The sequence below is a fragment of the Archangium sp. genome, assembly GCF_057119385.1.
In genome coordinates this window covers 57,672-101,855 of sequence record NZ_DBNGVP010000117.1, presented here as the reverse complement: position 1 = coordinate 101,855, position 44,184 = coordinate 57,672, and the positions used below count along the sequence as shown (strand labels likewise).

Here is a 44,184-nt window from a genome sequence, read left to right as displayed (position 1 = left end):
CGCTGTGTCATGCGGGCGTGCGTTTCTGAGGCGGCCTGAGTCTTGAGCAAACCCAAGCTAAATCAGGGCGTTACGCCCGCAACCGCCCTCCTTCTCCTCTGTCCCGGTGAATAATCCGGGCTAGCGGACAGGGAACGTCCCGGGCGTGGGCTCGGGACGTTCGGCCGTGCTCAGCACGCACAGAAACGCCAGCTCGCCTCTTGCAATTGTACGAGGCGCAGATGCACTGATTGCAGAAGGGATCCTTGGCTGACAAGAACCCCCAAGAACCCCCAAGAGCCCCCAAGAACCCCTCTCCCTTCGGGAGAGGGACGGGGTGAGGGTGCCACGGGCCCCGGGTTGAACCCGAGACCCGTGGCTACTTGCCCGGAGCCGCGGGCCGAGCGGGCCAGCGCATGGCCCACGTCTCGATCTGGAACAGCCCCTTCTCGTTGGGAACATGGGCGGCGAGCAGGGCCACGTCGCCGTTCACGGCGCAGGACAGCGACGTCTCCCCGCCGAACTCATTCCACACGAGCCGGGTGTGCACGGGCCCGTAGGAATAGGGCACCCAGGTGCTGAACACGAGCTGGTGGTACTCGTTGATCCAGAAGATGCCGCGCTCGGAGCCGTTCTGCAGGGGCTCGGTGATCAACGAGAGTCCCATGGGGCCGTCGAGCACTCTTCCGAACGCGGAGCAGCGCTGCTCGAGGGAGGCGATCCGCAGGTGGCACCGCTGGGCCTCGCCCTGGTAGATGTGGATCCACTCCACGTTCGAGCCGTCGCTCACGACGGCGACGGTCGAGCCGTATCCGAGGAGGACGCGCCGGAGGACGGCCTGCTCGGTCTCGGGGGACATGCCCGGGACCTTGGGCCACCGGTTGACGGTCCGGACGGTGGGAGGGACCTTGGAGGCGGGGATGACCTTCGCCTCGGCCGAGGGCTTTCCATCGAGGCCGTAGGGCCGGGAGAAGTGCCGGTCCTCGATTGACGATCGGTACGTCACGACGAAGCCCTGATCCGAGCGGGTGACGTTCGGGTAGACGTCACCGGGAGGCGTCTGGTACGCACGTGCGAGGGTGCCCGTCATCCACACGGCGAGCAGGACTCCGCGTCCGAGCATCCACACCTGGGGGTTCTGGCTCATGCCCCGAGCCTAACCGAGAGCCCGGCCCCCGTGGACCACCCCCGGGTCATTCGCGGGGCCGGGCCGCCTCCGCGTCGGGATCCGGGGCGCCCTGGAGGTAGCCGGCCTGCTGGAGGGCCTCGATGGCGGCCTGGCCGATGTGACCCTGCTGCGCCGAGTTGCTCCGCTGCTTCCACAGCTCGAGCTGCGCGCGCAGGGCGGTGGCGGCGGCTTCGGCCCGGGCGGAGTCTTCTCCGGCGATGTCGCGCTGTCCGGAGGGATCCTTCGCCAGGTCATACAGCTCGCGAGGCTTCACGGTGGTGCGCAGGCCGTAGGCGAGCACGGACTCCTTGCCCTCGGGGTTGATGATGACGAGCTCATCGCCCCGGTACTGCGCGAAGAAGTAGCCCTTGCAGTCGGAGTAGGCGGGGGCCTCGGGGAGCGGCTCGCCGTGGAGCGCGGGGGCCAGGTCCCTCCCGTCGAGCCCGGGCGGGTGCGGCACTCCGGCGAGCGAGAGCAGGGTGGGGAACAGGTCGATGAGCTGGACGCGGGACGGGACACGCTGCCCGGCGGCGAGGTTCCCCTCCCAGGCGATGATGAGCGGGATGCGCAGGACGGAGTCGTGGGGCGCGACGTGCTCGAGCACGGCGCCGTGCTCGCCGAGCCGCTCGCCGTGGTCGGCGGTGATGACGACGATGGTGCGCTCCAGCACGCCGTGCTGGTCCAGCGTGGCGAGCAGCGTCTGGATCTCCTGGTCCGCGTCCACGATGGCCGAGTCATAGAGCGCGTTGATGTGCTCCTGCTCGCGGGGCGTGACGTCGCCGGGAGACATGAACTGGTTGTGGTCCTCCTGGGTGAAGGCGTTCTGGAAGCGTCCCTCGTAGCCGGGGTCGAACCGGAGCGGCTGACGGGGGGTGAGCGGGTAGTGGACGTTCTCCAGGTGGAACCAGGCGAAGGTGGGGTGGTCGGCGAACTGCGCGGCGAGCCGCTCGAGCTGCTTCTGGGGCGAGGGCTTGATGAAGACGTTGATGCGCTCGGCGTCGTCGAAGTCGGACAGGTCGATGGGGGGGAAGAGGGCCTGGTCCGTGCCGGCGAAGGTGTCGTAGCCGTGCGCGGCGAGGAGCTGGGGAAGGGTGGCGAGGTCGGGCGGAGGCCGCTGCCCGCGCTCCTGGACGCCGGTGTTGAGGGGATGGCGGCCGGCCATCAGCGCGGTGAGGGAGGGCCACGTTAGACAGGACTGGGCCGTTGCCCGGTCGAACTGGACACCCGAGCGCGCGATGTGATCGATCATCGGCGAGGTGTTGCGCCCATAGCCATAGGTGCCCAGGTGATCGGCGCGCAGGGCGTCCACGGTGATGAGCAGGATGTTGGGAGCGGACGAGGCGCCCATGACGCGGGGATTGGCCCAGAGGCCGCGCGCCTCGCCGGTGCCACCGGCGGCCTGGGCCTCGAGGGTGATGCGCGAGCGTTGACCGGCCTCGCCCTCCAGGCGCAGCCGCTGGTCGTGCCACTTCAGGTCGGCGGGCACCACCTCGTCGAACAGCACGCGGTCATCCTGGCGGGCGATGAAACGCACCGGGGCACCGCGCGAGCCCTGCTCGTGGCCGAGGCCCACCCAGAGCTCGGCGCGCTCGGGGAGGGTGACCTCGAAGGTGTAGCGGCCACCGGGGCGGGCCACGAGCCCCGTGCGCCAGCTGGAGCCCGTCGGGGTGGCGTTGGCGGCGCGGCGGATGAGGCGGGTGAGGATGGGGTTGCCCGGGGTGCGCCAGTCCGGCATGTCCGCGTTCAGCACCTCGATGCGGCGCACGGCGTTGGCCGAGCCGGAGATGACGAGCAGGCCCGCGCCCGCGTTCGGGGGCAGGTGGTCGAAGCGCTGGCACATCCACTGCCCGTTGGGGGCGCGCGAGGATCGCAGACAGGGCCCCAGCTCCTTGCCGGGGAGGGGCCCGTCGATGGGACGGGGCTGGCCACCGAAGGCGGCGGCCTCGGCGGCGTTGAGGCTGCGCAGGGTGATGGCGGGGCGGGGGCCTTCGGTAGGGGCCATCAGGACGCGGAGCACGAAGCCACGCACGGGCTCCACGGGGATGGGCACGGCGAGCGCGGCGTGGCCCGTGGTGTCCGGGAAGCTGTCCAGCTCGAGCAGCGCCGGCTCCGAGGGCGGGGCCGGGACCTCGAGGGCATTGGCCAGGGCATCGATGAGCCGCGGGGACGTGGGGGGCGCGGCGTGGGGCCTCAGGGAGAAGGCCAGCCCTAGCGCGCCGGCCAGCAGCACCAGCAGCACGAGCATCCGCGCATGCCTCATTGTTCTTCCCGGTAGACGAGGTGCTCGCGCGCATCCAGCCAGCGCAGGGGATCCTGCTCCATCCAGCGCAGCAACTCGGCGCGCAGCGAGGCGGTGACGTCCGGGTGCTCGCTGGCCAGGTCGCGCTGCGCGTGGGGATCCGCCTTCAGGTCGAACAGCCGCCAGCGGGGCGACTCGTTCGTCGGCATGTAGACGAGCTCCCAGGGTCCTCGGCGTGCGGCGCGGAGCTTGGCGGTCACCGTCCGGTCCAGCCACGAGCGCTTGAGCACGAGCGCATGCGTGCCGGGCTCGACCTCCAGCAGCTCCAGCAGGGCCGGGTAGGTGAGGGCACCGGGCGGTTGCGACCGGGGGCCTCCGAGCCAGAGGGTGGTCTCGGCGAAGAGGGTGCGGTCCTCGGGAATCGGCTGGAGCAGGGAGCGGCCATCGAGCCCCTCGGGCACCTTCAGCTGGAGCGCGTCGAGAATCGTGGGCATCAGGTCCACGCCGCTGGCGAGCCCCTCGCGGGTGCCGGGAGCGATGCCGGGGCCCTGGAGCAGCAGGGCGGTGCGATTGGCGGCATCACCGCCCTCGAACCACTTGCCGTGCTCGGTGGTGGTGCCGGGCTCGAAGAGGTTCTCGCCGTGGTCTCCCGTCACGACGAGGAGCCGGTCCTTGACGCCATCGGCCTCGAGCCGCTCGACGAGACGGCCCACCTCGCGATCGAAGGCCCGGAGGCTGCCGTCGTAGAGGGCGCGGATCTGCTCGATGTCGGAATCGGGCGGACGCTCGGAGACGCGGGCAAGGTCATTGAGCTGCTGGATTTCGTACGAGTAGCGGCTGGAGCCGGCGTAGTCCGGGCGCGTATAGGCATTCGCGTCCGGCATGGGCGGGGCGAAGGGCGCGTGGGTGACGGAGTAGAAGGCCACCAGGAGGAAGGGCTTGTCGCTGGACTCGAGCCGCTCGAGCTGGGCGAGGACGCGCTCGGTGAGCACGGAGGGGTCGGCGTTCACCGGGAGGTAGCGGGCCACGGGGAACAGGCGCTGGCCGAGCGGGCCGCTGAAGAAGGCGAGCGCGAGGGGCAGGCGCTGGAAGGACTCGCGGTCCGCGAAGACCTCGACGCTGGTTTCGGGAGGAGCGTCGACGACGTCGAAGCCGTAGCGGACGCGGTTGAACATCTCACCGGCGTAGTCGCTCACCACGGCGGTGTTGTAGCCCTGGGCGGCGAGCACGCGGGGGAGCGTGGGCAGCAGCACGTTCGTCACTTCGGCGCGAGGGAAGAGGTCCCGGATGCCGTGGCGGTGCGGGTAGACGCCCGTGAGCAGCGAGGTCCACGACGCGGTGGTGCTGGCGATGGGCACGAAGTGGTTGGCCACCCACAGGCTCTTGCCGCGCAGGGCATCCAGGTGGGGCGTGGTGTCGCGCGGGTTGCCCTCGGAGGTGAAGCGGTCGGGCCGGAGCGAGTCGGCGGCGAGGATGATGATGGACCGGCCCTGGGCGCGCGAGGTGTGCTTCATCGGCAGGGCGGAGGCGAGGGCCACGAGGAGCACCGCCCCGCCGGTGAAGAGGGCCCTGCGCCCGAGCAGGAGCTGGCGGTGCCGCACGAGCGCGGCCACGGCCCAGGCGGCGCCGAGACAGAGCAGGAGCAGGTCCAGGCTCCGCTCGCCGAGACCTTCCACGAGTGCCACCTGGAAGCGCGCGCGCGGGCCACCGGCGCGCCAGAGCATGTCCTCGAAGAGGGCGGGGCGGTGGGCGATGGTTCGGGCCACCTGCACGGCGGCGAGCAGCACGCCGAGGCCGGCCACCCGGGGGCGGGAGGGACGCAGGCCGAGGCCGAGGAGGAGGACGCGGGCCGTGACGCCGCACAGGGCGCCCACGAGCACCACCCCGAGGATGAGCGCGGCCTGGAAGCCGAGGATGTGGACGGTGAGGGCGGACATCTCCTGCCGCACCTGACCGGTGAGTTGCCGCCACGCGGGGAGCAGGAAGGCCCCGAGCGAGAGCAGGTGCAGGGCCAGGAGGAGGCCGGCGCCCAGGCCAGCCGCCTCGAGCCAGGGCCGTGCCCTCGAGACCCGGGAAGCGGGCGGGTGAGAACTCATGCCGGGCAAGAAACCCGATCCGCCGATGGGCATGCAAGGAATTGCGGCTGGGAAGCCTCCTTGCCCGCTCCCGGTCCCGGCGGGGGGGCCCCAGGAAGGTCACCCCTCACCGGAAGACGGAGAGGGCGGTCTCGTAGGTGCCCACGTGGGCTTCCAGGGTGGCCGTGATGGGCCTGGCGTAGCCGCCCCCGAGGGTGAGCACGATGGGCAGGCCTCGATGCCATGCGGCCTGGAGCACGAAGAGGTCGCGCTCGCGCATGCCGGCATGGGTGAGGGACAGCCGGCCGAGCGAGTCCTCGGCGAGCGGGTCCACGCCGGCCTGGTAGAAGAGGATGTCGGCCCCGGCCGCCTCGAGCACCTCGTGCAGGTGGGTGGCGAGCACGTCGAGGTAGGCGCGGTCATCCACACCATCGGGCAGACCCACGTCGCGGCTGGAGCGCTGCTTGCGGAAGGGGAAGTTGTGCTCGCCGTGGATGGAGAAGGTGAAGACGGAGTCATCGCCCTCGAAGACGGCGGCGGTGCCGTTGCCCTGGTGGACGTCGAGGTCCACGACGACGGCGCGCTGGATGCGGCGCTCGGCCTGGAGGACGCGGATGGCCACGGCGATGTCGTTGAAGACGCAGTAGCCCTCGCCATGGTCGGGGAATGCGTGGTGGGTGCCTCCGGCGAGGTTGCCGGAGATGCCGTCCTCGAGGGCGGCGCGGGCGGCGCCCACGGTGCCACCCACGGAAGCGCAAGAGCGCACGAGCAGATCCTGGGACCAGGGGAAGCCCAGGCGGCGGAGCTCGGCGTCGGAGAGGGTGCCGGACCAGAGGGCGTCGAGGTAGCGCGGGGTGTGGACGCGCTCCAGGTCCGTGCGCGAGATGGGGACGGAGGGCTGGAGCTGGCTGGGGGAGAGCACGCCGCGCTCCAGGAGGAGCTCGCGCAGCAGGCGGTACTTCTCCATGGGGAAGCGGTGCCCTGGGGGGAGGGGGACGACGTACTGGTCGCAGTGGAAGACGCGCACGGGTGGACAGGCGTAGCGCCTGGGCGGAGCGGGTGCAACGGGAGGCGTTGGACCCGTTAGACCCGATGGGAGGCTCGTCCGTTACACCAGCGAGCGCGCGCTGGAATTTCGACCCGGATTACCTCTCCCCGGAGCCCTGCCATGACCCTGAAGTCCGTTTCGCGCCCCATGCTCGGGGCCGCGCTGGCCCTCTTGACGTTCGCGTCCCCCCTGGCCCTCGCCGAGGCGCCCCAGAAGCCCGCCCAGTCCCAGGGCGCCCCAGTCCCGCCGTCTCAGCAGCAGCAGATGCGTCCGAGGATCGACGTGGTGTTCGTGCTGGACACGACGGGCTCGATGGCGGGGCTGATCGAGGGGGCGAAGCAGAAGATCTTCTCGATCGCGTCGCGCATCGCGCAGGGCAAGCCCACGCCGCGGGTGAGGGTGGGGCTGGTGGCGTACCGGGACGTGGGGGACGACTACGTGACGAAGCGGTACGAGCTGACGGAGGACCTGGACGGCCTCTTCACGCACCTGAGGAAGCTGGAGGCGGGAGGAGGGGGAGACACGCCGGAGCACGTGGGGCGGGGGTTGGGCGAGGCGGTGTCGAAGCTGTCGTGGGACCCGAGCCGGGAGACGATGAAGCTCATCTTCCTGGTGGGGGACGCGCCGCCGGCGCAGCGCAACGACGACTGGAACTTCAACCACTGGGCGAAGCGGGCGGCGGAGAAGCACATCGTGGTGAACACGGTGCGGTGCGGAGGGGATCCGGAGACGGAGACGCACTGGAAGTTGGCGGCGAAGACGACGGATGGGCGGTACGAGTCGCTGGAGCAGTCGGGCGGGATGGTGGCGGTGGCGACGCCATATGACGCGGAGCTGGCGAAGGTGAACGCGGAGCTGGCGAGCAAGACGCTGTACGCGGGGAAGAAGGAAGCGCAGGTGGCGAACCGGGCGAGGGCGGAGCAGATGGCGACGCTGGCGCCGGAGGCGGCGGCGGAGCGCATCCAGTTCCTGAAGACGACGCGAGGAGCGGGGAGGGCGCCGGCGGCGGCGGCGGTGAGCAGCGCGCCGGAGGCGGTGGGAGGAGCGGTGGACCTGGCGGCGCAGCCGGAGGCGTTGGCGAGCGTGAAGGACGACGAGCTGCCGCAGGAGTTGAAGGGGCTGGACGCGGCGGCGAGGGACGCGAAGGTGAAGCAGCTGGCGGGGGAGCGGAAGGCGCTGGAAGAGAAGGCGGCGAAGCTGGCGTCGGAGCGGGACGCGTGGAGGGCGAAGAACGTGGCGGAGAAGGAGGACTCGTTCGACGCGAACGTGATGAAGGGCGTGAAGGAGAAGGCGGCGAAGTACGGCCTCACCTACTGAGCGGCCCCATCACGAAGCCCCCATCACAAAGCCCCCATCACCCACTGGCCCCAACAACCCCTCTCCCTTCGGGAGAGGGACGGGGTGAGGGTATCTGGAGCACTCGGGTTGCGAGCGACTTGGGGACCCCTGGTCCCTACGGCCAGCGCACGCTCCCACCGGCGGCCATGGCGGAACCGACGAACGGAGTCATGGTCTTGAAACCCTGCGGGGGAGTCATGGCGGTGGTGCTGGCCACGCCGAGCTGGGTGATGCCGTGGGGCATGAGCCGCTCGAGGTTGTAGCTCCTGCCCTGGAAGTGGAACGGGGTGCTGGAGCGCAGGACGGCGGAGAACAGGTTGGTGCCGAGCGGGCCCACGGAAGTCCCCACCACGGAGGACAGCCGCTGGAAGGTGGCGATGGGCTCGCCGCGGGAGAACGTCTCCGGGCGGGAGAAGTCACCACAGGGCTCGCGGTGGAGGTACAGCGTGAAGCTGCCGGTGGCGTCGAGCGACACCGACAGGTCGCCATTCTGGAACTTCCGGGCGGTGAAGGGCTCGGAGCGGAAGGTGAAGAATGCCGAGCCCTCGCCGGGCGTGCCGTTGAAGAGGGGCTCGATGCCCGCGAGGTGGGCGAAGTAGCCCAGGTCCTGCAGCGACCCATCGGGGGCCTCGTAGAAGCGCCCGATGGCGTACCAGACGACTCCAGCGATGGGGTGCAGGTCCATGGACGTACCTCCAAGACTCACGCGTGGGCGCGCAGGAACTCCACGAGGGGAGGATTGACGGCGTCGGGGTGGGTCATGTTGGCGGCGTGGGCGGCGCCGGGGACGAGCACGAGGCGCGTGCTGCCGGGGAGGCTCTTGTGGAGGAGCTCGCCCTCGGAGGGGGGGATGCCGGTGTCATCGGTGCCGTGGAACACGATGGCGGGGCAGTGGATGTCACCGAGGCGGGGCCGGATGTCGTCGCGGTCGATGAGGTTGTTCATCGCGGCGACGAAGTGGTCCTTGGGAGTCTGGCGCCAGCGGTCGAGCCAGGGGGAGTGGAAGCGGGAGTCGCCGATGATGCCGCCGGCGAGGAACTGGATGATGTTCTCGGTGGCGCCCGGGGTGCCCCAGAGGTCGCGCGTCTGGAGGTAGCCGGCGCGGACCTCGGGCTCGTCGATGGTGCCGCGGGTGCTCATGAGGACGAGGGCGCGGACGCGGTCGGGGTAGCGGAGGGCGACGCGGAGGGCGCAGTAGCCGCCCTGGGACATGCCGCCGACGACGGCCTGGCGGATGCCGAGGTGGTCGAGCAGGGCGATGCAGTCGGCGGCGGAGTCATAGAGGTCGAAGGGCTTGCCATCCCAGCGGGTGCGGCCGAAGCCGCGGGCGTCCCAGCGGATGACGCGGAAGGCGGGGGCGAGCGCCTGGACCTGCGCGTCGAACATGCGGCTGTCCATGAGGAAGCCGTGGGCGAGGATGATGGCGGGACCGGAGCCGCCGGAGTCCTCGAAATAGATGCCTTGGTGGTTGAGCTCGGCGATGGGCATGGGTGCTTTCTAGCACGCGCTCAATCCTCGTCGTGGCCCTCCATCAATTCGCGGAGGTAGCGCTCGCGATGGAGGAGGAAGTCGCGAGTCAGGCGGTAGTGGGCAAGTTGAACGGATCGCAGTTGAAGTCCGGTACCTGCTCACGCAGGAGCGTCACCGTACGGATGGAGGTCGGGTCCATGGTCCTCGCGGGTGCATCGCGGCCGAGGATGCACGAGCCGGATTGTCGGGCTCGGGTGCCCGATGTAGCGTCGGAAGACTTCTGGCCAGCTGAGTTCGACGGAAAGCCTTGTCTATGACACGGAAGGAGAAGGACTTCCATGCGCGGTGGATGGAAGGCGCCGAGGAACTGGCCAGGCTCTATGTGGCTCTACGGCATGCGACCTATGTCCGATACGAGCGGGAGTTCCTGGCCTTGCAGCGAAGGATGCTCGCCAAGGACAAGACGGATTGGGAAAGGCGCGAGACTCGCAGAAGGGTTGCCGAGGAGTTGCTGTTGGGAGCGTATGGCCGAAATGCACCTTGGCCAGCGTTTGGAAGGGCATTCCGGCGTATCCATCGACTGGGTTACTCGAACTTGGAGCGGCGGATGCATGTCGCCGTCCTCTTCGCTCGCTGGGCTCAGGCCCATCCCTCTCATCTCTCGGCCGCCCGTCGTTTGCTGGCTCTGACCGAGCGGCACTTCCGCGCTGCTTCTCCGAAAGAGCCTCAGTACGAGGTCGTTCGCGAGAATCTGGAGACAATCCAGCGGGAAATAGGAAGTGTATCGGCGCGGAGTTCATCCGGACCTCGGAGGCGAAGGTCCGGATAGATCACTCCCTCGTCACCGCGCGCAGCACGATCTCCCGCCGCTGTCCGAGCAGGCGCAGGGCCAGGGGGAGCAGCGAGCGGTACACGATGACGTTGAAGGCGGCGCACAGGGCGATCATCGCCAGCGTCTGCCCACTCGGCCCGCTCTTCCCGGCGAATCGCAGGGCCCAGGCGAAGGGGGCACAGCCCACGCTCGCCGCGACGATGCCGAGCATGGAGGCGGTGAGGGGCAGCTTGTCCCGGCGTTTGAGGCTCGCGTGGAACTTCACGGGGAAGTACAGGGACAGGAAGTTGCCGGCGGCGAGCAGCACGGGGACGACGGCCACCACGGCCGCCATGGCGCACAGGAAGTCCAGCGCCGAGCCCTTGCCGAAGTACACCCGGTAGAACACTCCCACCAGCAGGGCCATGGCCCCGGCCGCCGAGCCCTGCACCACGTTCTTCGCCCGCAGCACGTCCCCCAGCTCCACGGGGGCGGCGATGAGCATGGCCAGCCCGTGCCCGTCATAGGCGAACGTGTTCTGCGAGAACGTGGACGCCATCACCACCGCGCCGTAGATGCACAGGCCGCCCATCAACCAGGCATCCACGCTCGCGCCCAGCAGGTACTCGAAGAGGGCCCGTCCCGACGTCAGCTTCAGCAGGATGGCCAGCACGAAGGGCACGGCCGCGAGCAGCCGCGCACGCGGGTTGCGCCACAAATCCAGCGCCTCGCGCGCCAGCAGCGTGGTGTACGTGGTGCGCGTGCGGGCGAACGGATCATTGTCCCCGGACTCCTTCACGGCCGGGCCGGCGCGGCCCACGTTGCGGTGGAAGCGCAGCAGCAGCGCGTACGCGAGCCCCAGCCCCAGCAGGGCGAAGAAGACCATGCCCACGCCGTCCACCAGCGCATTGCGCCGGTACCCATAGCTCAGCTCCAGCAGCGCGTCCCCGAAGAAGCCCGAGGGCACCCGTCCCAACGCAATCGTCGCGTCGATGATGAGGGCCATGTCCAGCTTGTCCACGCCCCCCTCGCCCACGGCCGTCAGCCACGAGGTATCGATGGGCGGGATGAGGGACGCGGCCACGAGGAACACCACGAAGCCGCCACCAATGAGCTGGGCGCTGTGCTTCTCGCGCAGCACGTTGAGCACCGAGTGCAGGGCCACCCGGCTCCAGGCTGCGTTGAGCAGGGCGAACAGCACGTAGAGCAGCACCGCGAACCACTTCAATCGCAGCGGGTGCACCGAGGCGAAGCCCAGCGCCGCTCCCGTCAAGGGCGCGTAGAAGACGAGCGCGCGCGGCTCGAAGAGGCTCGCCACCGTGGACGCGATGAGCAGCCGGAAGGGCGAGATGGGGAAGGGGGCGTAGCGGCTCAGCTCCGAGTGGTCATCCACGCCCGCGCTCATCAGCGGCCACGTCACCCACACCGCCGACGTGACGAAGCACAGCAGGTTGAGGATGAAGAAGGGCCACACGCCGTTCTCGGCGATGGGCTTGAGCCGCATCAACCCGTAGAACGTCACGCCCAGGCCCCAGGCCGGCGCGCTCGAGAGCAGGAAGGCGGCCACCGCCATGAACGGGCTCCGGCCCGCTCCCTGGTTGAGTCCGATGTCCAGGCGCAGGCCCCACAACAGCCACAGGTGCCGGAAGAAGCCCGGCGCGGCCACCCGGTTCACGCGGACCCCCGGCGCAGCGGAACCACCTCGGCGGGCGGTGCTTCCCCGTAGAAGGACAGCTTCGCGTTGCGCGCGGCCGGCACGGAGATGAGCTTCTCGAACACGGCCTCCAGCGAGGGCGCGTCATAGCGCTCCATCAACTGCTGCACCGTGCCCTGGTCCAGCATCCTCCCGCCGCGGATGACGCCCGCGTGCGTGGCCAGCCGCTCCGCGATCTCCAGCACGTGCGTGGTGAGCAGCAGCGTCACGCCCCGCCGGCTCAGCTCGCGCAGCAGCTCGCGGATGACGCCCGCGGCCAGCACGTCGATGCCCTCGAAGGGCTCGTCCAGCAGCACCAGCTCCGGCGCGTGGATCAGCGCCGCGGCGATGGCCAGCCGCCGCCGCATGCCCTTGGAGTACTCGGCCACCAGCGCGCCCGCCTTGTACGTCAGCTCCGTGAGCTCGAGCAGCTCGGCCGCCCGCGCCGCCGCCTCGTCCCCGCTCAGCCCGTACATCCGCCCGCAGAAGGTGAGGTACTGCCGGCCGGTGAGCCGCTCGAAGAGGCTCAGCTCCTCGGGCACTACGCCGATGTGGCGTTTGACCTCCAGCGGCCGGGCCACCGCGTCCACCCCCAAGAGGGAGATGCGGCCGGCGTCCGGTGCGTACACCCCGGTGAGCAGCGCGATGGTGGTGGACTTGCCCGCCCCGTTGGGGCCGAGGAAGGCGTAGAAGGAGCCGCGGGGGATGGACAGCTCCATCCCGTTGAGCGCGGTGAATTCGCCGAAGCGCTTCACGAGCCCATGGGCGTCGACGGCCAGATTCGTTGGGGTGGGGGACATGCGCGGGCCGGATCAGAGCCGACTCCGCCACCCTCCCACAATCCCCCCGATGTCCGAGGCCCGCATGAAGGACCTGGCACCTGGGAGGTGGCGTGGGAGGCTCCTGCTCAGTGCACCATGGCCACTTCGGGCGGGCCGATGATGCGCTGCACCGTCATCCGCACCTTGTCCAGGTCCACGGGCTTGGAGATGTAGCCGGCGGCGCCCACCAGCTCCGCCTCCCACTCGAAGCCGTAGCCCGAGATGATGATGATCGGCAGTCCGCGCGCCCGCGGCATCTTCTTGAGGGCATCCAGCAGGCCCCAGCCGCTCATCACCGGCATGCGCAGGTCGAGCAGGACGGCCTGGGGAATCTCGCCCTCGAGGGTGTCGAGGGCCTCACGGCCGTTACCGGCCTGTTCCGTGCGATAGCCCATCTCCTCCAGGGCATCGCAGATGAGCGTGCGGTGGCTCGCGTCGTCGTCGACGACCAGGATGTAGGACATGGCGGGGCCTCGATGCTGATTCCGGCAGGGAAGGCGGATTCTATGCGGGGCAACATGGGAATGGCTTTCCCGTTCCGGAAGGGGTGTGCCCGGTTTTCAACATCCCTCGAAAAGCTGGAGGGCGTTCTGCCCCAGGATGCCTGCCTCCACCTCGTCCCCGAGCTCGAGGGACAGCAACTGCTTGAGCTCGCGGTCCCAGGCGTACGGCAGGTTGGGGAAGTCCGTGCCGTAGAGAATGCGCTCGGGACGGACTTCCAGCAAGCGGCGGGGCACCGGAATGGGGAAATAACCGGCCACGGCCATGGTGGTGTCCAGCCAGAGGGTGTCGTAGCGCTCCAGGAGCCGCTCGTACGCGTCGAACTCGTCCGCGCCCAGGTGGGGGATGCACAGCTTGAGGCCCGGGTGGTCCTCGAGGACCCGCTCCACGCGCTCGGCCGAGCAGAGGGCGTGCACGTCGCACTTGTACTGAGGGCTGGCGGGCTCGCGGCCAGCGTGCATCACCAGGGGCCGCCCGGCCCGGGCACAGGCCTCGTACACCTCGTGGAGCGCGGGCGCGTCCGGGGCGAAGCACTGCACGTGGCAGTGCAGCTTCACGCCCTTGAGGCCCGCCGCGAAGGCCTCGGCGAGGATGTCCGCCGCGCCCTCTTCGCCCGGCAGCACGGTGGCCAGCCCCAACACGCGCGGCTCGGCCCGGGCCACCTCGGCGACGTAGGCGTTGAGGAAGCGCGCCATGCCCGGCTTGTGCGCGTAGTGCAGCGCCACCACCCGGTGCACCCCGCGCGACAGCAGGAAGGACACCACCTGGGGCGTGTGCAGCTTGTAGCGGATGGGCCAGCCGTACTGCTCGAACCAGCGCCAGATGGCCTCGAAGACGCCGTCCGGGAAGAGGTGGACGTGGGCATCCACCACGGGCGGCAGCCCCTCGGGCAGCCGGGGCCCCTCCTCGTCGTTCAGGGCTGGCAGGGGCAGTGTCGAGCTTCCAGACGCCAGCCAGCCGGAGGCGGCGCCCAGGCAGGCCGGGGACTCGTCGGAGTGGCTCATGCGCGGGAGGAGCCCTACTCCTTCTTGCGCTTCGCCTCTCCCGGCTTCGGCGGGTTGTCCAGCCGCTGGAGATAGGCGTTGTTCGAGTAGCCGGCGCGCTCCAGCCGCTGCGTCTCGATGAGATCGGCGACCTTGGTGCACACCTGGCTGAGCAGACGGAGCGACTCGGCCAATATCTTCTCGGCCTGGTCCTGCGCGTCCGCGCGCTTGATGACGGTCCGATCGCGACGGAACAACTGGGTCAACTTCATCCCAACCAATCTAAGGGAAGGCGTGCCCTCTTGCCACCGGACTCACGGGCACCGCGCGCGTGCTCCCGCGCCGCCCGGGGCTCCCTCGGGGACGGGCCGGGCTGCTCCTCCCGCGCGCGGGTGTCGAGCCGTTGACGCATCCGGCCAACGCGGAGCGGTGGAAATCAACAACTTAACAGCCCAGCAAATTTACAACCTGGACTCCGCTCGGCTGGGGGGTGGAGCCGCCGCGAGGGAAAGCGTCGGGTAAACGACCAATATCAGGGGCCTTTCACGAATTTTCAGCAGGGGGGGTGACGCGCGGAAAATTTGTGCTTACAGTGGGTCCATTCACTTCCCGACTTCCTGTCGGACGGTCGAAAGGGGGACTGCGCATGGCTTACGATGGCGAGCTTGTGAAGATGGAGAATGGCCGCTGGGCGCGGTTCCAGCGTTGCCAGGTGTACCGCCCGGGCGTCGAGGACGCGGGCGAGACGATGATGTTGATTGCCGTGGAGCTGGACGAGCGCTACCAGCTGTTGCTGGACGAAGTGGCGGACTCGCTGGCGCAGTACCGGCATCGGGGCATCCCGGTGCAGGCCAGGCTGGACGAGGCGCAGCGGTTGACGCTGCACCCGGAAGAGTCCAGCGCGCTTCATTAACGAGGCCGGTAGAAGCGCGCGGCGTTGTCATGAGCCACGCGCTTCACCACTCGTTCCGACAGCTTCGCCTTGGCCAGCATGTGGGCCACGCGCGCGAGCCCGAGGATGTCGCCGGCGCCATCGCCGGCATCCGAGTTGAGCACCAGCCGTTCACTGCCAAGCCGGCGCACCAGCGCCACGGCACGTTCGGCCTTGAGTGCCTCGGGGTGCAACGTCAGCCCCGCCCAATGCCCACAGCCGAGGATGTTGCGCACGGTGCGGCCGTTGGCGTGGTCCACCAGCACGCGTGAAGGCCGGATGCCGGAGTCGCGCAGCAGGGTGAGGATGCGCCGGGTGTGGCGCTCCTTGTCGCGCACCGGGGTGTGCACCAGCACCTTCAGCTTGAGCTGACGCGCGAGCGCGAGCTGCTCGAGGAAGGCCTCCTCCTCCTCGATGCCGCCCGCGTGCAGGCCCGTCTCGCCGAGGGCCACCACGCGTCCGCCGCGGAAGTAGTCCGGGAGGCTCGCGAGCACCTCGGACAGGCCGCGGCGGGGGATGCAGCGCGGGTGCACGCCCAGGGCGGCCCAGGCGCGGATGCCCAGCCGCTCCAGGCGGGGCAATTGCCGGAGCATCAGGTCGTCGAAGTGCTTGCGCAGGGCCTTGGGCGTGGGCTCGGGCAGGTGGTGGGCCACCACCAACGCCCGCTCCACCCCGAAGAAGCGCATGGACTCGAGGTCCTGGTCGCTGAGGGCCTCCGGGTGGAGGTGCGCGTCGAAGAGCTGGAGGAGGGTGGTCGCCACGGTTCGTTCCGTCCTGTCCGTCAGTCCTGGCCGAGGGCGGCGCCCTCGTTGCGCGGATCGCTCCCCGCGTAGCGCAGGTTCGTCTTGGGATCGCTGTAGACGGCCTCGGCGTCGCCCCAGGCCTCCTGCTTGCGAATCTTGTGGCCCTTGGCCTCCAGCGCCGCCTGCGTGGCGGGCTCCAGGCCGTAGCGGTCCACCCACAGCTCATCCGGCAGGTACTGGTGGTGCAGCCGGCCCAGTCCCACCGCGCGCACCACGTCCATCTTCTGGTCCACGATGTTGGAGATGACCTGGATGACGGTGGTGGGGATGGTGGAGCCGCCCGGGCTGCCCACCGCCAGCATCACCTTCTTGGGGTCCTCCTTGGAGAAGACGAGCGTGGGGGACATGGAGGACAGGGGCACCTTGCCCGGGGCGATGGCGTTGGCCTCGCCCGTCACCAGCCCGTAGGCGTTGGGCACGCCGGGCCGCGCGGCGAAGTCATCCATCTCGTCGTTGAGGAGGATGCCGGTGCCCTTGGCGACGACACACGAGCCGAAGGCGTAGTTCACCGTGGTGGTGAGGGCCACCGCGTTGCCGTCCTTGTCGATGACGGAGATGTGCGTGGTGTTCTTCTTCTCGGGCGCGGTGGAGGGGTCGTACCAGGTGCCGTCCGGCTTCTTGAGCGTGGAGCCGCTGGCGCCCTCCACGGGAGGCAGCAGCGAGGCACTCGGCGTGGCCTTCTTCGGGTCGATGCTGCCCGCGAGGTCCGCGATGTAGCCCACCGAGGTGAGGCGCTCCATGGGGATCTTCACGAAGGCCGGGTCCCCCAGGTACTTCACCCGGTCCACGTACACGCGGCGCACCGCCTCGGTGTAGAGGTGGAGCGACTCCGGCTCGCGGAAGTCCAGGCCCTGGGGGCGCAGCTTCTCCAGCGCGCCGAGCACCTGCACCACCGCCAGTCCCCCCGCGCTCGGCGGCGGCATGGTGAGGATGCGGTGGCCGCGGTAGCTGCCCTCCAGCGGCGCATGCGTGCGCGTCTTGAAGTCCTTCAGGTCCTCGAGCGAGAGCGTGCCGCCGCCCGCCTTCACCGTGTCCACCATGGCCAGGGCCAGGGGGCCCGAGTAGAAGGCCTTGGGGCCGCTCTTCGCGAGCGTCTGGAGCGTGCGGGCCAGCTCCGGCTGCTTCACGAGGTGGCCGATGGGCGGCACGTCCAGCTCGCCCTGGTCGTTCTTCACGAGGAAGATGCGCGAGGCGTCCGGGTCCTGCCGCAGGCAGTCGCGCCGCAGGGTGGCCATGCCCTGGTACTTGGGAGACACCCAGAAGCCGTTGCGAGCGGCGTCGATGGCCGGCTGCAGCACCACGGCGCGGGGCAGCTTGCCGTGCTTCTCCAGCAGCTCCAGGTAGCCGGCCACCGCGCCGGGCACCGCCACGCTCGTCGCGCCATCCGTGGACAGCCCGGGCACCACCTGTCCGTCCTTCAGGTACATGTCGCGCGTGGCCCCCTTGGGCGCCACCTCGCGGAAGTCCAGCACCTGCGTCCCGCCCGTCTTCGCGTCGTGCACCAGCGCGAAGCCCCCGCCGCCAATGCCCGAGTGGTACGGGCCCACCACACCCAGCGTGAAGGCCGCCGCCACCGCCGCGTCCACCGAGTTGCCGCCCTTCTCCAGCATCCTCAGCGCGGCCTCGCTCGCCATCGGGTGCGCCGTGGCCACCGCTCCGCCCCGGTACGGCCGCGCCGCCCACGCGGGCCACGCCATGACCAGTGCCATCAGTGCCACTGCCCACCCGTTTTGGTGAGTCCGCATCTTTACCGTCTCCACGTGAAGAGCCTCCGTCGGGGGCCCACCTGGCGCTTCCGCGAGTGGGCGTTCTGGAGTATCCCCGGCCGCGGCTCGGACCCGCCAAGAAACGTTTCAACATCGAGAAGTGTCCGGCTGACACCAGCATGCCCGGCCTGGAGTTTGACCGGGGCACAGGTGAAGGCATCCTGTGCATGACGGTTCGTCGCGCCGGGGGAAACATGAACGCCAACCTGACGACAATGAAGCAGACGTCGGCCTCGCCAGAGGTCACGGTGACGACGGTGTTCCTCAAACCGACGTTCGGTATCACCGTGCAGAGCAACACGCTGTCCGTTTCCGTGAAGGCTCGCCCGGAGGGCATCCGCTCCACGCGCCCACCCGCTCGCGGTTGACGCGCCGCTTTCGCATCCCTAGTAATCGCCGCCTATGACAGTTCCTCTGGCGGCGGTGGTGTTGTGCGCTGGCAAGGGCACGCGGATGAAGTCGGAGAAGGCCAAGGTCCTTCACCCCATCCTCGGCAAGCCCATCTGTGCCTATCCCCTCATGCGAGCGCTGGAGCTGGGCGCCTCCCCCGTGGTGCCGGTGGTAGGCCACCAGGCAGACGAGGTGGAGCGCTCCATCCGCGCTCATTTCCCCACCGCGCCCCTGCGCTTCGCGCTCCAGAAGGAGCAGCGCGGCACGGCGGACGCGGTGCGCTCGGCGGAAGCCGCGCTGAAGGACTTCAACGGGCGCGTGCTCATCCTCTACGGAGACGTGCCGCTGGTGCGCCGCGAGACGCTCGAGGCCCTGTCCGCCGCGCACGACAAGAGCGGCGGCGTGCTCTCGCTGGTGTCCACGTCTCCGGCGGATCCCACCGGTTACGGCCGCGTCATCCGGGAGATGGGCAAGGTGGTGCGCATCGTCGAGCACAAGGACGCCACCCCCGAGCAGCGCCAGGTGCGCGAGTGCAACGCCGGCATCTACCTGGTGGAGTCCTCGTTCCTCTGGAAGGCGCTGGCCAACATCCGCAGCGCGAACGCGCAGGGCGAGTTCTACCTGACGGACCTGGTGGAGATGGCCGCGGCCCAGGGCCCGGTGGGCTCCATCGACGCCGAGTTCGGCGAGACGGCCGGTGTGAATGACCGGGTGGAGCTGGCGGCGCGGGGCAAGGAGCTCCAGGCGCGCATCAACACCTGGCACATGCGCAACGGCGTCACCCTGACGGACCCCGCCACCACGTACATCGAGGAGGGCGTGGCCATCGGGTCCGACACGGAGCTCGCCCCCATGGTGACGCTCTCGGGCGCCACGGTGGTCGGCCGCGACGTCAGCATCGGACAGGGCAGCGTCCTGCACGCCTCCTCGGTGGCCGACGGGACGACCATCAAGCCGTACACCGTCCTGGAGGAGGCCCGGGTGGGCGAGCGCTGCATCCTCGGCCCCTTCGCGCGGCTGCGGCCCGGCACGGACCTCGCCGAGGAGGTGCACCTGGGCAACTTCGTGGAGACGAAGAAGGCCCGCCTCGGCCGCGGCTCCAAGGCCAACCACCTGGCCTACCTGGGCGACGCGAAGATCGGCGCCAAGGTCAACGTGGGCGCCGGCACCATCACCTGTAATTACGACGGGGTGAACAAGCACGTCACCGAGCTGGGCGATGGTGTCTTCATCGGCTCGGACTCGCAGCTGGTGGCCCCTGTGAAAGTCGGGGACGGTGCGTATGTCGGTGCGGGCACCACGGTGACGAAAGATGTGCCTCCCGGGAGCCTCGCCGTGTCCCGTACGCCACAGCTCAACATGGAAGGCTGGGTGGAGAGGAAGAAGGCGCGCATGGCCAAGTCCGCGGAAGCTGGCCCTTCCAAGCCGGACAAGGCCTCCGCGGGTTAGACGGCCCGCGTCTTGCTTGTCTCGAGGGCGACAGGTGTCGCCCGATGTGGGTGGAAATGCCCCCGGAATTTGCAATCCGGGGTTCGGGCGTGAGAGAGGACGGACAACATGTGCGGCATTGTTGGGTACGTTGGGGACAAGGAGTCGGCTCCCATCCTGGTGTCCGGGCTGAAGAAGCTCGAGTACCGCGGGTATGACTCCGCGGGCGTGGCGGTGGTGAACCGCAACGTCCTGAACGTGGTGCGGGCCACGGGCAAGCTGAAGAACCTGGAGAACCGCGTCCAGACCGACGTGCCCCAGGGCACCATCGGCATCGGCCACACGCGCTGGGCCACGCATGGGCGTCCCTCGGACGAGAACGCCCACCCGCACACCTATGGTGATGTGGCGGTGGTGCACAACGGCATCATCGAGAACCACCTGGCCCTCAAGGAGGAGCTGCGCGCCAAGGGGCACCACTTCTCCTCCGAGACGGACTCCGAGGTCTTCGCCCACCTCATCTCCGATGAGCTCAAGAGCGGCCTGGACCTGCCGGCGGCGGTGCGCGCGGCCATCGCCCAGGTGAAGGGCACCTACGCCCTGGCGGTGGTGACGGCCAGCGACCCCCACCGCATCGTCTGCACCAAGGACTCCTCTCCCATGGTGCTCGGCCTGGGCCAGGGACAGAACTTCGTGGCCAGCGACGTGCCGGCGCTGCTCGAGCACACGCGCGACTTCGTCTACATGGAGGAGGGTGACCTGGCCGTCATCACCGCCTCGAGCGTGGACATCTACGGCCGCTCCGGCCAGAAGGTGAACCGGCCCACCCGCCGCATCGACTGGACGCCGATGATGGCGGAGAAGGGCGGCCACAAGCACTTCATGCACAAGGAGATCATGGAGCAGCCTCGCGCGGTGGCGGACACGCTGCGCGGCCGCATGCTCCTCTCCGAGGGCGACGTGCACTTCGAGGGCTGGAACCTCAGCCCCGAGAAGGTGCGGGCGATCACCAAGGTGACCATCCTGGCGTGCGGCACCTCGTGGCACTCGGGGATTGCCGGCAAGGCGATGATCGAGTCGCTGGCGCGCATCCCGGTGGAGGTGGAGCTGGCCAGTGAGTTCCGCTACCGCGATCCCATCGTGGAGCCCTCGCACCTGGCCATCGCCATCAGCCAGTCGGGCGAGACGGCGGACACGCTGGCGGCCTTCAAGGAGGCCAAGGCGCGTGGCGCCACGTCGCTCGCGCTGTGCAACGTCATCGGCAGCGCCATGACGCGTGAGGCGGACATCACCATCCTCACCAACGCGGGTCCGGAAATCGGCGTGGCCTCCACCAAGGCCTTCACCACGCAGCTGGTGGGGCTCTACCTGCTGGCGGTGAAGCTCGGCCGCATGCGCGGCACGCTCACCGTCAAGGCGGCGCAGGAGCACCTGACCTCGCTGACCGAGATCCCCAAGATGATCGAGGACGTGCTCAAGTGCGAGACCTCGGTCAAGCGCGTGGCGCGCGAGTTCATGAGCTCGCAGGACTTCCTCTTCCTCGGCCGCGGCCCGATGCACCCGGTGGCGCTCGAGGGCGCGCTCAAGCTCAAGGAGATCTCCTACATCCACGCCGAGGGTTATGCCGGCGGCGAGATGAAGCACGGTCCCATCGCGCTCATCGACGAGAAGATGCCGGTGGTGGTCATCGCGCCCAAGCAGCCGCACGTGGCCTACGAGAAGATCATCGGCAACATCGAGGAGGTGCGGGCCCGCGGCGGCAAGGTCATCGCGATCATCGACGAGGATGACGCGCACGTGGCCTCGCTGGCCGACCATGTCATCCGCATCCCGGCCGCCAGCGCGCTGCTCGCGCCGGTGGTGGCCACGATTCCCCTGCAGCTGCTCGCCTACCACGTGGCGGACCTGCGCGGGAACGACGTGGATCAGCCGCGCAACCTCGCCAAGAGCGTGACGGTCGAGTAGTCCGCGCCGGATCGGTCCTGCGATTCAACCCGCCCGGGGATGCCTCGCTTCGAGGCCCCCGGGCGTTTTCATGTCCAGCTCCGCCTTCCGGTCAGAAGGCCGCGTCGAAGGTGACCTCTCCGGCGACGCCCACCTGGTACGCCGAGACGCGGCGCTCGAAGAAGTTCGCCAGCTCCTGCACGTCCTGCAGGTCCATGAAGCCGAACGGGTTCTTCGCGCCGTAGCGCTTCGGCAGGTCCAGCATCACCAGCCGCTGATCGGCCACGAACTCCAGGTACTGCCGCATCTCGTGCACGGACAGGCCCGCGACGCCCATTCCCAGCAGGTCCTCGGCGAACTGGAGCTCGCACGCCACCGCCTCCTCCAGCATGGTGGCCACCTCCCGCTCCATCTCCGCGTCGAAGAGGCCCGGCTCCTCGCGCCGCACCGTCTTCACCACCTCGAAGGCGAAGGCCATGTGCGCGCTCTCGTCGCGGAAGACCCAGTTCGTCCCCGCGGCCAGCCCGTGCAGCAGCCCCCGCGAGCGCAGGAAGTACACGTACGCGAACGCCGCGAAGAAGAAGAGCCCCTCGATGCAGGCCGCGAAGCAGATGAGGTTCAGCAGGAACTTCCTCCGCTGCTCCCGCGTCTCCAGCCGCTCCAGCTCGCCGATGGAGTCCATCCACTTGAAGCAGAACTCCGCCTTCTTGCGGATGCTCGGGATGGTGTCGATCGCCGCGAAGGCCCTTGCGCGCTCGGCCGGGTCCGGCACGTACGTGTCGAGCAGCGTGAGGTAGAACTGCACGTGCAGCGCCTCCTCGTAGAGCTGCCGCGACAGGTACATGCGCGCCTCGGGGGCGTTCACGTGCTTGTAGAGGTTCAGCACGAGGTTGTTCGCCACGATGGAGTCGCCCGTCGCGAAGAAGGCCACCAGCCGCTGGATGAGGTGCCGGTCCGCCGCCGTCATCTTCGAGCGCAGGTCCCCCACGTCCGTCGAGAAGTCCACCTCCTCCACCGTCCAGGTGTTCTTGATGGCGTTGCGGTACATCTCGAAGAAGACCGGGTACTGCATCGGGCGCAGTGTGAGGTTCATGCCTGGGTCCAGCAGGCGCGCACCCGTCTTGGGCGTCGCGTGCGAGACCTTGTTGGACGTCATGTAGGCAATCACTGGCAGGCCTCGCAGGCTTCGGGGTTCTCGAGAGAGCAGGCGATGGCCTGCTCATCGGTGGGCTTCGGCTCGGCTCGGGCCATCTCGCTGACACCGTTCGTCTTCGTGTCCGCGCCGTTCCGGGACGCGTCGGCGGTGGTCTTCGCGATGCGCGTGGCCGGCCGCGAGCGCAGGTAGTACGTCGTCTTCAGCCCCTTCTTCCACGCGTACATGTACATGGAGCTGAGCTGGCCGATGTTCGGCGCCTCCATGAACAGGTTGAGCGACTGGCTCTGGTCGATGAAGGCGCCCCGGTCCGCCGCCATGTCGATCAGCGAGCGCATCGGCAGCTCCCACGCCGTGCGGTAGATGGCCCGCACGTCGGCGGGAATCTCCTCGAGCGACTGGATGGAGCCCTCCGCGAGCTTGATGCGGGCCCGCATGTCCTCGTTCCACAGCCCGAGCGCCTTCAGCTCCTCCACGAGGTAGCGGTTGACCTGGAGGAAGTCCCCCGAGAGCGTCTCGCGCTTGAAGAGGTTGGACACCTGGGGCTCGATGCACTCGTAGCAGCCCGCGATGGACGCGATGGTCGCCGTGGGGGCGATCGCGATCAGCAGCGAGTTGCGCAGGCCCACCTGCTTCACCCGGGCACGCAGCGCGTCCCAGCGCGCCGAGTCCTCGGGGACCACGTTCCACGCGTCGAACTGGAGCTCACCGCGCGCCGCCCGCGTCTCGGAGAAGGCCGGGTGGGCACCGTGCTCGGCCGCCAGCTCCGTCGAGGCGGAGAGCGCGTGGAAGTAGATGTCCTCGGAGATCTTCCGCGAGACGGCCCGCGCCTCGGCGCTGTCGAAGGGCAGGCGCATCTGGAAGAACACGTCCTGCAGGCCCATGATGCCCAGGCCCACCGGGCGCCAGCGGAGGTTCGAGCTCTTCGCCGAGGGGATGGGGTAGTAGTTCAGGTCGATCACCCGAGCCAACTGCCGCACCGCCGTCCGCACCGTCTTCCCCAGCTTCTCCCAGTCGAAGCTCACCCGGCCGCGCTCGTCCACCGACGTGTGCCGCGCGAGGTTGATGGAGCCGAGGTTGCACACGGCCGTCTCGTCCCCTGACGTCACCTCGAGGATCTCCGTGCAGAGATTGGACAGGTGCACGACCCGGCCCGGCAGCGCCGTCTGGTTGCACGCCCGGTTGGACTTGTCCTTGAACGTCATCCACCCGTTCCCGGTCTGCGCCAGCGTCCGCATCATGCGCCCGTACAGCTCGCGCGCCTTCAGCGTCTTCGCCGCCAGGCCCTTCTGCTCGGCCTGCTCGTAGGCGCGCTCGAACTCCTCGCCGTAGAGGTCCGTGAGGTGCGGCACCCCCTTCGGGTCGAAGAGGGACCAGTTCCCATCCGCCTCGACGCGCTTCATGAAGAGGTCGGGGATCCAGTTCGCGAGGTTCAGGTTGTGCGTGCGCCGCGCCTCGTCACCGGTGTTGTCCCGCAGCTCGAGGAACTCCTCCAGGTCCGCGTGCCACGTCTCCAGGTACACGCAGGCCGCGCCCTTGCGCTTCCCACCCTGGTTCACCGCCGCCACCGACGCATCCAGCGTCTTCAGCCACGGGACGATGCCGTTGCTGTGCCCGTTCGTGCTCCCGATCAGCGAGCCGCGCGAGCGCACCCGGTGGTACGCCAGCCCGATGCCTCCCGAGAACTTCGAGAGCATCGCCACGTCCGTGTACCGCTGGTAGATGCTCTCCAGCTCGTCCCCGGGCGAGTCCAGCAGGAAGCACGACGACAGCTGCTCGTGGCACGTGCCCGAGTTGAACAGGGTGGGGGAGCTCGGCACGTACTCGAGCATCGAGAAGAGCCGGTAGAGCTCCAGCGCCTCGGGCACCGTCTCCCCGAGCGCCACCGCGATGCGCATGAAGAAGTGCTGCGGCGTCTCCAGCACCTCGCGCGTCGTCGGGTGCTTGAGCAGGTAGCGGTCATAGACCGTCCGCAGCCCGAAGTACTCGAAGAGCCGGTTGCGCGAGGGGTCGATCGTGTCGTTCAGCTTGCGCGCGTTCGTGGAGACGAGCCGGGCCACGCGCTCGTTCACGAGGCCCAGCTTGTGCGCGGCGGCGATCGACTGCGAGAAGGAGTGGATCTCCTGCCCGGAGACCTCCTTGTCGATGTACGTGGCGAGCAGCCGCGCCGCGAGCTTCGCGTACTCGGGCTCCTCCAGCGTCAGCGAGGCCGCGGTCTGGATGGAGAGCTGATCCAACTCCTGCGTCGAGGCCCCGTCATAGAGGCCGACGATCGTCTTCGTCGCCACGCGGATGGCATCCACCTGGCGCAGCCCGTCGCAACAGCGGCCGATCGCCCGGACGATCTTGTTCAGGTCCGCGCCCTCGAGCACCCCGTTGCGCTTGCGCACCCGCATGGTGGTGTGCGGCGGCGTTGTCGTGGACGTGATGTGGGTTCCGTTCAGCATGCTCCTCCTCCTCCGTTCGCGACCGTGTGGATCCGCGGAGGAAAAGGGCTGCCCGTGTCGCGCATTGCGACGTGCGATGACTCGCCGAGCCGACCCTCGCCCCCCTCGGGCGACTGGAGCACCACAGGAGGAGAAGGGACGGGGCCGCACGGTCACGGGAGTCCGTGGCGCACGGAACCTCCCGCCTCCCCACGAGGCGTCCAGGTCGATTCTCCCCCCGGATTTCTCCCCGAGGGCAGGTGGCTGGCAGGTCTTCGGGCTCGCGAGCCCCCGGCTCATCGCCGGCTCCTACTACCGTCCCCTTCCCAGCCTCTCGGCCAGTGGTGTGGACGGGTTCGTTCTCGCTTACCGCTGCGGGGGCAGCTCCGGATTCACACCGGATTCCCTTTCAAGCCCGGGCCGAGACCCGGGCACCAGCGACGCGCGCCACCGTAAGGGGGGGACCCCAGGCTGTCAAAGGATCAGTGGCGGACGTTCCGGGCCTTGTGTCCTGCTTCGGGCGATCGTACTTCTGCGCTACCTTGGGTGGCCCTTCTCGCGCTCCCAGAGGGCAAGAGCGAGCGCCTGTTGCAGCCCCGCCTGCACCTCGCGCGGGCTGAAGGGCTGGCCCGTGTCCAGCGCCCACGCCAGGAGCGCTCCCGCGAACTCGCCCGCCGTGCGGTAGCGCTGGTTCACGTCCGGCGCCAGCGCCTTGCGGATCACCGCCGCCAGCCGCTTGTCCAGCGTGTCCGGCAGGTTCAGCTTCGCCGCTCGGATGGCCGCCATCACCACCTCGGGGTCGTCGCTGCCGCGCTCGAAGGGGTGGAAGCCCAGCACCAGCTCGTGCAGGACGATGCCCATCGAGAAGAGATCCGAGGCCAGCGTCACCGGGTCCCCGCGCGTCTGCTCCGGCGACAGGTAGTGCAGCTTGCCCGCCGTCACGCCTTCCTCCGGGCCCAGGTCCATCCCGCGCGCCTTGGCCACGCCGAAGTCGCCGAGCTTCACCTCGCACTGTCCGGAGAAGAAGATGTTGGCGGGATTCACGTCCCCGTGCACAAGCTCCAGCGGCCGGCCGGTGCGCGTGCGCGCCTGGTGGAAGCAGGCCAGCGCCCGCAGCACCTCGATGCACACGTGCACGCCCGCGGCCAACGGGATGCGCTGCCCCTGCCGCTCGTGCGCCCGGAGCATCCCGTCCAGGTCTCCACCCAGCAGGAACTCCATGGCGATGAAGTAGCGCCCGAAGGCCTCGCCAATCTCCAGCCGGCGCACCAGGTTCGGGTGCTCCAGCAGGCCCATCAGGTCCGCCTCGCCGGCGAAGGACTCGGCGGTGACGTCCTTGCGCATCAGCTTCAGCGCCACCTTGAAGGGCGTGCCCTTCTCGTCCTTCGCCTCCGCGAGGAAGACCTCCGCCATTCCCCCCGAGCCCAGGCGCGAGCGCAGCACATAGCGCCCGAAACGGCGCGAGGGGATTTCCACGGTCTTGGACGGTGCGGGGGGCGGCTGCACGGTGCCGCCAGTCTACCCCGTCACCGCTTGTCCGCGCCTTCCTCTTCCTTGGACAGCTCCAGCAGCAGGTCCAGGTCCTCCACCGTGTCCAGGCTCTCCAGCAGCTCGAGGTTCTCCACCACCTCCTTGTCCTCCGCGGACAGCTCCGGCGCCGGGGGCCTGGGGGCCGGGGCGCGCTGCTGGGGCGGGGGCGGAGACTGCTTGGAGGGAGGAGGGGACTCGGCGGCCGCGGCCGTGCCCGAGGCCAGCACGGCGGCCAGCATCACCGCGTGGCGCCAGCTCATTGCCGCCGCCTCTCACGCATCCGCTCGCGCATCTGCTCGCGCTGCTCGGGCGTCATCTGCCTCCAGCGCCGCATGTTCTCCATCATCTGCTCGCGCCGCTCCGGGTGCGCCCGCAGGTACGCCCTCATCCGCTGGCGCACCTCCGCCTTGCGCTCGGGGCTCATCCCGCGGAACTCGCGGAAGCGCTCGCGCAGCTGCCGGCGCTCCTCGGGCGTCAGCCGCTGGAACTCGCGCAGGTTGGCCCGCACCCGCTCCCGCTCCTCCTCGGGCATCTGCTTCCAGCGCTCCAGGTTGCCCTGGATGCGCTCGCGCTCCTCCGGCGGCATCGCCTTGAGCTCGCGCAGCTTCGCCCGCAGCGCTTCCTTCTGCTCGGGGGACAGCTGCTGGAAACGCTCGGCCGCCGTCTGGGGCCGCCGCGGCTGCTCCTGCTGTTGAGGCTCCGGCGGCTGGGGCTCCTCCGCCCGGCCCGCTCCGCCCAGCAGCAGCGCCACCATCAGCCCCGCTCGCGCCAGGTTGCTCCGGCCCATCATCACCGCACCTCCAGCTCGTGGAGGCTCGCAATCACCTCCAGGTCCTCGTCATTCTCCAGGCCGACGACGTCGTAGTCCTCGACCACTTCCAGGTTCATCGCCAGCTCCAGCGTGCCCGCGTCCGCCACGTCCAGCGCGGGCTCGCCCGGCGCGGCCGTGTAGAGCGCCAGCCCCGCCACCGCCGCCAGTCCCGCCGCCGGCACCAGCACCGAGGGCCTCAGCCACGCCCGCAGCCGCTCGCCCAGCGTCGGCGGCAGCGCGTCCAGCTTCGCCATCACCTCGCGCCGCATGGCCGGCGAGGGCGTGAACCCGGGCAGCCCGGCCATGCGCGCCACCGTGCGCCGCAGCAGCGCCTCCGTCCCCTGGCAGCCCGCGCAGCTCCCCAGGTGCGCCTCCACCTCGGCGCGCCGCGCGGGCACCAGCTCCCCGTCCACGTACGCCGTCAGGTCTTCCTCGAATGGACAACTCATGCCCTGCTCCTCGCGGGCACGGAGCCCGTCTGCAGTTCCTCCACCTTGCGCGCCACCGCCAGCGTCGCCCGGTGGATGAGGCTCTTCACCGCCGCCTCGCTCGCCTCCAGCGCCTCCGCGATGTCCCGGTACGCCATTCCCTCGAAGCGGCACATGGTGAAGGCCGCACGCTCCCGCTCGCTCATCGCCTTCAGCGCCTCGCCCACCGCCCGCTCCAGCTCCCGCCCCGCCAACGCCTGGTCCGGCCTGTCTCCTTCCCCTCCCGCCACCTCCAGCCCGCCCTCGTCCTCCTGTGCATCCGTCGAGGTGTGCTCCACCCGGTACTCTCCGCGCCGCACCTCGTTGAGGCAGTGGTTGGTGGCCACCCGGAAGAGGAACGTCTTGAACTTCGCCGACGGCCTGTAGCTCTTCGCGTTGCGGTACAGCTTCACGAAGATGTCCTGCGTCAGCTCCTCGGCCCGCTCCCGGTCCCCCACGAAGCGCAGGGCGAAGCGCGCCACGCTCACGTGGTACCGGTCGAACAGCAGCGCGAACGCCCGCCGGTCGCCCGCCGCCACCTTCAGCATCATCTGTGCGTCTGCGTCCGAGTCCGCTTCCACGCTTCCGTCCAACCCGGGACCCTTCCAATAGTTGCGGGGCGATTTTCCGCCCGAGCGTACCGGAGTCCCCGCGGATGTCTCCGGATGGAGGTGGGTAATGTGCCCACATGCCTCCCCAGAGGGCGGGGTGCTGTCTTCCGGGAGGCGTCCGGTGGCCCGGGCGTCGGCTGGCGGAAGCTCCGGGGTAGGGGAGGTGCGGGTTGCTTTGAAGGTCGTGGGAGCCGGTCGTTACAGTCCCGGCCGTGTCCGACACCCCCCGCACACGCCCGCCCGGCTCCGGTTCCCGCCCGAGTGAATCGGGAGAAGACGCGGAGCTGCCCTCCCTGGCCCCCTGGGAGCCGCCGGCCAGTCCCCTCGGGCCCGAGGCGGACCCGGGGCGGGTGCTCGCCCTCGTCCAGGATGCGCGGATGGCGGCCCGCGACGCGGACCGGGCCCGGGTGGCCGGTGCGCTGAACCAGCAGTTGGACGCGCTGGCGGCCGGAGGGGGCTCGCGGGAGGTGGCGGACCTGCTCGAGCAACTCCTGGAGAGCGGCCAGCTGGCGGGGCTGGAGGACCCGGGTGGCCGCACGTGCCGGGCGGCGGCCACCGAGGCGCTGACGCGGCTCGGCTTCCCCTACGCGCTGGAGGTCCGCCCGGAGGACCTGGCCTTCCTGCGCGGCCAGGACGGGGCCTCCCGGGAGTTTCCCTGGATGTCCACGGCGGCCGGGGCGCTCCTGGTGGCGGGCATCGCCGCCCAGTGGCTCCTCCAGCCTCCACCCCTGGAGCAGGGCGGCCTGGGGCTCCCCCTCGTCCTGCTCATGGGACTGTCACTGCTGACCCTGGTGCCGGCGCTGTTGGGCCCTGAACGCTCGGCGTCACAGCGGGCGGGCCTGCTCGGACTGCTCGCCCTGTCGCTCGTTCAGCTATACCTGGGCGTCTTCGGCGGTTACTACGGAGCCCTCAGCGGGGGAGCTGGACTGTTGGCCTGGTTGCTCCTCATGCTGCCTCGGCGGTGAACGCCGTGGGTCATGTCAGAGGGATGGACTAGGGTTATCCCTACGCGATACTAAACGCGAGTTCAGGTGGGCCGGGGTGGCTCGCCGCATACGCAAGGAGCAAGACGAAATGGCCGTGAATCCAGAGAAGGAGAAGGCGATCGAATTGGCGATGTCCGCGGTGGAGCGCCAGTTCGGTAAGGGGTCGATCATGCGGCTCGGCAACGAGGAGCCGCTGGTCCGGGATGTTCAGGCCATTTCGACGGGAAGCGTCTCGCTCGACATCGCGCTGGGCGTCGGCGGCGTGCCCAAGGGCCGCATCGTCGAGATCTACGGGCCGGAGTCTTCCGGTAAGACGACCCTCTGCCTCCACATCGTGGCCGAGGCGCAGAAGCGCGGCGGCGTGGCCGGCTACATCGACGCCGAGCACGCGCTGGACATCGGCTACGCGCGCAAGCTGGGCGTGCGCACGGATGACCTGCTGCTGAGCCAGCCGGACACCGGTGAGCAGGCGCTGGAGATCGCCGAGATGCTGGTGCGCTCGGGCGCCATCGACGTGCTGGTGGTGGACTCGGTGGCGGCGCTCGTTCCCAAGGCCGAGCTCGAGGGCGAGATGGGCGATGCGCACATGGGTGTGCAGGCCCGCCTGATGAGCCAGGCGCTGCGCAAGCTGACGGGTACCATCAGCAAGAGCCAGACGTGCGTCATCTTCATCAACCAGATCCGCATGAAGATTGGCGTGATGTTCGGCAACCCCGAGACGACGACGGGCGGCAACGCGCTGAAGTTCTACGCGTCGCAGCGCCTGGACATCCGCCGCGTGGGCGCCATCAAGAATGGCGAGAACGTGGTGGGCAGCCGCACCCGCGTGAAGGTGGTGAAGAACAAGGTGGCGCCTCCGTTCAAGGAGGTCGAGTTCGACATCATGTACGGCACGGGTATCTCGAAGGAGGGAGACCTGATCGATCTGGCGTCCAACGACGGCATCATCGAGAAGAGCGGCAGCTGGTTCTCCTTCAAGGGAGAGCGCATCGGCCAGGGCCGTGAGAACGCGAAGGACTACCTGCGCGACCACCCCGAGGTGCGCGTGGAGGTGGAGCGGCAGGTGATGGAGAAGTACGGCATCGGCAAGCCGGCCCTGGCCGCCGTCCCGGCTCCCACCGAGGAGGCTCCCGCCGAGGGCCACTCCGAGAAGCGCCAGCGCGTGAAGGCCGCGAAGTAGTCCGGGCCTTTTCCGCTTGAAGTATTCAGGGGCCGTCTCCCGAGAAGGGGGGCGGCCCCTTGCTTTTCTGGGTGCGTCTGGCACGGGTCTGGGTGGTGGAAGTTGAGCCACGGTGGTCGCGCACCGTGCTAGGGAGAGCGCCATGACGCTCAGCGCCATCCACGTGCGCAACTACCGCTCCTTCGCGGAGCCCCAGTCCCTGGAACTGCGTCCGCTCACGTTGCTCTATGGTGACAACAGCGCGGGGAAGAGCGCACTCGTGCGGCTTCTGCCTCTGCTGGCGGATTCGGTGAGCATGGAGGATGGAGGGCCACTCAATCTCGCCAGCGCCGCCGCTCGTGGCAGCACCTACGAGGGCCTGCGCTGGAAGGGGAGCACCTCCGATGACGCGCCCCCCGAGATGGTCTTCACCTTCGAGTGGAAGGGCGGAGCCGGGGACACCCGCATCGAAATGGCCCTCGACTGGGAGCGCTCCTGGAAGCGGCTCATCGTCAAGCGCTTCAGCCTCTTGCAAGGAGATCAGACCCTGCTGTCCGGAGAGTGGCGCTTCCGTGCCCAGGAGCAGGGCGCGGTAGCACTCACCTATGCCATCAACGCAGCGGGAGTGCTCTCCGAGAAGCCCGTTCTCTTCCGGGGGCTCGTTCCGGAATCGGAGGGCATTCCGGCGCCGCTCTCGCTCATCTTGCGTGAGGGGCTGCTCGGGCTGCGGCGTTCGGTGTTGTGGCTCGGTTCGCGCCAGTTGTCAGCTCGGAGTTTTCCCCGGCCCACCGCTCCTGCCTGGACGATGCGGCCGGATGGCGGTGACCTGGGGGCTCTCCTGGCTTCCCATCCGGAAGTGCTCAGGGAGGTGTCCGCCTGGTGCGAGGCACACCTGCAGCGTGCCGTGGAGATCATCGACGTGCCGGAGTTGGGCCATTTCCGCGTGACCCTGCGGCATACCGCCAGGGCCACGCTCGATGTGGATCTGCTCGACGCGGGAGAAGGCGTGGTGAAGGTCATGCCGGTGCTGGCGGCGCTTGCCCTGAGCCGGCGCCCCGCACCGACGGCGCCTCGCATCCTGGCCATCGAGGAGCCTGAGTCCCATCTGCACCCCAGGTTGCAGCGGGCCCTGGCCGCGCATATCGCCTCGGCTGTCAGTGGGAGCGAGGAGCCGCCGAGCGTCCTCTTGGAGACGCACTCCCAGCACATCCTGCTCGGCGTGCAGATCCAGGTGGCCAGGGGCCTGCTGCGGCCCGAGCAGGTCCAGGTCTATTGGGTGCACCAGGACGAGAGCGGCCGGAGCAGGGCCGAGCCCATCCGGTTGAGCGAGGAGGGCCGACTCCAGGGCAACTGGCCCTCGACCGTCTACACGGAGATCAACGACATGGCCGGTGAGTTGATCCGCGCCCGGCAGGAGCGCCTGCGGAAATGATTGCCACCCTGGAGGCGGCCCTCTTCGCGGCCCCGGTGGATCCGTTGCTCCTGCTGTCCATCCTCCGCCATGGCCAGGAATGCTCGGGTGCTCGAATGGGCGGACAAGGAGGGTCGTAAACCCTGAGCCTTGAGGTCATATCCTGAGAGGCGTCAGCGCCTTGAAGTACCCATGGGCCGTCTCCGGTCAGGGGGGCAGCCCCTTGCTTTTCCGCTGCCTCTGCGGCTCGTCACAACTGGCTGCGCTCTCCCTCCGACCGCTGGGACTTCCCACAGCCTCAGGAGGGCTTCATGTCCAAGACCGTGCAGGGCCTGCTCACATTCCTCATCTCGCTCGTCGTGCCCACGGTGGTGCTGCTGATCCTTAGCGTGCTGCCGGTGTGGCAGGGCATCCTCTCGCCGCAGACCGTCTCGGCATTACCCAAGGTCGCGCTCATCGTGGGAGGCAGTTTTGGCCTTCTCCATGGGCTCGAGGCGGGCATCCTATGCATCTACGACCTGGAGACGGCCGTCGGTTGGATTGAGTTGTTCATCGACCTGACGTGGAGCCTGCCGAACACGATGGCTGGGTTCGTGCTCGGCAACATCATCTACATCTTCTTCGGTAACCCCTCGCGCACGGACTCCGAGGGGCAGGCCTGGATCAGCTTCCAGCCGCGGAACTCGGGGGGCTTTGGCCACAGTGTGTTGCAGACCATCGGGACGGTGAACCTCGGGGGCGCCGGTCAGCACGAGCGCATGCACCTGCTTCAGGCTCGCGTTCTGGGACCCGGCTACATCCCCCTGGTGATTGCCTCCTACTCCGTCACCTTCACCCTCCAGGTGGTGTGGACTCTCACGCTCGGAGGGCTCCTGGCGCTGACGGGCGTGCGGAACAAGGCGTACTTCGAGCCGCCTTCCCACTCGGCCGTGGGCGGCTTCTTCGGGTGGATCTACTACGCCACCCCCATCGAGTTGTTTGCCTACGCCACGGGCAATCCCTGACACTCCGCCGCGACCCGGCCGCTTCGCACGTCAGCGCGAAGCGGTCTTTTCTGGGCGCATCCAACCGGGGCGCACGGCTTCGGTGATTCCTGTCGCCCCGTCCTGCTCCAGGCGGGCCCGCACCTTCGGAGGCGCACCGACCGTTACGTCTCTTCCTCGCTCGAAGCGCTGTGCCTTCACCAGCGCCAGCGTGGCCCGGTCCAACAGCAGCGCCCGGCTCGGTGACGGGACGAGCAGCACCGAGATGTCCTTCGTCAGCGCCTTCACCGCATCGGGCCGCAGCGTCCCGTCCTTCCGGAAGAAGCGCTCCTGCACCTCGTCGTTGGTCCCGTAATCGTCTCCCGCCCCCACCTGCGCGAGCCAGTGGGCGTACTCGCCCTGTCCATCGGCGCGCCGGGGCTCGGGAATCCCCTTCAGTCCCCGCTGCCCCCAGTGGTACCAGCCTCCCTGCCACGCCGAGCCCGCGTCGAGCTTGCGCGCGAAGCTGAAGGTGCTGTCCGTGGTCGCTCCCACTCCGCCATGGCACCCGATGCAGGCCGTGGTCTCCTCGACGTTCTGCGGCCGCAGCGCCCCGCCCGCGTCCTCGATGAAGCCCTGCATCAGCCAACCGGTGCCCGTGCCCACTCCACGCTCCGCATCCGCGAGCACGCGCTTCAGCTTGTCGGGTTGCTTCTCCTTCTCCCGGGCTTCCGCCTCGGCCGCCAGCTGGAGGTCGCTGTACGTCAGCCAGCGGGTCTTTCGCATGTAACGCAGTTCCTTCATCCGCGCGGCCATGCGGACCTGCCCTCCCTCCACATCGAGGTAGCGCAGGCTGTGGAGGAACTCGGTGCCTCGCGGGTAGAGCCCCGCCGCGGGCCAGCCGTCCTTCGTCCGGTCCAGCCCGGCCGCCTCTCCCACGTAGCCGAAGGGCCGTCCGGGCTTCGGCGGCCACACGAAGGCCACGCGCCTCGCCATGCCGAGCACTCCATCCCCGTCGAGATCCGAGCCGAGCTCGCGCTCGTCCGTGGGCGGCAGCGGCACATCCGCCCGGCGGATATACGCCTCCAGGATGGCGAGGTTGAGGCGATACACGGCCGTGCTCTCTCTCCCGTCGCGGTCGCGCCGGAACGCCGCGGGCAGGCGGATGAACACGTCTCCCGCGCTCCCGTTGGTCGGCCAGAACATGCCGGGGAAGGGCGCATAGGCGAACGCCCTCCAACCCGTCATGGCTCCGTCCGGAGAACGATCGAAACCTTCCGCGTCCGGCTGGAACCAGCAGTCCGGGGTGTAGCCCTCCCACCGGCCATTGCCGTTCCCATCCCAGGCCGCGGGAGGATGTGCCAGCGCCTCGGCGAGCCGGAGCCCGCCGCGCTCATCCACGTAGTTGCTCGCGCGCACCCAGGCCAGCAGCTCGGCGTCCGAGATGTCGACGGGCGGTGGTGGCCGCACGAGGTTCGTCCAGCGGTTCTCCTCGGCGGGGAGCGGCACCGTGAGGACCGTCTGCACCTCGGCGTCCTCGACGTAGTTGGGCGCGCGCGGCATCTGGTGACACGCGAAGCAGCCGTTGCGCGTGCGGCCACCGGGCGCTTCCTGGGTGACCGCGTAGCACTGCGCGGGCAGGTAGGCCGCCGGATTCGAGAGCCGCGGAGGCTCCCGCGGGGTTGCCGGCATCGCGGCCGTGAGGGCCTCCCGCAACTGCACGGTGGGCGCCGGCGGAGGCGGGGGACTGGAACTTCCCGAGCGCCATACGAATGCCGCTCCCGCTACCAGCAGGCCCATCGCCCCGACAACCCCTGTCACCTTCCGGCGGTCCATGTCTCTTCTTCTGCTCCCACGAGCAACGCCGTGGAGCCTCCCGGGCCTCTGCTCCCGGGAAGGCCCCACGGCTGTCTGGATGATGGCGAGGGTGCTCAGTTCATCGCCGGGAACGGGCCGATGTACCCGGTGTACGACTGCGCCCTGCTCGCATCGCCCTCGAGCTTCTCGATGTCGGACTCACCGTAGGGGTGCTGCACCTGGGCCTTGATGTACGCGAAGCCGTTGATGTCCGGGTAGAAGTAGACGCCCGTCGTCTCCGAGCCGTAGGGCGTGGAGAAGATGCGGGTCAGCTCCCGCGTGACGATGTTGTAGGCCCACACCATGTCGTTCTGGTGGCCGCTCACGGTGTCCTCTCCGATGAGCAGCGTGTCATAGCCGTTGATGAACGACAGGTTGTCGGGATTGGCGATGCCATTCACGCTGCAGACGTTCGCGGTCCCCGGACTCGACACGCCCGTTTCGCTGTCGAAGGTCGTGAAGGTCGGGTCGTAGAAGGGGCTATCGCTCGGGTAGGGTTTGGCGCCGGGCGCCTTGAGCCACACGCCCTCGACCAGCGGCGCGGCGGACTCGACGACGTAGTCACTGCCAATCGTCGCGTTGGGCGACACCACCATCTCGTAGACCGCGCCACAGTCGTTGCGCGCGACCTGGATGTGATTGCCTCCGCCCAGATCCTTCCCCGTGGGGTCGTGGGTCATGCCGTTGTTCAGCTCGCTGAAGGCCACGTAGAGCCGGTGGGCGGCGACGTTGTACGTGATGCCCTCGGTCTTGCGGAACTCGGTGGTTCCTCCCACGTAGGCCGCGTACCGGCGGCTCTCCAGGCGCGAGGCCGCCAGCTCCTGGCCGGGCTTGAGCCGCAGGCACTCGCGGCCCGTCTCCGTGTGGATGGCCCGGAATCCCTCGAGCGCTCTCGGGCAGGTGCCATCGGCGTTCTGGGTCTCGGTCTCGAAGATCTGCGAGAACTGGATGCCGCCGTCGATCAGCGCCTTCACCTGCGCGTCCGTCGCGCTCGGGCCCAGCGGCAGCCAGTAGATGTCCGCCCGGCCCGACGGTGCTCCCGACGGCGTGGTCTGGAACCACCGTGCCGCGTAGAGCTGGCCCTCGGACAGGTCTCCGGGCCGCGCCGCCACGAACATGTAGAAGCCGTCGTTGGTGCCATCGTCGCTCAAGTAGACGGTCTTCTTGTCCGGCATCACGTAGGCGAGCTCGAGCGCTCGCCTGCCCGCCGCGTAGTGCTTGGTGACCGTGGTGGCACCCGAGCCGTCGACCGCCACCTCGACCACGTAGCCATAGCGGTACGGCGAGTAGACGGCCTTGATCTGCTCGAGGGTGGCGGTGGCCGGATCCAGCCCCCAGTAGCGGATCATCGAGCGCTCCTTCAGGGTGAGCGCGCTCACCGAGGCCGCGTCCTCGTACTTGCGGGCATCCTCCGGGTACTCCTCGCTGCTCAGGTTCGTGTTCCAGGGGGACACGCTGCCCGCGCAGGGCACCCAGTAGCCCTCCACGCCCGAGAAGTCGATGGGCCGGGTGCTCAGGGGCGTGAGCTTGCCGTTGGGCTCCTGGCGCAGCTCGGTGAGGTACATCGCCGCGGGGGTGATCTCGAACTGGGTGAGCTCGAAGAGCTTGTTTCCCTGCTGGATGAGCGCCGAGAAGTCGTTGGTCGGCGAGATGAAGTCCGAGCCATCCGTGTTCTTCACCGGGCTGCCGTTCTTCTGGATCATCCGCCCGAAGATGTGCTCGCCCAGGGGCTGGCCGGAGCGCAGCAGGGTCTCGTACTGGAGGGAGACCTCCTGCCCATTCACGTTCGCCTTGGGGCTGGCGTAGACGGCCCGTTTCTCCGCGTCGGTGCGCGCGGCGTTGACCGGCGTGAAGCTGAGTGACTTGACCGTGCCGGCCGGGCCCCGCGGACCTTGCGGACCCTCGGTGCCAGGGTCGCCCGGGGTGCCCGGTGCTCCCGCCTCTCCCGTGCACGACGAGAGAGCAAGCGCGGTCAGGGATGCCCACATCAGGCGGCCCATCCGGTGCCCCCGGCTCGAATAATTGAAGCTCATGGTGTCCTCGTGTGTGTGTCGGCCCCCAGTCTATCCAATCGCACCCCGTCGGTCGTACGCTCGGGGCCCCCACTCAGAGCCACCTCTTCATCAGAGGTGCCAGTGAAAACACTTACACGAGGAGTCACGCATGACGGCCATTCCGATGGAGACCGCCGATCCCTATGGACTGATGCATCCCGAGCGGAGGAAGGACCCCTATACCAGCTACGCGCGGATGCACCGGGACGGACCCGTGCACTACTGCGAGCCGTGGGGGGCCTGGTTGGTGGTCCGCTACTCGGACGTGACCGCGGGCTTCCGCGACCTGCGCCTGTTGTCGGCCCGGACGGGCCAGTTCGGCGCGGGGTTGTCCGACGAGGTCCGCAAGATGATGGAGCCGCTGGCCCGCAACCTGGCTTCCTGGACGCTCTTCCTCGATGCGCCCTCCCACACGCGCCTGCGCGGGCTCATCACCAAGGCCTTCACGCCACGCATGGTCGAGACGTTGCGTCCGCGCATCCGGGCGCTCATCGAGGAGTTGCTGGACGCGGCGCGCGGCAAGGAGCGGATGGAGATCATCAGCGAGCTGGCCAACCCGCTGCCCGTCATCGTCATTGGCGAGATGTTGGGGCTGCCCCGGGATGACCGGCACCGGCTCAAGCGGTGGTCGGATCAGCTGGCGGGCCTCATCGGCACGGGCCGTCCCACGCCGGAGCAGGTAAAGGCGGGCCTGGGCGCCATCCTCGAGTTCGAGGCCTACTTCCGGACGCTCATCGCCCGGCGGCGCACCGAGCCCGCGAATGATCTGCTGAGCGCGCTCGTGCACGCGGAGGAGCAGGGCAGCCTGCTGAGCGAGCAGGAGCTGCTGTCCACCTGCACCATGCTGCTCTTCGGCGGCCACGAGACGACCACGAACCTGATTGGCAACGGGCTGCTGGCCCTGCTGCGCCACCCGGAGCAGTGGGAGCTGCTGCGCGCCTCGCCGGAGCTGCTGCCCGACGCGGTGGAGGAGTTCCTCCGCTACGATCCTCCGGTGCAGTTCACGAACCGGGAGGCCTCGGTGGACATGGAGATTGGAGGCAAGGCCATCCGGAAGGGCGAGCGGGTGATGCTGATGATGGCGGCGGCCAACCGGGATCCCGCGCAGTTCAAGGATCCGGACACGCTGAACGTGCGGCGCGAGGAGCTGCGCCACATGACGCTGGGCCTGGGCCCGCACTACTGCCTGGGAGCGGCGCTGGGGCGCATGGAGGCGCAGGAGACCTTCGCCGCGCTGATGCGCCGCTTCCCGAACCTGAAGCTGGAGCCCGGGGCCTCGCTGGACTGGCTGGACAGCGCGGGCTTCCGCGGGCTCCTGTCCCTGCCGGTGGTCCTGGGAGCGGAGGCCCGATAGGACTCCGCCCCCGGTCCGGTGCTACTCGGCCGTGAAGTACAGGTTGTCGAGCAGCAGCTTGTCCGCCGGAGCGCCCGCTCCGGCGATGAGCTGGAACGGGGCGTCGATGGCACTCAGCTTCAGGTTCAGGCCGCTCGCCGTGAAGTCCGCCAGCGGAATGGACAGGTGGTGCCACTCGCCGTCATTCATGTACCCGTACTTCTTCGCGTCGAGCTTCACGTCGTGGGTGTCGTCGCTCATCCCCACCTCCACCTGGGCGAAGCCGGGGTCGGACGAGCGCAGGCTGACGTGCAGCGTCTTCCACGTGCGCAGGTCACGCGTCGCGTTCCAGTGCACACCGAATCCCAGCCACGCCTTGCCCGCGTGGACGGCGAGGTCCGCGGACTTGCCCTCCACTCGCGTGGAGGAGGGCTCGAGGGTGACGGTGTTCTCGTACAGGTAGACGTGCGTGGTGGTGTTGTCCACGGGGATGTCGTCGGAGCGGCCTCCCTCGTAGAAGCCCACGCCCAGGCGGCGCTGTCCCGTCTGGTAGGGGAACGGGCCCGGGAGCGCGTCCGCGTCCGGATTCGTGCCGCCATCGGAGGGGAGGGACGGCCCGCCCTGGTTCTCGTAGTCCGACAGCCCCGGGTCCGGCCTGCACGCGGCCAGCAGCGCCAGCACCGCGTATCCAGCGACGCTCCTCATGGCTTCACCGCCCTGTCCTGACCGTTCGTCAGCTTCACCAGCGTCCAGCCGCCCCGCACCGTGCCGCCCATCTCGGTGATGCCCTTGTACGCGGGCGTCACCAGGTCATAGGCGAACGTCCCCGTGGCGTCGTAGGTGACGGCGTCGGGGAAGTTGTCGAGCACGGACTGGTAGGCGCGGATGGCCTGCGCCTTCACGAGGGGCAGCTCCTCCTGGCTCGCCTCGCCGTTCTGGTAGATGGCCAGCAGGCTGGTGCCCACGTAGAACTGGGCCTCGCCTCCCGGCTCCCGCGCGAGCAGCGTGGCCCACGAGTAGAACGCGGCCACGTGCGCGCTGCTGGATTGGATCTTCCACTTCGTCTCCGCGCCGGGCGTGGCGTGGGCGAAGGGGTTGTTCGGATCCTCCAGCACGGAGGTGTCCGGGTAGATGCCCACGTTGGGGCTGTGGAGCTGGAGCGTGAGTCCGTTCAGCGATTCGCCATACACGAAGCTGGCGGGCTCGTAGCATCCGGAGATGCCCACGGCCGCGGCCAGCACGAGCCACGTCTTCATACGGCCTCCCTCAGAGCGACAGGATTGCATACGCGCCCACCTCGTATTCGCGGCCCATCAACCCCTCCGACAGGGCCGCCGCGCTGAGGCCCTCCGAGTACTGGTCCAGCATGCGGACGATTCCGCGCACGCCGAAGCGGGTGGTCACCGCGCCGAGCACGGGCCGCTTGAGGCCGTACGACAGGTCTCCCGTGGCCTGGAGCGGATAGGTGAGGTTGAACACGCGGTGGTAGTCGTACGGGCCCCAGTCGTTGAGGCGCAGCTGCGCCGAGAGCGCCAGCGTGTCCAACAGCACGGTGCCGTCCACGCCGTAGCGGAGGATCTGCCGTGCGTCCTCGCCGGGGGACTGGTTGTAGCCCACCATGGCCGTGCCATGGAGCTTCAGGCGTTTGGTGGGGTTGCCCACCAGGCGCAGCGTGGCCTCCCACTCGTCCGCCGCGGGGGGCGCCTTGCCGAAGGCGATGGTGGCGCCGTTGGCGAGGATGGCGATGCCGGCGTCACGCGACGTGGGCTGGTGCCGGAAGACCAGGTCCAGGCCCGCGGCGAAGGGCGCGTCCTCGCGCATGTCCCGGTCCCAGGACCAGAACCACGTGCCGGGCGTCGGGTCGAAGGTGAGCAGCAGCTCGGCGCCGAGCGTCTCGCGGTTGTCCAGCACGCTGAACGTGTCCGACAGCACGCTGCGCGGCCTGACGCCCTGGAAGTACTGCCCCGTCTCCGCCACGTAGGCGTCGTTGATGGTGGGGTTGGGCCCGATGAGGGGCTTCTGGTAGAGCACGTTGGGCGCCACCTGGAAGGTGCCCAGCTGGAAGGTCATGCCCGCCTGCCCGGCGTAGTGGTTGCCGCGGCCGCTCTCGCGCATGCTCCAGCCCGTCAGCACCGTGCGCTGCTCGGGGCCACCGTCCGCCACCAGTCCGCGGAACGAGGCCTGGGCGAACATGCGCACCATGCCCAGGTCATAGGTGAAGCGCGCCTTGGCGCCGAGCGTGTCCAGGAAATGCACCTTGTCCCGGAGCACCTCGTAGCCGCTGTTCAGGTAGCTGGCGCCGTCCGTGGGCCGCGTCCAGATGAACTCCTCGCCGATGCGCTGCGGCGCCGCGAAGATGCCACCCACCTCCAGGCCCATGGGGCCGCGCTGCCACTCGAGGCCCAGCGCCGTCCTGCGCGCCACGCGCTCGCGGATGACGGAGGCCGTCTGCGCCGTGGAGCCGCGGGTCAGGTCCTCCTGGTGCACGAGCGTCAGCGTCACCGGGCCCACGCCCTTGCGGTACTTGGCCACGATGGAGGGGTTGGCGCCCCAGTACAGCTCCGGGCCCACCGCCACCTTGAAGCCGTCCAGCGCCTTCTTGCCGCTGAACACGACGCCGAAGGGGGCGTTGCCGCGGTAGATGTCGATGTTCGGCCCGTAGTGCGCCTCGCGGTACAGGTTGAAGAAGTCGCCTTCCTCGCCCCAGTGCGTGTGGCCCACGCGGTAGAAGCCCTCGAGGTTGAAGTCCTCCCGGTCCAGCTTGAACTCCGCCTGGTACAGCGCGAGGCGCTCCAGGCCGAGCGGCTGGCCCACGGCGCCAGTGGGGGGCGTGCCCGGAGCCGGGGTGCCGGTCACCGTCGCCGGCGTGGCCGGCGTGCCCCGGTTCTCGTAGAAGAGGTTGTAGAGCCGGTTCTGCGCCACGTTGCCCACGATGTTGAACGACACGCGCCCGTACACACCGGAGGTGGGCTGCATCGCCAGATCGAAGAAGATGGACTCGGTGTGGTCCACCCTGTCCAGGTTGGGCCGCGTGGTGGCGATGCTTCCGCGCGACATGGAGCTGTCCATCACCAGCCGCAGGTTGGAGACGCGCACCGCGCTCAGCTCCTCGGCGCGCGCCAGCGCCACGGAGGACTCGTAGCCGCGGGACATCTCCGTGGGGCGGATGGACTCGAAGTGCTGGCGGATGGTGTCCGGGGTGGTGGTGGCGGCGTACGGATCCAGGCGGAAGGCCGCCTGCAGCACGTAGTAGGCCGTGCGAGGCTGCACCCGGGCGATGCCCGCGTCGTCCTCGGGGCCCAGCGCGCTGATGCCGAACCACTCCTCGTTCATGTTGTTCTGGCCCTCGACGAAGTCGCCCGGGTAGCCAGCGTTGGGCCAGGACGCGGTGGTGTCGTGGACGGAGAGGTTGGCCTCCTGTCCCATCTTCCACCAGCCATCCACCCACTGGAACACGAAGCCACCGAGGGCGTTCTGCGCGCGGCCCTGCCCGTAGCTCTGCGTGTAGATCTCCTCCCACTGCTTGCGCAGGTACTCCGCCTGAGACAGGTGGTCCTCGCGGCCGGCCTTCGCGTCATAGGCGTCCGCGCCGAACTCGGTGAACATCACCGGCTTGTTCAGCTTCTGCAGCACCACGTCGAACAAGTCGCGGGCGGAGGCGCCGCGGTAGACGTTGGCGCCGAAGACGTCCAGCTCGGGGGCGAGGCGCGCGATGAGGTCCACGTACTGCGCGTCACCGTTGGCGATGGACACCGGGTGGTGCGTGTCCCGGGCCTTGATGGTGCGCACCGCCTCGCCCATGAGCGAGTACAGGTGCTCGGCGCGGGCGGCGTCCTCCTGGCCGGGGAGCGCTTGAATCTCATACCCCGTCCAGTGCAGGCCGTAGTTGTTCTCGTTGCCCAGCATCCACATGAGGACGCCGGGGGTGCCGTGGTACTGCTCCACGCGCCGCGCCAGGTCCGTGAGCAGCGCCTTGCGGTGCACCGGATTGGAGTAGTCCGTGTTCGGCGCCGAGACGCCGGCCACGAAGGTGCCGTAGCGCCCCATGAGCGGGTTGAGCACGGTGTAGATGCCGTAGTTCTCGTAGACGTACTCCACCCAGCGCGGGGGGATGTCGTCGAACTGGCGGATGGCGTTGACGCCCATGTCGCGCAGCAGCGTCATCTCCCGCTTCAGGACGGCCTTGATGAAGTCGTCCGTCTGGTTCCACAGCGAGTAGCGGTAGTTCTCGCCAATGGGCGTGTAGCCCCAGTTCATGCCGCGGATGGGGAAGTCCCGCCCGTCCACCTGGAGCTTGAAGCCGCGCTCGTCGCGGTAGACGCGCACGGTCTGCACGGCCGCGGCGGGAGCAGCCGCCACCGTGGGCTGGAGGGACGGGGCAGGAGGTGCCACCGGGGCGTCGGCCACCGGCTCGGCGGTGGCGGGCGCCTGGGAGAGCGTCACCGCCAGACACGTGACGAGGGTGAGGGAGCTCATGCCGCCTTCTCCACGTCCAGGCGGTTCTGGGTGACGACGGCGCGGTAGAGGTGGGCGCTGTCCTTGGGGATGCGCTTCTGGGTGGCGTAGTCCACGAAGACGAGCCCGAAGCGCTTCTGGTAGCCGAAGGCCCACTCGAAGTTGTCGAGCAGGGACCAGGCGAAGTAGCCGCCGAGCGGCACGCCCTGGCGCACGGCATCCAGGCACGCATCGAGGTGCGTGCTCAGGTAGTGCACGCGCTGGGTGTCACGGATGCGCCCGTCCGCATCCGGACCGTTGGCGTAGGCGCAACCGTTCTCGGTGATGTAGATGCGCGGCGGGTGGTAGTCCTTGTGCAGGCGCGTGAGCAGCGTGGTGAGGCCGGTCGCGTAGACCTCCCAGCCCATGTCCGTGAACTCCGGCCCGGCCTGGACGGTGCGGGGGGCGTTCTTCTCCTCGGGGATGCGGTCGCTGCGGATGATGCCGCGGTTGTAGTAGTTCACGCCCAGGAAGTCGGTGGGCGTGGCGATGGCCTCCATGTCCCCGTCCCGGACGAAGTCCAGCGTCTCCGAGGAGATGCGGCCGGCCGCCAGGTGGTCCGCGATGACGTCCTTGGGATAGCCCCGGCCGTAGAGCGGATCCAGGAACCAGCGGTTGAAGCTGCCATCGAAGGCGCGGGTCGCGTCGAGGTCCTCGGGGCTGGGCGAGGCGGGCTGCGGGGGCACGAGGTTGAGGGTGATGCCCACCTCGGCGTTCTTCGCGTTGGCGCGGATGACGGACACCGCCTGGCCGTGCGACACCAGCAGGTGGTGGGCCGTGGCGAGCATCTCGCCCCACTGGTTCTTGTGGCCGGGCGCGTGCTCGCCGTTGGCGTGGCCCAGGAAGCTGATGCACCAGGGCTCGTTGTGCGTAATCCACCGCTGCACGCGATCGCCGAGCACCTGGCTCACCACGTCCGCGTACTCGACGAAGGCGCTCGCCGTGTCACGCGCGGGCCAGCCGCCCTTGTCCTGCAGGGCCTGCGGGAGGTCCCAGTGGTAGAGCGTGACGAAGGGCTCGATGCCGGCCTTCAGCAGGCCGTCCACCAGGCGCGAGTAGAAGTCCAGGCCCGCCTGGTTCACCTTGCCGCGGCCCGCCGGGAGGATGCGCGGCCACGCGATGGAGAAGCGGTACGACTTGACGCCCAGCCAGCGCATGAGCTCCACGTCATCGCGCCAGCGGTTGTAGTGGTCGCATGCGACGTTGCCGTCCGTGCCGTCGGCGATCTTTCCCGGCGTGGCGCAGAAGCGGTCCCAGATGGACTCACCGCGCCCGTCGGCGGAGGTGGCGCCTTCGATCTGGAAGGCGGAGGTGGCGACACCCCACAGAAAGTCAGGAGGAAACTGCCGCATCGTCGACGACTCCTTTCGAGGATTCGAGGTGGCAGCGGACGAGGTGGTCCGCCGCGAGTGGGTGTTCAGGCGGGCGCGTGGCATGGCAACGCGCATCCGCGTGGGGACAACGGGGAGCGAAGGCACAGCCATTCGGGGGCACCGGCCCCGTCGAGGCCTTCACGGGCAACGGGGCCCGCAGGAAGTCCGC

Annotated in this window: 38 protein-coding genes and 1 riboswitch (1 of these 39 cut by a window edge); of the genes, 11 read left to right on the top strand and 27 right to left on the bottom strand. The window is 69.1% G+C overall.

Annotated features, from left to right (window positions below):
• Positions 1–358: 358 nt before the first annotated feature.
• The 4 genes from AC16DP_RS28465 to AC16DP_RS28450 all read right to left on the bottom strand — a co-directional run bounded on the left by AC16DP_RS28465 (position 359) and on the right by AC16DP_RS28450 (position 6,428).
• Positions 359–1,126 carry a hypothetical protein gene (locus AC16DP_RS28465; protein WP_329728317.1) on the bottom strand — a complete coding sequence of 256 codons (768 nt, stop codon included), beginning with the start codon at positions 1,124–1,126 and terminating at the stop codon, positions 359–361.
• A 46-nt stretch (positions 1,127–1,172) separates the two neighbouring features.
• Positions 1,173–3,407 (bottom strand): sulfatase family protein, encoded by a 2,235-nt coding sequence (locus AC16DP_RS28460; protein ID WP_329728316.1) that lies wholly within the window; start codon positions 3,405–3,407, stop codon positions 1,173–1,175.
• A complete protein-coding gene (locus AC16DP_RS28455) occupies positions 3,404–5,482 on the bottom strand; it encodes a sulfatase family protein (protein WP_329728315.1) in 2,079 nt (692 codons plus the stop codon). Before AC16DP_RS28455 ends, AC16DP_RS28460 begins: the two co-directional genes overlap by 4 nt.
• 106 nt (positions 5,483–5,588) lie before the next feature.
• On the bottom strand, positions 5,589–6,428 hold the full coding sequence (locus AC16DP_RS28450; protein ID WP_329728314.1) for a histone deacetylase family protein: 840 nt from the start codon (positions 6,426–6,428) through the stop codon (positions 5,589–5,591).
• 201 nt (positions 6,429–6,629) lie between these two features.
• Here AC16DP_RS28450 and AC16DP_RS28445 point away from each other — a divergent pair, with 201 nt between their 5' ends.
• On the top strand, positions 6,630–7,826 hold the full coding sequence (locus AC16DP_RS28445; protein ID WP_329728313.1) for a vWA domain-containing protein: 1,197 nt from the start codon (positions 6,630–6,632) through the stop codon (positions 7,824–7,826).
• A gap of 136 nt (positions 7,827–7,962) precedes the next feature.
• Here the strand turns inward: AC16DP_RS28445 and AC16DP_RS28440 are convergent, their stop codons facing one another.
• The 7 genes from AC16DP_RS28440 to AC16DP_RS28410 form a co-directional block, all read right to left on the bottom strand.
• Positions 7,963–8,532: a hypothetical protein gene (locus AC16DP_RS28440; RefSeq protein ID WP_329728312.1), complete on the bottom strand. Its 570-nt coding sequence runs from the start codon at positions 8,530–8,532 to the stop codon at positions 7,963–7,965.
• 17 nt (positions 8,533–8,549) lie between these two features.
• The gene (locus AC16DP_RS28435; protein WP_329728311.1) at positions 8,550–9,335 is read right to left on the bottom strand and encodes an alpha/beta fold hydrolase; all 786 of its coding nucleotides are present in this window, start codon (positions 9,333–9,335) and stop codon (positions 8,550–8,552) included.
• A gap of 812 nt (positions 9,336–10,147) precedes the next feature.
• Positions 10,148–11,803 carry a hypothetical protein gene (locus AC16DP_RS28430; RefSeq protein ID WP_329728310.1) on the bottom strand — a complete coding sequence of 552 codons (1,656 nt, stop codon included), beginning with the start codon at positions 11,801–11,803 and terminating at the stop codon, positions 10,148–10,150.
• Positions 11,800–12,621, bottom strand: a complete 822-nt coding sequence (locus AC16DP_RS28425; RefSeq protein WP_329728309.1) for an ABC transporter ATP-binding protein — start codon at positions 12,619–12,621, stop codon at positions 11,800–11,802. The genes AC16DP_RS28430 and AC16DP_RS28425 overlap by 4 nt, the downstream gene beginning before the upstream one ends.
• A 107-nt stretch (positions 12,622–12,728) precedes the next feature.
• On the bottom strand, positions 12,729–13,106 hold the full coding sequence (locus AC16DP_RS28420) for a response regulator (protein WP_043414414.1): 378 nt from the start codon (positions 13,104–13,106) through the stop codon (positions 12,729–12,731).
• A 96-nt stretch (positions 13,107–13,202) separates the two neighbouring features.
• Complete coding sequence (locus tag AC16DP_RS28415; protein WP_329728308.1) at positions 13,203–14,147, bottom strand: amidohydrolase family protein; 945 nt, start codon at positions 14,145–14,147, stop codon at positions 13,203–13,205.
• Between the two features lie 14 nt (positions 14,148–14,161).
• Positions 14,162–14,398, bottom strand: coding sequence for a hypothetical protein (locus AC16DP_RS28410; RefSeq protein ID WP_329728307.1), 237 nt, complete (start codon positions 14,396–14,398; stop codon positions 14,162–14,164).
• A gap of 374 nt (positions 14,399–14,772) precedes the next feature.
• On the opposite strand from AC16DP_RS28410, the gene AC16DP_RS28405 reads away from it, so the two are divergent.
• Positions 14,773–15,039: a hypothetical protein gene (locus tag AC16DP_RS28405; RefSeq protein ID WP_047855751.1), complete on the top strand. Its 267-nt coding sequence runs from the start codon at positions 14,773–14,775 to the stop codon at positions 15,037–15,039.
• Here the strand turns inward: AC16DP_RS28405 and AC16DP_RS28400 are convergent.
• Both AC16DP_RS28400 and ggt read right to left on the bottom strand, forming a co-directional pair.
• Positions 15,036–15,818 carry a TatD family hydrolase gene (locus tag AC16DP_RS28400; protein WP_329728306.1) on the bottom strand — a complete coding sequence of 261 codons (783 nt, stop codon included), beginning with the start codon at positions 15,816–15,818 and terminating at the stop codon, positions 15,036–15,038. The genes AC16DP_RS28405 and AC16DP_RS28400 overlap by 4 nt on opposite strands.
• 20 nt (positions 15,819–15,838) lie before the next feature.
• The gene (gene ggt, locus AC16DP_RS28395) at positions 15,839–17,605 is read right to left on the bottom strand and encodes a gamma-glutamyltransferase (protein ID WP_329728305.1); all 1,767 of its coding nucleotides are present in this window, start codon (positions 17,603–17,605) and stop codon (positions 15,839–15,841) included.
• Positions 17,606–17,661: 56 nt separating this feature from the next.
• Here ggt and AC16DP_RS28390 point away from each other — a divergent pair, with 56 nt between their 5' ends.
• The 3 genes from AC16DP_RS28390 to glmS all read left to right on the top strand — a co-directional run bounded on the left by AC16DP_RS28390 (position 17,662) and on the right by glmS (position 21,409).
• A complete protein-coding gene (locus AC16DP_RS28390) occupies positions 17,662–17,994 on the top strand; it encodes a hypothetical protein (protein ID WP_329728304.1) in 333 nt (110 codons plus the stop codon).
• A 34-nt stretch (positions 17,995–18,028) separates the two neighbouring features.
• Positions 18,029–19,465: a bifunctional UDP-N-acetylglucosamine diphosphorylase/glucosamine-1-phosphate N-acetyltransferase GlmU gene (gene glmU, locus AC16DP_RS28385; RefSeq protein WP_329728303.1), complete on the top strand. Its 1,437-nt coding sequence runs from the start codon at positions 18,029–18,031 to the stop codon at positions 19,463–19,465.
• Positions 19,466–19,573: 108 nt separating this feature from the next.
• The gene (gene glmS / locus AC16DP_RS28380) at positions 19,574–21,409 is read left to right on the top strand and encodes a glutamine--fructose-6-phosphate transaminase (isomerizing) (RefSeq protein ID WP_329728302.1); all 1,836 of its coding nucleotides are present in this window, start codon (positions 19,574–19,576) and stop codon (positions 21,407–21,409) included.
• Positions 21,410–21,500: 91 nt separating this feature from the next.
• Here the strand turns inward: glmS and AC16DP_RS28375 are convergent, their stop codons facing one another.
• From AC16DP_RS28375 to AC16DP_RS28345, 7 genes are all read right to left on the bottom strand, one after another.
• A complete protein-coding gene (locus AC16DP_RS28375) occupies positions 21,501–22,544 on the bottom strand; it encodes a ribonucleotide-diphosphate reductase subunit beta (RefSeq protein ID WP_329728301.1) in 1,044 nt (347 codons plus the stop codon).
• An 8-nt stretch (positions 22,545–22,552) separates the two neighbouring features.
• On the bottom strand, positions 22,553–24,988 hold the full coding sequence (locus AC16DP_RS28370) for a ribonucleoside-diphosphate reductase subunit alpha (RefSeq protein WP_329728300.1): 2,436 nt from the start codon (positions 24,986–24,988) through the stop codon (positions 22,553–22,555).
• A 228-nt stretch (positions 24,989–25,216) separates the two neighbouring features.
• A riboswitch (cobalamin riboswitch) is annotated at positions 25,217–25,421 on the bottom strand.
• 83 nt (positions 25,422–25,504) lie between these two features.
• Positions 25,505–26,473 carry a serine/threonine-protein kinase gene (locus AC16DP_RS28365; RefSeq protein WP_329728299.1) on the bottom strand — a complete coding sequence of 323 codons (969 nt, stop codon included), beginning with the start codon at positions 26,471–26,473 and terminating at the stop codon, positions 25,505–25,507.
• A gap of 20 nt (positions 26,474–26,493) precedes the next feature.
• A complete protein-coding gene (locus tag AC16DP_RS28360) occupies positions 26,494–26,757 on the bottom strand; it encodes a hypothetical protein (RefSeq protein ID WP_329728298.1) in 264 nt (87 codons plus the stop codon).
• On the bottom strand, positions 26,754–27,287 hold the full coding sequence (locus AC16DP_RS28355) for a DUF3106 domain-containing protein (RefSeq protein ID WP_329728297.1): 534 nt from the start codon (positions 27,285–27,287) through the stop codon (positions 26,754–26,756). Before AC16DP_RS28355 ends, AC16DP_RS28360 begins: the two co-directional genes overlap by 4 nt.
• Positions 27,287–27,757 carry an anti-sigma factor family protein gene (locus AC16DP_RS28350; protein WP_329728296.1) on the bottom strand — a complete coding sequence of 157 codons (471 nt, stop codon included), beginning with the start codon at positions 27,755–27,757 and terminating at the stop codon, positions 27,287–27,289. Before AC16DP_RS28350 ends, AC16DP_RS28355 begins: the two co-directional genes overlap by 1 nt.
• Positions 27,754–28,356 (bottom strand): RNA polymerase sigma factor, encoded by a 603-nt coding sequence (locus AC16DP_RS28345; RefSeq protein WP_329728295.1) that lies wholly within the window; start codon positions 28,354–28,356, stop codon positions 27,754–27,756. The genes AC16DP_RS28350 and AC16DP_RS28345 overlap by 4 nt, the downstream gene beginning before the upstream one ends.
• 242 nt (positions 28,357–28,598) lie before the next feature.
• On the opposite strand from AC16DP_RS28345, the gene AC16DP_RS28340 reads away from it, so the two are divergent.
• The 5 genes from AC16DP_RS28340 to AC16DP_RS28320 all read left to right on the top strand — a co-directional run bounded on the left by AC16DP_RS28340 (position 28,599) and on the right by AC16DP_RS28320 (position 32,946).
• Positions 28,599–29,351: a hypothetical protein gene (locus tag AC16DP_RS28340; RefSeq protein WP_329728294.1), complete on the top strand. Its 753-nt coding sequence runs from the start codon at positions 28,599–28,601 to the stop codon at positions 29,349–29,351.
• Between the two features lie 109 nt (positions 29,352–29,460).
• Positions 29,461–30,552 carry a recombinase RecA gene (gene recA / locus AC16DP_RS28335; RefSeq protein ID WP_329728293.1) on the top strand — a complete coding sequence of 364 codons (1,092 nt, stop codon included), beginning with the start codon at positions 29,461–29,463 and terminating at the stop codon, positions 30,550–30,552.
• Between the two features lie 142 nt (positions 30,553–30,694).
• Positions 30,695–31,963, top strand: coding sequence for an AAA family ATPase (locus AC16DP_RS28330; protein ID WP_329728292.1), 1,269 nt, complete (start codon positions 30,695–30,697; stop codon positions 31,961–31,963).
• On the top strand, positions 31,960–32,082 hold the full coding sequence (locus AC16DP_RS28325) for a hypothetical protein (protein ID WP_329728291.1): 123 nt from the start codon (positions 31,960–31,962) through the stop codon (positions 32,080–32,082). The genes AC16DP_RS28330 and AC16DP_RS28325 overlap by 4 nt, the downstream gene beginning before the upstream one ends.
• Positions 32,083–32,253: 171 nt before the next feature.
• The gene (locus tag AC16DP_RS28320) at positions 32,254–32,946 is read left to right on the top strand and encodes a hypothetical protein (protein ID WP_329728290.1); all 693 of its coding nucleotides are present in this window, start codon (positions 32,254–32,256) and stop codon (positions 32,944–32,946) included.
• Between the two features lie 30 nt (positions 32,947–32,976).
• On the opposite strand, the gene AC16DP_RS28315 is transcribed toward AC16DP_RS28320, so the two are convergent.
• Together AC16DP_RS28315 and AC16DP_RS28310 are read right to left on the bottom strand one after the other, a co-directional pair.
• Positions 32,977–34,740, bottom strand: coding sequence for a hypothetical protein (locus AC16DP_RS28315; protein WP_329728289.1), 1,764 nt, complete (start codon positions 34,738–34,740; stop codon positions 32,977–32,979).
• 95 nt (positions 34,741–34,835) lie between these two features.
• Positions 34,836–36,794, bottom strand: a complete 1,959-nt coding sequence (locus AC16DP_RS28310) for an alkaline phosphatase PhoX (RefSeq protein WP_329728288.1) — start codon at positions 36,792–36,794, stop codon at positions 34,836–34,838.
• Positions 36,795–36,924: 130 nt separating this feature from the next.
• Between AC16DP_RS28310 and AC16DP_RS28305 the strand changes: the two genes are divergently transcribed.
• Entirely contained in the window at positions 36,925–38,169 is a 1,245-nt protein-coding gene (locus AC16DP_RS28305; RefSeq protein WP_329728287.1) for a cytochrome P450, read from the top strand.
• A gap of 21 nt (positions 38,170–38,190) precedes the next feature.
• On the opposite strand, the gene AC16DP_RS28300 is transcribed toward AC16DP_RS28305, so the two are convergent.
• The 5 genes in view from AC16DP_RS28300 to AC16DP_RS28280 are tightly spaced (at most 10 nt apart) and all read right to left on the bottom strand, a layout consistent with a single transcriptional unit that may run on beyond the window.
• Positions 38,191–38,853, bottom strand: coding sequence for a hypothetical protein (locus AC16DP_RS28300; RefSeq protein ID WP_329728286.1), 663 nt, complete (start codon positions 38,851–38,853; stop codon positions 38,191–38,193).
• On the bottom strand, positions 38,850–39,404 hold the full coding sequence (locus AC16DP_RS28295; RefSeq protein ID WP_329728285.1) for a hypothetical protein: 555 nt from the start codon (positions 39,402–39,404) through the stop codon (positions 38,850–38,852). The genes AC16DP_RS28300 and AC16DP_RS28295 overlap by 4 nt, the downstream gene beginning before the upstream one ends.
• A gap of 10 nt (positions 39,405–39,414) precedes the next feature.
• Positions 39,415–42,624 carry a glycoside hydrolase family 2 TIM barrel-domain containing protein gene (locus tag AC16DP_RS28290; RefSeq protein WP_329728284.1) on the bottom strand — a complete coding sequence of 1,070 codons (3,210 nt, stop codon included), beginning with the start codon at positions 42,622–42,624 and terminating at the stop codon, positions 39,415–39,417.
• Entirely contained in the window at positions 42,621–43,994 is a 1,374-nt protein-coding gene (locus tag AC16DP_RS28285) for a GH1 family beta-glucosidase (RefSeq protein ID WP_329728283.1), read from the bottom strand. The genes AC16DP_RS28290 and AC16DP_RS28285 overlap by 4 nt, the downstream gene beginning before the upstream one ends.
• Positions 43,975–44,184, bottom strand: the final stretch of a protein-coding gene (locus AC16DP_RS28280; protein WP_329728282.1) for an ABC transporter ATP-binding protein. The gene runs 786 nt beyond the window's last position; only the last 210 of its 996 coding nucleotides appear in the window; its start codon lies beyond the right edge, outside the window — the gene reads right to left on this strand; it ends in the stop codon at positions 43,975–43,977. Before AC16DP_RS28280 ends, AC16DP_RS28285 begins: the two co-directional genes overlap by 20 nt.

Excerpts from the sequence above, each read along its gene's own strand:
- AC16DP_RS28360 (WP_329728298.1), bottom strand. The coding sequence starts at position 26,757 with ATGAGCTGGCGCCACGCGGTGATGCTGGCCGCCGTGCTGGCCTCGGGC.
- AC16DP_RS28290 (WP_329728284.1), bottom strand. The coding sequence starts at position 42,624 with ATGAGCTCCCTCACCCTCGTCACGTGTCTGGCGGTGACGCTCTCCCAG.
- AC16DP_RS28445 (WP_329728313.1), top strand. The coding sequence starts at position 6,630 with ATGACCCTGAAGTCCGTTTCGCGCCCCATGCTCGGGGCCGCGCTGGCC.
- AC16DP_RS28405 (WP_047855751.1), top strand. The coding sequence starts at position 14,773 with ATGGCTTACGATGGCGAGCTTGTGAAGATGGAGAATGGCCGCTGGGCG.
- AC16DP_RS28465 (WP_329728317.1), bottom strand. The coding sequence starts at position 1,126 with ATGAGCCAGAACCCCCAGGTGTGGATGCTCGGACGCGGAGTCCTGCTC.
- AC16DP_RS28370 (WP_329728300.1), bottom strand. The coding sequence starts at position 24,988 with ATGCTGAACGGAACCCACATCACGTCCACGACAACGCCGCCGCACACC.
- recA (WP_329728293.1), top strand. The coding sequence starts at position 29,461 with ATGGCCGTGAATCCAGAGAAGGAGAAGGCGATCGAATTGGCGATGTCC.
- AC16DP_RS28455 (WP_329728315.1), bottom strand. The coding sequence starts at position 5,482 with ATGAGTTCTCACCCGCCCGCTTCCCGGGTCTCGAGGGCACGGCCCTGG.
- ggt (WP_329728305.1), bottom strand. The coding sequence starts at position 17,605 with ATGCGGACTCACCAAAACGGGTGGGCAGTGGCACTGATGGCACTGGTC.
- AC16DP_RS28375 (WP_329728301.1), bottom strand. The coding sequence starts at position 22,544 with ATGACGTCCAACAAGGTCTCGCACGCGACGCCCAAGACGGGTGCGCGC.
- AC16DP_RS28415 (WP_329728308.1), bottom strand. The coding sequence starts at position 14,147 with ATGAGCCACTCCGACGAGTCCCCGGCCTGCCTGGGCGCCGCCTCCGGC.
- AC16DP_RS28305 (WP_329728287.1), top strand. The coding sequence starts at position 36,925 with ATGACGGCCATTCCGATGGAGACCGCCGATCCCTATGGACTGATGCAT.
- AC16DP_RS28460 (WP_329728316.1), bottom strand. The coding sequence starts at position 3,407 with ATGAGGCATGCGCGGATGCTCGTGCTGCTGGTGCTGCTGGCCGGCGCG.
- AC16DP_RS28315 (WP_329728289.1), bottom strand. The coding sequence starts at position 34,740 with ATGGACCGCCGGAAGGTGACAGGGGTTGTCGGGGCGATGGGCCTGCTG.
- AC16DP_RS28410 (WP_329728307.1), bottom strand. The coding sequence starts at position 14,398 with ATGAAGTTGACCCAGTTGTTCCGTCGCGATCGGACCGTCATCAAGCGC.
- AC16DP_RS28330 (WP_329728292.1), top strand. The coding sequence starts at position 30,695 with ATGACGCTCAGCGCCATCCACGTGCGCAACTACCGCTCCTTCGCGGAG.
- AC16DP_RS28310 (WP_329728288.1), bottom strand. The coding sequence starts at position 36,794 with ATGAGCTTCAATTATTCGAGCCGGGGGCACCGGATGGGCCGCCTGATG.
- AC16DP_RS28295 (WP_329728285.1), bottom strand. The coding sequence starts at position 39,404 with ATGAAGACGTGGCTCGTGCTGGCCGCGGCCGTGGGCATCTCCGGATGC.
- AC16DP_RS28320 (WP_329728290.1), top strand. The coding sequence starts at position 32,254 with ATGTCCAAGACCGTGCAGGGCCTGCTCACATTCCTCATCTCGCTCGTC.
- AC16DP_RS28325 (WP_329728291.1), top strand. The coding sequence starts at position 31,960 with ATGATTGCCACCCTGGAGGCGGCCCTCTTCGCGGCCCCGGTGGATCCG.
- AC16DP_RS28450 (WP_329728314.1), bottom strand. The coding sequence starts at position 6,428 with ATGGAGAAGTACCGCCTGCTGCGCGAGCTCCTCCTGGAGCGCGGCGTG.
- AC16DP_RS28300 (WP_329728286.1), bottom strand. The coding sequence starts at position 38,853 with ATGAGGAGCGTCGCTGGATACGCGGTGCTGGCGCTGCTGGCCGCGTGC.
- AC16DP_RS28435 (WP_329728311.1), bottom strand. The coding sequence starts at position 9,335 with ATGCCCATCGCCGAGCTCAACCACCAAGGCATCTATTTCGAGGACTCC.
- AC16DP_RS28425 (WP_329728309.1), bottom strand. The coding sequence starts at position 12,621 with ATGTCCCCCACCCCAACGAATCTGGCCGTCGACGCCCATGGGCTCGTG.
- AC16DP_RS28285 (WP_329728283.1), bottom strand. The coding sequence starts at position 43,994 with ATGCGGCAGTTTCCTCCTGACTTTCTGTGGGGTGTCGCCACCTCCGCC.
- glmU (WP_329728303.1), top strand. The coding sequence starts at position 18,029 with ATGACAGTTCCTCTGGCGGCGGTGGTGTTGTGCGCTGGCAAGGGCACG.
- AC16DP_RS28350 (WP_329728296.1), bottom strand. The coding sequence starts at position 27,757 with ATGAGTTGTCCATTCGAGGAAGACCTGACGGCGTACGTGGACGGGGAG.
- glmS (WP_329728302.1), top strand. The coding sequence starts at position 19,574 with ATGTGCGGCATTGTTGGGTACGTTGGGGACAAGGAGTCGGCTCCCATC.
- AC16DP_RS28440 (WP_329728312.1), bottom strand. The coding sequence starts at position 8,532 with ATGGACCTGCACCCCATCGCTGGAGTCGTCTGGTACGCCATCGGGCGC.
- AC16DP_RS28355 (WP_329728297.1), bottom strand. The coding sequence starts at position 27,287 with ATGATGGGCCGGAGCAACCTGGCGCGAGCGGGGCTGATGGTGGCGCTG.
- AC16DP_RS28420 (WP_043414414.1), bottom strand. The coding sequence starts at position 13,106 with ATGTCCTACATCCTGGTCGTCGACGACGACGCGAGCCACCGCACGCTC.